Here is a 57,671-nt window from a genome sequence, read left to right as displayed (position 1 = left end):
CAGCGCGTTGCGGATGATCTCGACCGTGACCGGGTCGACCGTCATGCCCGCACTCCCTGGATCAGCAGTGAACCGAACTCGTCGACGGTCACGCGGTGACCGGGCGGCACCACGGTGGTCGCGGTGTCCTCGACCACCAGCGCGGGCCCGTCGAACTCGTGCCCGGCGGCCAGGTCCTCGCGGTGGAGCACGGCGGTGTCCCACGCGCGGCCGTCGAAGGTGACCGAACGTTCGTGCTGCACGGCGACCGGGCCGTGCGACTCGGGGATGCGTTCGGGCTCGGCGTGGCCGAGGTCGCCCCAGGCCGTCGTGCGCAGCGTGACGAACTCGATGGGGGCGCCCGGGTTCGAGTGCCCGTACCGGCTCTCGTGCACCTGCCCGAACCGCTTGGACACCAGGTCCAGGAACCCGGGCTCGGCGGGTTCACCGGCGTGGCTGAGCGGCACGGCGAGCGTGTACTCCTGCGCCGCGTAGCGGATGTCCACCGCGTGCTCGGCCCTGCGCGCGTGCGGCGGAACACCTTCGCTGTCCAGGGAACCCAGGCCGACCTCGGCCAGTTCGGACAGCCGCCCGGCCATGTGGGCGCCGTCCAGGTCGGCGCCGTGCCGGAAGTAGGGCTCGCTCAGGTCGCGGCGGATCTGGGTCTGCAACATGCCCCAGGCCGAGAAGGCCCCAGGGAAGCGCGGCACGACCACCTCGCCGATGCCCAGCTCGTCGGCGAGGAACACCGCGTGCATCGGACCGGCACCGCCGAAGGCCACCAGCGTGAAGTCCCTTGGCTCGATGCCACGCGCCACGGTGATCGTGCGGATCGCCTGCGCCATGCGGGCGTTGGCCACCGCGCAGATGCCCTCCGCCATCGCGCTGGTGCCCAGCCCGAGTCGCGCGCCCAGTGCGCACACCGCCCGCTCGGCCAGGTCCGTGCGCAGCGGAAGGCGCCCGCCCGCGAACCGGTCCCCGTCGATGCGGCCCAGCACCAGGTTGGCGTCGGTCACGGTGGGCGACTCGCCGCCCTGGGCGTAGCAGGCCGGGCCCGGGGTGGCGCCCGCCGACCGCGGCCCCACCCGCAGGCCACCCGCCTCGACCCAGGCTACCGACCCGCCGCCCGCGCCGATCGTGTGCAGGTTGACCGCGCTCATCAGCATCGGCAGGCCGTCCAGCCGCACCTCCGGCACCACGTCCGGCTTGCCGTCCACCACCAGGGACACGTCGAAGGAGGTGCCGCCCATGTCCACGCAGATCACCTCGGGGCGGCCCAGTTGTCCGGCCAGTGCGACCCCGCCCATCGTGCCGCCGACCGGCCCGGACAGCAGCGTCTGAAGTGGACGGTCGCGGGCGCTGTCCGCCGTGAGGATCCCGCCGGAGGACTGCATCACGTGCAGCGGCGCGGTCACGCCGCGCTCGTCCAGCGCGGCGCCGAGCCTGCCGAGGTAGCCCCGGATCGTCGGCCCGATGTACGACTCGGCCACCGCGGAGGAGGTCCGCTCGTACTCGCGCCACTCGTTGGCGGTCTCGTGCGACAGCGAGATCGCCACCTCCGGTCCGAGCTCCTCGCGCAGCACCTCCCGGGTGCGCAGTTCGTGCGCGGGGTTGGCGCAGCTGAACAGGTAGCCCACGGCGAGCGCGGTGAAGCTCCCGCGCCGGAACAGCGCGGCCGCACGCCGGACCGCGTCCTCGTCCAGTCGGGTGATTTCCTCGCCCTCAGCCGAGATTCGGCCGTTCACGTGAACGATGTCCCGCAATGGGAGCAACGGTTCGGGCTTGCGGTAGTGCAGCTGGTACATCCTGGTCCGCGGTCCGCGCGCGATGTGGTACGTCTGCGCGGCACCCGTGCTCGCCAGCAGCAGCACCCGAGCGCCGCGCCGCTGAAGCAGGCTGTTGAGCCCCTGGGTGGTGCCGTGCACCAGGAACGAGACGTCCTCGGCACGGGGTGCGATGGGGCTCAGCGCTGCCAGCGCGCCGCGGGTGAGGTCGTCCGGCGTGGTCGGGCTCTTGCCGACCCGGTAGCGGCCGTCGCGCTCGTCGTAGGCGACCACGTCGGTGAAGGTGCCGCCGATGTCCATGGATATCCGCAACCCGCTCATGCCGGTCACGGTAGAGACGGGATCTCGCGCGGTGCTGTGCGCCGGTCACAGTGAGCAGGCGGGCCACAGGGCGTGATCGCCTCGCGCGCAGCCGGTCCTACGGCCGAACGGGTGAGCCGCGCTCGGGTGCCGTGCCAGCGGTAATTCACCCGAACATCCCAAGAGTGGCCCGCTGCACAATCCGGGGTGCCCTGGTTGTGCCCGGCGCCCAGGGGCCCAGGCTCTCCCTTTCCTACAGTCAGTGACCAACACCGTGTGATGTGCACAGCGAACGCGGGAGGAGCGGCAGGCCATGACCATCGTCGGCGACGTGAGCTGGCAGGACAGCGACTTCCAGTCCTGCCGGATCCTCTGCCTCGACCTCCCCGAGGACGTGCCGACGACAGCCGTGGCCCACGAGCTGGACGGGGTGGCCGGCCCGGTCGCACCCGCCCGCCCGCTCGCCGTCGGGCGCGCCCCGTGGACGGCGTGGCCCGGTGATCCCTCCCGACGCAGGCCCGAGGTCCTCCTCGGAGTCGACGCCAGCGGGATCACCCCTGCCATCGCGCTGTCGTTGGCCTCGGGCCTGCCGCGCCACCTGGCGTGGCGGCAGGACGTGATCGCCGGGGACGGGCCGCTGATGTCGCTGGCCACCCACTAGACCAACTGTCCGCACTGGGGGTCGTTCCCTCTCCCGCGCGCTCGCGTGCGGGAGAGGGAACGCCACAACACCGTTCCAGGCTCCGTCCAGGTATCCACCCGTGCCCTGCCGCCTCTTGAGGAGGACGGCTTGTGCCACGGGAGGTGTGCATGGAGGGCCCCGGACCATGGCTGGGTGACCCGGCGCCACTGGCTGCTGTGGGCAGGTGGCGGCCCCTGGTGGGCAGGGCCGCCGAGCTCGGCAAGCTGGAACAGGCGGCGGCGCGGGCATTCCGCTTGGTCGAACTCGTCGGTGAACCGGGTATCGGCAAGACCCGGTTGCTGGCGGAGTTCGTCGCGCGGGTGCGCCGCACCGGTCGGCTGGTGCTGTGGGGCAGGGCGGCGGCGGTCGAGCGGGACGTGCCGTTCGGGCCGGTGGTCGACGCCTTGGACGACTACATCGACGAGCGCGCCGCTGGCGGGCTGAGCCAGGCCGAGCTGCGCCTGCTGACCGGGGTGTTCCCCGCGCTGGCCGACGGCTCACGCGGCGAGCGGGCGGCCAGCGGTGCGGTGCGGTTCCGGCAGTACCGGGCGGTGCGCGCCCTGCTGCGGTCCCTGGCCAGGCCGCCGGGGCTGACCATCGTGCTCGACGACCTGCACTGGGCCGACGAGCCCACCATCGAGCTGATCGACTACCTGGTGCGGCACCCGCTGCCCGACCCGGTGCTGATCGTGCTGGCCTACCGGCCCGCCCAGGTGTCCTCCCGGCTGACCACCGCGCTGGCCGACGCCCCGCAGGGCCAGGTCTGCCGGGTCGACCTCGCGCCGTTCACCGAGGCCGAGGCCGACCAGCTGCTCGCCGCCGAGCCGAGCCGGACCACCCGCCGTCGGCTGCACCGGCGCAGCGGCGGCAACCCGTTCTACCTGGACGCACTGGCCCAGATGGTCGGCGCGGGCGAGGACCCGCTGCCGGAACTGCCCAAGTCGGTGCACGCGGCGCTGGCCGCCGAGCTGTTCGGGCTCGCCGCACCGGCGTCGCTGGTCGCGCAGTCCGCTGCGGTCGCGGGCACCGAGTTCGAGCCCGCGCTGGTCGCCTGCGTGGCCGAGATCGGCGAGGACCAGGTCCTCGCGGCCCTCGACGAGCTGGTCGCCAGGGACCTCGTGCGCTCGGTGGGCTGGTCGGGCCGGTTCCGGTTCCGCCACGAACTGGTCCGGCACGTGGCGTACGGCTCGGCCGCGGCGGGGTGGCGGCACGGCGCGCACACCCGGCTGGCCGAGTACCTCGCCTCGGTCGGCGCCTCGCAGGTCCAGCGCGCCGACCACGTGCTGCGCTCGGCGAAGTTCGGCGACACCGAGGCCGTGCAGACCCTGGTCGGCGCCGCGCGCACGGCCATGAGCCACGCGCCCGCGTCCTCGGTCACCTGGTACGAGGCCGCTTTGTCCCTACTGTCCGACGGGGACGAGGAACTGCCGCCACGCGTGCAGTTGCAGCAGGAACTCGCGCTGAGCCAGGGCATCAGCGGGCGGCTCGACCAGAGCCGCGAGACCCTGCGGGAGGTGCTGCGCGTCCTGCCGCCCGACCAGGTGTCCGACCGCGCGCGGGCCGCGTCGTTCTGCGCGTTCCTGGACTACCTGCAGGGTGAGCACGAACTGGCACGGCACCTGCTCAACGCCGAGCTGGGCAGGCAGCAGGACCCGCACTCCGCCGAGGCCACACCGCTGCGCATGCAGCTGGCGATGGACCTGCTGCTCACCGGTGGCGGCGAGGACGTCCGCGGGTTGCTGGCCGATCTGCCCGAGGGCGGTGACGAGGGCTGGACCATCCCGCACTCCACCCTGCTCGCCTTCCAGGAGGCGATCGACGGCAACCGGTTCGCCGCCGCGCAGCACGTCAAGCACGCGGCCGACCTGCTCGACGTGATCGGTGACGAGGAGTTCCTGTCCTGGTTGCCCGCGATCTACTCGCTGTGCTGGACCGAGATCGCCACCGGGCGCATCGCCAGCGGCCTGCGGCACTTCACCCGCGCCGTGGACCTGGCCAGGGCCACCGGCCGGGTCTACCTGCTGGCGGCGCTGCTGTGCGGGCAGGCCTGCGCGTACGGGCTGCGTGGCCGCATCGCCGAGGGCCAGGACGCGCTGGACGAGGCGCTCGACGTGGCCAGGAGCTTCGGCTACCGCAGCCACGGCCTGCTGGCCGGGATCGCCTGCGCGCTGAGCAGTTGGCGCGGCGAACACGGTGCCGCGCTGCGCTGGGGCAACCAGGCCGTCGCCGAGACCGACCCGAGCCGCCCGTGGGCCAGGGCGCTGGCCCACCACCACCTGCTGCTGGCCCACGTGCACGCCAGCAACCCCGCTGCCTGCGCCGCACTGGTCGCGGCCTGCGGTGGACCTGACCTGCCCGAGGCCGACCCGTTCACCAGGCTCAACTGTTACTACCTGCTCGCCGCCTGCGCGGCGGGCCAGGGCGACGCCGAGCTCGCGCGCGACTGGGCGCGGCGGGCCGAGGAGATCGCCGACCCCAGGCTCGAACTGGACGTGCTGTTCGTGGAACTGGCCGGGGCGCACGCCGCCAGCGTCGAGGACCCGGGCCGGGCCGCCGCGCTGGCCCTGCGCGCCGCCGAGTCCGCCGAGGCCTGCGGGCTCGCGCTCCACCAGGGGGCGGCGTTGCTGCTGGCAGGCACGTGCCTGGCCAAGGCCGCGCGGCGGGACCAGGCGATCTGCCAGCTCCGTGCCGCGGCCGACCTGTTCAGCGGCTGCGGTGCGTCCGACCTGCACAGCGCCGCCGTCCGCGAGCAGCGCAGGCTCGGCATCCGCGTGCCGACCACCGGCTCCCGGTCCAAGCAGCGGCCGCACGCCTTGTCCCCGCGTGAGCAAGACGTGGCCGAACTTGTGTGCTCGGGGCTGACCAACCAGCAGATCGCGGAAAAACTCGTGCTGAGCGTGCGGACTGTCGAGACCCATCTGACTCACATCTTCGCCAAGCTGGGGGTGACCAACCGGGCTGGGGTGGCGGGAGTACTGGCCAACCAGTCCACTGATTGAACTGCCGACGGCCCGCGGCGGTAACTACCGAGGTCAGATGGAGGTGGGGACCGTGCGCGACGGACTTGCCGACGAACCGGGCGCCGTGCTGTGGCTGGGACCGACCGGCCGTGACCGGGTGTTGCTCCTGCACGACTTGGCGGCCAGTGGGTCGACGAGCTGGCTGGGGCAACTCAGCCTGGCCGACGAGGTGAACCTGGGCGTGGTGGACCGGCCGGGCTACGCGATGACCGATCCGGTGTCGGCCGCGGGCTGGACCGCCGACACCACGATGCTGGTCGGCCTGCTCGACCGGGACGGGCCGTGTCACCTCGTGGCGCACGGCAACGCCACCGCCGGGGCGCTGATGGCCGCCCAGTTGGCGCCGTCCCTGGTGCGGTCCCTCGTGCTGGTCGAGCCGCCGCTGTTCCAGCTCGCCCAGGGCAGTTCACTGGTCGAGGACCTGTCAGGTGCCCTGGTCGAGTTGCACCGCCACGCGGAGGACCTCACCGGTGCCGAGTACCTGAAGCAGTACCTGCTCACCGTGGGCTACCTCGAACCGCCGCGGCTGAGCGTTCCGCAGCGCTGCGCTGAGGCCGCCAGGGCCGAGCGCCCCGCGTGCCAGGCACCGATCGACCTGGACACGCTGGCGCGCACCTCGGTGTCGGTCACCGTGGTCGTCGGCGGCCGACAGGGCGGCTGGCACGACCCGGGCGAGCGCACGGTGTTCGGTGGGGCGGTGTGGCGTACGGCGGAGGTGCTGGCCGAGGCCATGGACGGGTGGCTGGTGCCGATCGATTCCGCCGGTCATGAGGTGCAGCGCAGGACGGGCGCGTTCAACCAGGTGCTGTGCCAGCACCTGGAGGCATGGTGGGGGAGCCACCAGCACGGACATGTGGCTGCGGGGACCTGAGCCGGGCGTTGTCGCGGCGTACGTTCTCCGCACTCGCGGATCTGATCCGCTGGCGTGGTGGAGCAGCGCTGCTGCGTATCTGGACTGCTGAGACCTAGCTGCACGGCTGCGGCGTTGCTCGTGGGCTGCGGCGCTGCTGCATTGCTGCGGCGCTGCTCGTGTGCTGCCGCGTTGCTCCAACGCCGCTGCGTTGCTGCATTGCTGCGGCGTTGCTGCACCGCGTCGGCGTTGCTGCACCGTCGCAGTGGTTGTGATGGTGTGAACCGACCGCAGGTGTTCGTCTGTGGTGACCGCACTCGTCGACGACCGCCGTCACCTGCTGACTACCGGTCTCGCGCGCTACACCGAATCCGGCGTGGTCGGCCGCCCCTCCCTCGCGTCGGCCAAGAAGGGACGGGTTGTGCTCGCGAGTCTCGTAAGCTCCTTCGGCGGCTGCCTTTCCGCCCTCAAGTGAGTGTAAAAACGGGCAATCGATCCGGCATGCAAAGCTGCGACCTGCGGAAAACATTCTTCGGCGGTACCTGGCAACAGCGTTGCTTGACAGTGATCCAGATCATGTCTGGGAACCCCTTCGTGGCCTCGGACATCTCTGTTTATGAGTACGCAAACTCACCGGCAAATACGCGGGCACCATTTCGAGGGGGCTGATTATGAACATCAACGCGATGGCGATCCGGCGGGCCGCGATGGCGATTGCCGCGGTGGCGGCGGTGGGTGCGCTGGGGGCGTGCTCGATCGGCCAGTCGGGCAACGCCACGCCGGCGCCGCAGGGTTCCGGCGGCGCCGGAGGCGGGGTCAGCGCGGCGTCGAACGACGGGACCAGCCAGGGCACGGACGCGAACGGCGGGACTCGCCAGGGCACGGACGCCAAGGGTGCCCCGGGCGCCAACGGCAGGGGCATCGCCAACGCCGGCGGTCACCCGAGCTGCACGAACCTGAAGGTGACGCAGTCGACGCCGGATCTGATCAACGGCAGCAGCACGCAGTGGAAACTCCCGATCATGCTGACCAACCAGAGCGGCGTGCCCTGCACCGTGCAGGGCTTCCCCGGCGTCCGTCTCCAGGGCGCGGACGGCACCACCTGGGATCTAGTTCGCACCAGCACGACCGGCACCCCGGTGCTGCTCGGCCCCGGCGAGCACGCCACCGCCGACCTCACCTACTCCACCGTCGGTGACGGTGGCGGTCCCGCCTGGCACGTCTCCAGCATGGCCGTGACGCCGCCCAACAGCACCAATACCCAGACCCTGCCCTGGGCCGACAGCGTCGACCTGGTCAAGCAGGACGCCGCCACCCACCCTGGGACTTACATCGGCCCGGCCCGCGCCAGCACCGCCGGATGACGACCGGGCCGCAGCGAAACGAATAGCGAAAATGTCGTGGGAATCAGAAATTCCCACGACATTTTCGCTATCCGGGGTTCAGTCCTATGTGCCGACCTCGTCGAGATGCGGCAGGTAGTGGTCGAGCCGTTCTCGTTTCGTGCGTAGACAGCGGAGGTTCTCGGTCAGGCCGCGGTGGCGTTGAGCGCTCATGAGCGTGCCCCTTCTCTGGGGTTCGGCGGCTGGGCAGCAAACATCACACGGACGAAACCGCCGCAGCACTTCTGCACCGCTGCAGCGTTGCTGCTCTGCCGTCGCACTGCTGCACCGCAGCGGCGCTGCTGGTCCGCCGCCGCCGAGCTCGTCCGCCGCCGCCATGCTGCACCGCTGTCGCACAGCTCGACGGGTGCTGCGAAACTCGGTGCAACCAGCTCACGAGATCAGCGCATGTACATCTCGTAGGCGCGAGCAGTGGAGCACGGAGGCAACTCAGCAGGTGACCGGTCGCGGCTCTCCGTGGGATGGGGAGTTCACCCAGTACTTCGCCGCGCGTGCGCACTCGCTGCGTGCCACGGCTTATCTGCTGTGCGGTGACTGGCACCGCGCGGAGGACATCACGCAGACCGCCCTGACCAAGATGTATCTGATCTGGCCCAGGTTGGCGCGGCACGACTCGCTGGACGCCTACGTGCGCAAGGTCGTCGTCCGGACGTTCCTCGCCGAGAACCGGCGGATGCGCTGGCGGCGCGAGCAGCTCACCGGGGAGCTGCCGGACTTCGCGGTCACCGACGGCGAGCCGGAGCACAGCATGGTGGTCCGCTCGGCGCTGGCCGCGGTGCCGCCGAGGCAGCGCGCGGTGTTGGTGCTGCGCTACTGGAACGACCTCGGCGTGGAGGAGACCGCGGCGGCGCTGGGCTGCTCGGCGGGCACGGTCAAGAGCCAGGCCGCCCGTGGACTGGACGCGTTGCGCAAGCGACTCGGACCCCACTTCGCCGACCTGGGCGTGTTCGGACCGGAAGGGAGGTGACGCAGGTGCAGGACGACGAGGCGCGAGCACTGCTCGCGAGCACCGATCCCGGTCAGGGACCGCCCTTGCTGATCACAGCGGAGGGCATCGCCCAGCGCGGAGCCCGCATCCGCCGCCGACGCAGGCAGACCGCGGCGGCGGGCACCGCCCTCGGTGTCTGCGCCCTGCTCATCGGCCTGCTGCTCGCGCTCGGCACCCACCCCGCGCAGCAACTGCCGCCGGCGAACCCGGGACCGAGCAGCCCGCAGCCGGTCAGCACCACAGCAACCTCGCGCCCCTCCACGACCCGCGCACCCTCGAGCACGGCGACATCAGCGCAGTCCACGGCACCCACGTCCACGCCCTCGACAACACAGAGTGGCGCGGCTGGCACTTCGACGACAACAGTCACCCGATAGGACGACGGCGGCGGACTAGACGATCGGCCGTAGCACCGTCCGATCGTCGGTCCGGTGCAGCCGGTAGCCTCACCGCCCGTCCGGGTTTTCACCCGACTGAAGGACCTTTCCCAGAGGCTGGAGTTCGGTGAGACGGGTCGCGATCGTGTCCGCGAGTGTCGGTGCCGGCCATGACGGAGCGGCCGGTGAACTGGCCCGCCGCCTGCGTGGCCAGGGCTACCAGGTGGACGTGCACGACTTTCTCGACCTGCTGCCTGGACGCGTCGGCCGCAGGATGAGCGCGGCCTACCTGCGCCAACTGCAGGTCGCCCCGCGCAGTTGGGAGATCCTGCTCAAGCTGCTGGAGTGGTGCCGTCCCCTGGCGGTGTTCGTCTCCCTGCTGTCCGGTCTGGCCTGCCGCAAGATGCTGCGTGCGCTCGGCCCCGACCTGGACCTGGTCGTGTCCACCTACCCGCTGGCGAGCCAGTCGCTGGCCCGGCTCAAGCGCACGGGCCGGTTGGCGGCTCCGGTGGTCACCTACCTCTGCGACATGTCGGTGCACCGCATGTGGGTCGCCAAGGACGTGGACCTGCACCTGGCACTGCACGAGGTCTCCGAACGCCAGGCCCGCAGGCTGGGCGCGCGCCGGATCACGGTCACCGGCCCCGCGGTCGCCCCGAACTTCCGGCCCTCACTGGGTGAGGTCGAGCGCAAGGTCGCCCGCAAGCAGCTCGGCTTGCCCGCGGAGGGGCGGCTCGCCCTGGTGTTCGGCGGTTCCTGGGGTGTCGGCGACATCGAGCAGACCGCGCGCGACATCGCCGACACCGGTGTCGCCACACCAGTGGTGCTGTGCGGCACCAACAAGGCGCTGCGCGACAAGCTGGCCGCCACGGGTGTGGGCTGCGCACTGGGCTGGGTCGAGGACATGGCCGTGGCGATGCGGGCCTGCGACGTGGTGGTGCAGAACGCGGGCGGGCTCAGCTCGATGGAGGCGCTGGCCACGGGCCTGCCGGTGATCACCTACCGCTGCCTGGTCGGTCACGGCAGGACCAACGCGGCGGCGCTGGAGCAGGCCGGGCTGGTGCCGTGGGTGCGGCGCACCGAGGACCTGGGCCGGACGCTGCGGGCGGTGCTCGACGACGGGGTGGCGGCCAGGCACGCGGCCACCGAGGCCTTCACCGCGGGCACGGACCCGAGCCTGGTGCTCGCGGGCTTGGTGCCCGAGCAGACCCCGGTGCCGACCGGCCGCGGGCACCGCAGGCGCCGCCGGGTCGGGGTGGCGGCGGCCTGCCTGGTCGGCGTGGCGTGGCTGGGCACCGTCGGGGTCAGCATGGCGGTGGCCAGCGGGTTCCAGTCGATCGGCCCGGCGAGCAGGCACAGCGGCGAGGTGTTCTTCCTGGTGGCGGTGGACCAGGACAGGCCGATGCCGGCCACCGAGATCGACCAGCTGGCGAGGCTGCACGCGGGGGCCGTGGTGAGCGCGCACGTGGTCGACCGGCAGCCGGAGACGGTGCGGGCGCTGGCCAGGGCCGGGGTGGTGATCGTCAACGCGGCGGGCGGCGCGCCCTACACCACGGGCCTGTTCACCGGCCGCACGGCGATCGGCCAGACGGCGGGCGCGATCACCGCGACCACCGGGCGCGCGCCCCGGCTGCTGCTCAGCAGCGGTGACGTGGACGCCATCGACGTGGGCATCGTCGCCGCGCACCGGGAACGGATCGTGGTACCGACCAACACGATCCCGTGCACGAACTCCCCGCGGCGGCCGGTGCGCGGGGTGGTGCTCATCGAGCAGACCGCGGGCTGCGACCTGGCGAGCGCACTGGACGAGCTGTCGCGGCTGGCCGACTACCGGGCGGTGCGCCCGGCCTGGATCGAGGAGCTGACCACGTGATCGGCAGGATCGCGGCACTGACCGGAGCGGCGCTGGCCGCGCACGCACTGCCCGCGGTCACGGCGGTCCGCCCGCTGCGCGAGCGGTTCCTGCCCGCGCTGTCCGGGGTCGGCGAGCCCTCCCACGTGGCGCTGACCATCGACGACGGCCCGCACCCCGTGGCCACGCCGAGGTTCCTGCACGTGTTGGACACCTACGGCGTGCACGCGACCTTCTTCCTGCTGGGCAGCCAGTTGGCGCTGGCGCCCGAGCTCGGCAAGGAGCTCGTGGCGGCTGGGCACGAGATCGCCGTGCACGGCTGGGACCACCGCTGCCTGCTGCTGCGGGGACCGCGGGCGACCCACGAGGACATCATCCGCTCCTACGAGTACGTCGGCGAGGTGACCGGGCAGGCGCCGCGCTGGTACCGCCCGCCCTACGGGGTGCTCAACACGGCGGCGGTCGTCACCACGCGCACCCTGGGGCTGACCCCGGTGCTGTGGACGAGCTGGGGCCGCGACTGGGAGCTCTCGGCCAATCCCGAATCGGTGTTCCGAACCGTGACCAGCGGTCTTTCCGGCGGCGGCACGATACTGCTGCACGATTCCGACTGCACCTCGGCGCCCGGCTCATGGGCAGCAACTCTCGGTGCATTGCCCCGGATCATCGAAGAGTGTGAACGACGCGGATTGAAGATCGGAACACTGGGGTCGCACTGATCCGTCCGGCGTAAACCGCTCGTATATTCATCGTGTGCACGAGCGGTGGCGTTACACGCCTTTGGAGTGGCTTTACTCACGTCAAAAACGGTCACTTCGGTCGGCACTTTCGGGCATTGTGTGTCGTGCCCGCGGGCGACGCGGGCAATCCTCATCTTCCAGATCCCAGGGGGGATCCCACTTGCGCAAGAACCTGGGCCTCGCGGCCACCGCCGCGCTGGCCGGCACCGTCCTGTCCGCGCTCGTCGTCCCGGCGGCCAACGCCACCGAGGTGCCGGTGACCACCAGCGCCGCTCCGGTGACCACCAGCTCGCCGGTCGTGACCTCCAGCACCCAGCCGGTGCCGAGCACGACGACCACCGCGCCGCCGGTCAGCACCACGACCACTGTGGTGCCGCCGACCACGACCACCAAGCCGCTGCCGCCCAAGGGGCAGGACGAGGCGTTCGTGGTGGCCAGCCCCGACTACCCGGGCCTGTACGGCGTGGCCGTGCTGTGCTGGGACGCCGAGCCGAACAGCCTGGGCTCGTCCGTGCTGGACCTGGACTACAACTACCTCAAGAAGTCCACCGCGCAAGGCGCCACCGTTTGGTCCCTGGCCGCGCTGCTCAAGCCGGATGTGGCCAACGGCAGCTACGCCTTCACCGCCAAGTGCGGTGACCGCCCGGTGTCCTACACCTTCGAGGTGACCAACGGGGTGGCCAAGGTCCCGACCACCGCTCCGGTCAAGATCAACACTGGTAAGCCCGGCCAGCAGGTCGCCGTCAAGCCCAAGGGCGGCGTGCAGACCGGCGGCGGCTTCACCGCTCAGGGCTGACCCGTGCGGCGAACGGCTCATCGGCTGCTCGCGGCGGCCGTGGTGCTCGGCGCCGCGGCCGGGCTGGCCGCCTGCGGTTCGCCGCAGGAACCCCCGGCCACCGGCGGGGCCACCACGACCACCGCGCAGGCGGCGCCCGCACCGAAGGTGCGGCCCACCGAGGTGCGGGTGCCGAAGATCGGCGCGCAGTCCTCGCTGATCACCACCGGCCTGAACACCGACGGCACCCTGGAGGTGCCCCCGGTGGACAAGCCGATGCAGGCGTCCTGGTTCCGGCTCAGCCCGACCCCGGGCGACACGGGGCCCGCGGTGATCCTCGGCCACGTGGACGGCAACAAGGAGCCTGGCGTCTTCTTCAAGCTGCGCGAGTTGAAGGCGGGCGACGAGGTATTCGTCAGGCGGGCCGACGCCAAAGAGGTCAAGTTCCTGGTCGACCACGTCGAACAGGTGCCGAAGGACCAGTTCCCGCAGGACAGGGTGTACTCCAACACCGAGAAGCCGGAACTGCGGCTGATCACCTGTGGTGGCGCGTTCGACCACGCGGAGCACAACTACAAGGACAACATCGTGGTGTTCGCGAAGTTGGCCGCGTAGCGACATTGGAGATGAGGAGGGTGGCCAGCCGGGCTCCGGCTGGCCACCCTCCTCATTCGCATTCCGGTGAATCGCCTTGAATGAGTACCGCGAAGTCCGATCCCATGGCGGTGCGAACCAGGAAGGGATTCGAAGGTGCTCACCGTCAACGCTAGGCGGATCGCCGAGTTGCTGTCGTTCGAGGTACTGGTCCCTGCCCTGCGCGTGGCCTTCGCGCACGGGGAGCGGGCCGCGGTCACCCCGCAGCGACACCGGCACCGCATCGACCACGAGCTGGACGCCTCGCTGCTGCTGGGCACCGCGTGGACCCGGAACTACCTGGGCGTCAAGGTGGTCACGGTGTTCCCGCGCAACCTCACCGGGCCGCTGTCGGCGACCTACCTGCTGTCCTGCGGGCGAACCGGCAGACCGCTGGCGGTGTTCGACGGGGCGGCACTGAGCAGGCGGGCGGACTTCGCCGTCGGTGCGCTGGCGGCGTCCTACCTGGCCCGCCCCGACTCGCGCACCCTGCTGGTGATCGGCCCCGACGAGGTGGCGTGTGCGGCCACCAAGGCGTACCGGACCGTGCTGGGCATCGAGCGGGTGCTGGTGCACGGCGGGGCCGGTGGACGCGTGTGCGGGCACCCCGACGGGATCGTGGCGGAGCGCTGCGCCGATCTGCGGGAGGCGGTGCGGGAGTCCGACGTGGTGGTGTGCGTGACGGTGGACGCGGCCGAGTCGCTGCGCGGTGCCTGGCTGCGCTCGGGTACGCACGTGCACCTCGCCGGTGTTCCGGGGCAGCGCACGAGGGAGGCTGACGCGGAGGTGGTCGGGCGTTCGGCTGTGTACGTGGACAGCCCGACGGCGCTGGCCGAGTCCGGTGAGCTGACCCGGCTGCGTGCCGACCAGCTCAGGGGCAGCCTGTTCGACCTGTGCTCGGGCCTCGCGCGGGGCCGCCGCGCCGAGGGCGAGCTGACCCTGTTCAAGTCCGCCGGTACGGCCATCGCCGACCTGGCCGCGGCGGCACTCGCGCACGACGTGGCCGCCGCCGGGTGAGCGAGCTCACACGAACTTGTTGTGCTCAGATGCGTTTCCTGCGGCGATGTACCCTTCGACGCGGCAACCTGGCTGGTCCGGACGGCGTCTACAGCTATCGAGGCCGGTTCTCTCCCGGCCCTGGGACTGCCGTGGGAGGTGGGGACAGTCATGGCGGGTGCGCGCGGTGCCGCGCTGGTCGGCGGCAAGGGCATGGTGGCGCTCGTCTCGGTGCTGGTGCTGGCCGCCACCGGGTACGGCTGGTCCACGCTGAACATGGCCGAGGCCGGGGTGGCCAAGGTCGACGTGATCGACAAGCCCGCCGGGCCCAAGGGGCCCGGGCAGGACATGAACGTGCTGCTGGTCGGCATGGACAGCCGCACCGACGCGCACGGCAACAAGCTCGATGACGCCCAGCTCGCCCCGCTGCACGCGGGCGCGGACGAGGGCGAGATCAACACGGACACGATGATCGTGGTGCACGTGCCCGGCAACGGCACGGCCGCCTCCGCCTTCTCCATCCCGCGCGACTCCTTCGTGACGATCGCGGGGGCCCAGGGCAAGGACAAGATCAACTCGGCTTTCCAGTACGGCATGAACGCGGAGACGGACAAGCTGCGCGCGCGGGGGATCACCGACCAGGCCCAGTTGCAGCGCGAGGGCATGGTCGCCGGCCGCAAGAACCTGGTGCAGACCGTGGAGAACCTCACCGGGGTCTCGATCGACCACTACGCCGAGGTCAACCTGTTCGGCTTCGCCAAGATCAGCGACGCGGTCGGCGGCGTACCGGTCTGCCTGCTGCAGGACACCTCCGACGAGCTGTCCGGGGCCAACTTCAAGAAGGGCCCGCAGACCGTGCAGGGCGTCAGCGCGCTGGAGTTCGTGCGCCAGCGGCACGGCCCCGGCCTGATCAACGAGTTGGACCGCGAACGCCGCCAGCAGGCCTTCCTCGCCTCGCTGGCGCACCAGATGCTGTCCACCGGGCTGCTGACCAACCCCGGCAGGCTGACCAGCGTGATCAGTGCCGTGCAGGACGCCGTGGTGCTGGACACGAACTGGAACCTGCTGGAGTTCGCCACCCAGATGCAGGGCCTGACCGGCGGCAGCATCAAGTTCAACATCATGCCGGTGACCAACGTGGACGGGAAGGTCGGCGGGGCGGACGTGGTGCTGGTCAACCCGGCCGACGTGCAGGCCTGGGCCAAGGCCCTGTTCGCGGGCACCGACCAGGCCAGCAAGGGCGCCAGCCCCTCGTCCGAGCCCAGCACGACCACGACCAGCCCCCCGGCGGGCCGTCCCGGCGTGCTGGTGGACGTGGCCAACGGCAGCGGCGTGTCCGGGCTGGCCGCCCGCGTGCTGGAGTTCGTCGGCGGCAAGGGTTTCACCAAGGGTGCGCCCAGCACGGGTACCGTCCGGTCCACCTCGCTGGTGCAGTACGCGGCCGACAGCAAGGACGTGGCCCAGCAGGTGGCCGCGCTGCTCGGTGACCTGCCGCTGGCCGCCAGCCCCACGCTGCGCTCCGGCCGGGTCGAGGTGGACCTGGGCAAGGCGTACCACGGTCCCGGTTCCGCCGGTCAGACCGTGACCGGCGGCGGCGCGGTGCGGCTCGCCCCGACCGCGACGACCCCGACCACCACGGTCACCCCGGACCGCCCCGAGATCGACGCCAGCGGGGTGCCCTGCATCGCCTGAGGCGGAATTCGCTTGGCCGCACGGGTGACCGGTTCCATCATGGGACCCCATGCACCTGCTGCGCCGCTTCCGGGTCGACCTCACCCCGCTGCGGACCTCCCGCGACTTCCGGCTGCTGTGGTCCTCCGGCGCGATCTCGATGTTCGGCACCTTCCTGACCTACGTGGCGGTTCCGCTACAGGTCAAGGAGATCAGCGGCTCCTACCTGGCGGTCGGCGCGCTCGGTGCGGTCGAACTGGTGCCACTGGTCGTCTGCGGGCTGTACGGCGGGGCGCTCGCCGACGCGGTGGACCGCCGCAAGATGGTGCTGGGCGCGGAGATCGCGCTCGGCGTGCTGTCCCTGCTGTTGCTGCTCAACTCCTTGCTGCCCGCCCCGCAGCTGTGGCCGCTCTACGTGATCGTCGGCCTGACCGCGGCCGTGGACGGCCTGCAACGCCCCTCACTGGACGCCCTGCTGCCCAGGACCGTGCCGCGCGATCAGCTCACCGCGGCCATCTCCCTCGGCTCGCTGCGCTACAACTTCGGTGCCATCGCGGGACCCGCGCTGGGTGGGCTGATCGCCGCCACGGTCGGCGTGCGTGTGTCGTACGCGATCGACGTGCTCACCTTCCTCGCGGCGATCTTCTTGCTGTACAAGCTCAAGGCCGTTCCACCACCGTCCAATGCGGACAAACCCTCGCTGCGCGGCATCGTCGAGGGCGTGCGGTACGCGGGCAGCCGACCCGATCTGCTCGGTACGTACCTGGTGGACATGGCGGCGATGTTCTTCGCCATGCCCAACGCCGTTTTCCCTTTCCTGGCCGACGAACTCGGCGCGCCGTGGGCACTGGGGCTGATGTACGCGGTGAGCTCGGTCGGTGCCCTCGCGGTGACGTTGACCAGTGGGTGGACCGCGCAGGTGCACCGGCACGGGCTGATGGTGGCCCTGTCCGCTGGCGTCTGGGGACTGGCGATGGCCGCGGCTGGTGTGACCGGGAACGTGTGGCTGGTACTGGTCGCGCTGGCCGTCGCGGGTGGCGCCGACTGCGTGAGCGGCCTGTTCCGCGCCACCATGTGGAACCAGACCATTCCCGACCGGTTGCGCGGCCGCATGGCGGGCATCGAACTGCTCAGCTACTCGGTGGGGCCGCAGCTGGGCCAGGTGCGCGCCGGTGGCATGGCCACCCTGATCGGCGTGCGCCCCTCGATCTGGTCCGGTGGACTGGCCTGCGTCGGCGCGGTCGGGCTGCTCTGCGCCGCGCTGCCCGCCTTCGTCCGGTACGACTCACGGCGCGGGAACCCCGCTGTTGGTAGGGATTATCCGGACCAAAGCGGCGAGCCGGTACTCGACGAACTCGGCGCCGCCGATCGGAGCTAGACGCCCGCGACACCCTGCCGTGAGGATCGGCCGGTCGATTCACGGCAGTTGTTCTTGGGTTGGGGAGGAATGCGTGAGACCCAGTACTACCAGTATGGGGTTGGTCGCCGCGACCGCGTCAGCGGTGCTCGTCGCGATGATCGCCCCGGCGCAGGTGGCGGTGGCCGCCTCGGACGAGGCCAGCCCGCAGAGCGTGATCGTGCTGATGCGAGACCAGCACCCCGACCTCAAGCCGAAGGCGCAGGCCGAGCAGCGTGCCGCCACCGTGGCCGGTGACCAGTCCTCGGTCGTGCGGGACCTGACCGACCACGGGGCCACGGACCTGGTGCAGCTCAACACGGTCAGTGCGGTGGCGGCCAAGGTAAAGCCCGCCGAGGTGGACCGGCTCAAGGCCGATCCGAAGGTGGCCGCGGTCGTGCCGGACCTGACGATTTACGCCAACCGCCGCCCGGCGCAGGGCGGGTCCAAGGCCAAGCTGGACCGGTCGATCTGCCCGGCCGATCCGGCCAAGCCCCTGCTGGAGCCGGAAGCCCTCGACCTCACCAGGACCACCCAGGCGCAGTCCCTGGCCACCGGCAAGGGCGTCAAGGTCGCCTTCATCGCCGACGGCATCGACGTGAACAACCCGGATTTCATCCGCCCCGACGGCAGCCACGTGATCACCGACTACCAGGACTTCTCCGGTGACGGCGTGCATGACTCCAGCGGCGGGGACGAGGCGTTCGGTGACGCCAGTTCCATTGCCGCGCAAGGGAACCGCGTCTACGACCTGGCCACCGAGCTGCCCTACTCCGGGCTGCCGCGCGGCTGCACCATGCGCATCAGGGGCTTCGCCCCGGACGCGGAACTGGTCGGCATCAAGGTGTTCGGCCAGAACGGCACCTCCACCTCCGCCTTCGTGCGCGGCATCGACTACGCCGTCAACCACGACAAGGTGGACATCCTCAGCGAGTCCTTCGGCGGCAACCCGTACCCGGACCCGGACACCGACCCGGTGACCCTGGCCGACCGCGCCGCGATCGACGCGGGCGTCACGGTCGTGGCCTCCAGCGGGGACTCCGGGGTGTCCGGCACGATCGGCTCCCCGGCCAGCGACCCGAGGGTGATCGCGGTCGGCGGCACCACCGCGAACCGCGTGCAGGCACAGGCCTTCGGTTACCGGGACTGGACCAGCAACAACATCACGGGCCTGTCCTCGGGCGGCCCCACCCTGAACGGCAAGCTCGTCGACCTGGTCGCCCCGGGCTTCGGCGGCATGGCCGACTGCACCGTGGACCCGCGCTGGGACGGCTGCACCAGCATCACCGAGCCCTTCGGCGGCACCAGTCAGTCGGCGCCGTTCGTGGCTGGCTCGGCCGCGCTGGTGATGCAGGCCTACGAGCGCACCCACCACGGCGCGCGACCCTCGCCCGACCTGGTCAAGCGGCTGCTCACCGGCACCGCGCAGGACCTGAACACCCCGGCCGACCAGCAGGGCGCCGGCCTGGTGGACAGCGAGGCCGCGGTGCGCGCCGCGCTGTCGATCGACACCGGTGACCGGCAGGGCTCCGGGCTGGTGCCTTCGCTGGGCCAGCTCGACCTGATCGGCAAGGCGGGCAGCAGCCAGCACGCCTCGATCACGCTGACCAACACGGGCAGCAAGCCGCAGACGGTCAGCCAGAGCTCGCGAACCCTTGGCGCGCAGACCTTCGCGGTCGACCGGACCGCCGCGATCACGGCGCCCGCCGACCCGGGCAACCTGCCTGCCGAGGGCGGTGCCGCAGCCGCACCGATCAGCTTCGAGGTGCCCGCGGGTACCCCGCTGCTGGACGCCACGATGACCTGGCCCGGTACCAAGACCTCGGGCCAGCTCTCCGTGGTGCTGCTGGACCCGCGGGGCCGCCTGGTGCAGCAGTCCTACGACTACGGCTTCGCCAACTACCAGTACATCTCCGTGCACGACCCGGTTCCGGGCAAGTGGACCGCGAAGATCCTCTGGAGCAACGGCCGCGGCCACCTCACCGAGAAGCCGATCCCGCCGGGTTCCTTCCGCGGCAACGCACTGGTCCGCTTCACCGGGCACGACTACGCCTCCGCCGGGATCACCGGCACCGCACGGCGCACCATCCCGGCGGGCGGCTCGGCCAGCTTCGACCTGTCCGTGCCGCTGCCCGCCTCCGCCGGTGACGTGCCCGCCTCGGTCCAGTTCGACTCCGACAGCGGGACGCACCTGTCCGTGCCGGTGGAGCGCAGGGCGCTGATCCCCACCGAAGCCAAGCAGGACAACGACTTCGGCATCACGATCACCGGTGGTGTCGGTCGCGGTCTCGGTCAGGAGAAGGGCTACTACCTGGACGTGCCGCCGGGCCGCCGCAGCATGACGGTGGACCTGAGCACCCCGGACCCGGCGACCCCGCTGGAGTTCTACCTGGTGAGCCCGGACAAGCAGATCCTGTCCTCGGACGTCAACGCCAGCGAGAACACCTGGAACGACAACAAGTCCCGGGTGGGCGCCACCTCGGCCAGCCTCACCGTGAACCAGCCAGCCGCGGGCCGCTGGCAGCTCATGGCGGTGCTGACCAATCCCGTCAGCGGCAAGGAGTTCAGCGAGCGGGTCAGCGGCAAGGTGCGCTTCGACCGCACCACGGCCCGTGCCAACAACCTGCCCAACGGCGCGAAGATCAAGGCGGGCAGCACGGTCACCGCCTCGGTCGAGGTGACCAACACCGGTGCGGCCGGGCAGTACTTCTTCCTCGACCCCAGGCTCGGCGGCCAGCAGCAGGTGACCCTCAAGCCGTACAACGGGCAGGAGAAGCTGACCCTGCCGGTGCACACCAGCGGGACCACGGTGCCCAGCTACCTCGTGCCCCCACACACCACGCGGCTGGACGCGAACACCAGCGCCTCGCTGCCGGTGGACATCGATCTGTTGTACGACAAGGGAAACCCGGAGTTCTTCGCCAAGTCGCGCAACAACTCCGCACACGTGACCGGCTCGTCCAGGCAGCAGCTGGCGCCCGGTTCGTGGACCGTGGACGTGCAGCAGCCCGGCCCGTTCCCGAACGGTTCCGCCGCGGGTACGGCCACGGTGTCGCTGGCGGCCACCACGCAGCAGTTCGACCCGTGGCTGACCTCCGCGACCGGTGACTACTGGCAGGGCAACGCCAAGCCGGTCTACGTGGTGCCCGGGGTCACCAGCACGATCAAGGTGTCGATCACGCCGAACGCCCCGGTGGGCACGGTCGTGCACGGAACCGTGTACGTGGATTCGGTGAACCCGTTGGCGGGCGGTGGTTCCGAGCTGATCGGGCTGCCGTACAGCTACACCGTCAGCTGATCTGGTCCCGCCGTCCCGCTCAGTGCGGGCGGGGCGGCGGGATGATCGTCCTGCGGTCGCGGTAGAGCTCACGCAACTGGGCGATGCCCGCCGCGTGGTGCACCACCTCGCGATTGACGTGCAGCACGAGTGTGGCCAGCGGTTGGTCGCTGAACGGCCCCTCGTAGTAGCCCGACCGCCGCGCCAGCCCTGCCTCGTCCAGCGCGGCGACCCCCGAGGTCCAGTCCCGGTACGCCTGCTCCACGAAGTCGACCGCGTCCTTCGCCCTGCCAGGCCAGCGGATGCCCTCGATGGTCAGCGCCCCGTCGCCGAAGTGCTGGTTGGCGCGGATGCCCATCACGTTGGCGCCCAGGTGGCACAGCCGCCACGCGATCGTGGTGAACGGCGGTGGGGTGGGCGTCGGCCAGCTCCAGTCGCAGCGGAACGCACCGTTGCCCGCCGGTCGCACCGTCCAGCAGTTGCCGACCGGCTCCCAGAGGTACTCCTCGTCGGTGAGCCCCTCCAGGCTCGGCCGGAACACGTGATCCCAGTACCAGGTGAGCTGTGCCGAGACCTCGGCATGCCAGTTCACCTGCATGGACGTGCCTCCTCCGCCTTGTAGGGCGAGCCTACGGCGCCACCGGGCCGGTACCGAACCATGATCACCCGAAGGTGGTTGTTGCGACACATGTTGCTTTTGTGTCCCGCCGCGCGCTACGGTGACGTTAAAGCAACATCTGCCGCATTAGGAGGAGTTGTGCGCAAGCTGTTCTTCGAGCAGGACGAGACGTTCTGGTACGAGACCCTGCGGTCGATCGGGCACATCACCTACGGCGGGGCCGACTTCGGCGAGGTCGTGGTGACCGCCGACCGGATCGTGGCCGGGGACTACGACAGCTGGCACCGCGAGTGGCTGGCCACCGCGGACAAGGTCGCCGGGGAGGCCGCCGCGAGTCTGGCGGGCGGGCACCGCGTCAGCGCCCGGCGCGGCTTCATGCGGGCCGCCAACTACTACCGCTCCGCCGAGTTCTTCCTGCACGGCACCCCGGAGGACCCGCGCATCGAGGCCGCCTACGACCGGTCCGTGCAGTGCTGGCGTGCCGCGCTGGAGCTGTTCGACACCCCCGCCCGCCCGGTGCGCATCCCGTTCGAGGGCACCACCCTGTCCGGCTACCTGTACCTGGTCGACGACAGCGGACTGCCCCGGCCGACCGTGATCGTGAACAACGGCTTCGACGGCACCGCCGAGGAGACGTACTTCCTCGGCGCGGGCGCGGCCCTGGAGCGCGGCTACAACGTGCTGACCTTCGACGGCCCCGGTCAGGGCGAGGCGATCCACAAGCAGGGCCTGCACTTCCGCACCAACTGGGAGTCCGTGCTCGGCCCGGTGATCGACTTCGCGCAGTCGCTGTCCGAGGTGGACGGTGAGCGGATCGCGCTGTACGGCATCAGCATGAGCGGGCTGCTCGCGCCGAGGGCCGCCGCGTACGAGCCGCGGATCAAGGCCGTGATCGCCTTCGACGGGGTCTACGACATGGCCGAGATGTTCACCGCGCGGATCGGCATGGACCGCGAACAGGTTCTCGCCATGCTGCGCGCCGAGTCCGCGCCGGAAGTCGACACCGCCCTGGAGGAGCTGATCAAGAACAGTTCCACCATGCGCTGGGCCATCAGCCACGGCCAGTGGGTCACCGGCACCGCCTCACCACGCCAGTTCCTCGCCGCCTTCTGCGAGTACACCCTCGCCGACGGGGTCGCCGAACTCGTCAGCTGCCCGACCCTGGTGTGCTCCGCCGCGAGCGACGGCTTCTTCAGCGGCCAGCCCGAGCAGCTCTACCAGCACCTGACCTGCGAGAAGCGGTTGGTGGAGTTCACCGTGGAGGAGGGCGCCGACGAGCACTGCCAGTCCGGGGCCGCCGCACTCGCCGGACAGCGCATCTACGACTGGCTGGACGAGGTGCTATAGCCCCCACCAATGAACGTCCCCCGCCACTCCCTGGGGGGCGACCCCGATCCCAGCCTACCGCCCGCCCCGCCCCGTTGATCTTGCTGGAGATCCACATGTGGACAACTCGCCCGCTGTGGACAAGGCGGCCCCGAAGGAGTCGTTGACCAGGTGCAATGACACCTTCGGGGGATGGGCCTCAGTCGGCGAGTTCGTCCAGTTCGCGATCCGGGCCGAAGTACCCACCGGAGGCGAAGTCGCAGCCGGCGGCACGCCACCAGTCGGCCTGCTCGGCGGTCTCGATCTCGCCGACGACCACCCGCGAACCGGCCATGTGCACGGTGGACACCAGGTCGCGCAGCGAGCGGTCCACCAGCGAGTCGGTGATCGACCGGCTGGCCTGCCGCTGCACCAGCCACGGCGAGATCCGCACCGCGCCGACCCGGACGTCCTCCAGGCAGGCCAGGTCGCGGATGCCGGTGCCGAAGTCCTCGACCATCACCTCGATGCCGGTGTCCACCAGCGTGGTGAGGTTCTCCACCGCCTCGCAGCCCTCGACGGTCAGCACCCCGACCGGGATGCCCAGCCGCAGCCGCGAGGGCCGGATGCCGGTCTCGTCCAGCACGCCGAGCACCTCGCTGATCAGGTCCGGATCACCGGCCTGGCTCGGGGTCAGCGACACGGTCACCTGCAGCTGGTCGTCGAACTGGTCGGTCCGCTCGCACGCGGTGCGCAGCAGCCAGTTGCCCAGCGGCAGGATCAGGCCGGTGGTCTCGGCCAGCTCCACACAGCGGCGGTGCCCGATGAGGCCCAGCTCGGGGTGGTCCCAGCGCAGCACGGCCTCGACCCCGTGCGGGCTGCCCTCGCCCAACTCGACCTGCGGCCGGTAGACGACCTCGACCTCACCGGACTCCCAGGCACCGGGCATCGCCGCGGCCAGGCTGAACGACTCGCGGTCGTTGGCGTCGCGGTCCAGGTCGAACAGCTCCCACTGACGGCGGCCGTTGCGCTTGGCGCGGTGCAGCGTCAGGTTCGCGGTGCGCAGCACCTCGGCGAGGTCCACGCCCGGCGTCGGCATGCGCACCACACCGATGCACGCGGAGGCCGCGACGCCGCGGTTGTCCACGTACAGCGGCTCGGCCAGCTCCTCGTTGATCGCCTTCACGGTGGACACCACGTCCGGCGTGCTGGGCGAGTTCTGCACCAGCACGGCGAACTCGTCCCCGTCGAAGCGGGCGATCATCGCGTTCTCCCCGGCGAAGACCCGCTTGAGCCGCTCGGCGACGGCGCACAGCAGCTGGTCGCCGACGTGCCTGCCCAGGCCGTCGGTGATCACCGAGAACGCGTCGAGGTCCAGCTGGTACAGGGTGGCCCCGGTGGCCGGGTCGACCTTGTGCAGCACCGACTCCAGCCGAGTCGTGAAGAACTGGCGGTTCGGCAGTCCCGTCAGCACGTCGTGCAGCGACTGGTGCTTGAGCTGGCTCTGCAGCAGCTTCAGCTCGGAGTCGTCCTCCACGATGAGCGCGTAGTGCGCGGGCTTGCCGTCGCCGCCGCGCAGCAGGGACAGCGTGGTCATCGGCTGCACGTGGTCGTCCTCGCCGAGCAGCAGCGACCGGCGCTGCCGGGAGCGCTCGATCTCACCGGCGAGCAGGTCGTCCATGACCCGCCTCAGCCGCTCCGGATCCTCGGCGAGGTCGAACACGCTCAGCTCGGCGAGCTGGTTCTGCGAGCGGTCCAGGATCTCGCGCAGCGCCCGGTTGGTGCGCGTGAACCGGCCGTCCAGGTCCATGATCGCGACACCGCTGGTGGTGCAGGAGACGATCTCGTTGAACCGCGCCTCACTGGCCACGAGGCTGCTCTGGGTGTCCCGTGCCGCCTTGAACAGGGCGCGGTTCAGGTTCTCCTGCTGCTGGAAGATCGACTGGCGCAGTGCCTCGACGTAGCCGGAGGACAGCGCACCCAGCGTGATCACCACGCGCTCGGCGAGCCGCTCCACGGTGCGCAGCTCGGTCAGCGTGGGCAGGCCCTTGGTCAGCACCTCCAGCGTGCGCCGCAGGCTCGTCTCGCCGACGCAGTTCATGTCCACCAGCTCGGCGCCGACGGCCAGCGCCAGCTCCTCCGGCTCCTCGGCGCGCACGGCGTCGACGACCCGGCCGAGCATGCTCAGCAGTTGCTGCTCGATCTCGTTGTGCGACAACGGGATGAACGTGGTCGTCCCGATCAGGTAGGACCACTTGCGGACCAGCTTGACGTGCTCGCGCGAGGGCTCCGCCGCACCACTCGGTGCGTGCGCCGACAGCGGATCATGTGGGAGTGGCGAGCTCATGCCTGCCGGTCCTGAGCTCTGGCTCGCCCGGCGTGTGCTCGCGCTGTCCATGTCTCAGCTGACAGCAGTCGGGAACGCGGTTCCACGGGTTCACCTCGCCGTTGCTGTTCACGCGGTGGCGGAAGCGTACCGGCTGTTGTGGCCAGGCCACCACTCCTCGCCCCCGTTCACTCGATAGAGCGAACGGGGGCGACGCTCCGCCCACTGTGATCATCCTTCCGGCGCTGAGTTCACCCTTTTGATGCAAGGGTTTCCCAGTAACGCGGATGGGTCAGCCGTCGATTTCCGCGGCCAGCCTGTCCAGGGTGGCGGAGTGGATGCGGCGCAGGCCCAGCGGTGCGAAGGTGCCCTCGAAGAACCCGCCGATGCCGCTGGCTCCCTGCCAGGTCGTCTCCACCACGACCCGGCTCGCGCCCTCGCCCTGCGGGTGCACCGTCCACTTGGTGACCAGGGTCGAGTTGGCGTCGGATTCCACCAGGGTGCCCGGCGCGGGCTCGCTGACCTCCAGCAGGCAGTCGCGCACCCGCTTCTTGGTGGCCTGCAACTTCCAGTGCACCTTCGTGCCCGCACCGGTGCCGCCCTCGCGCACCTCGTACTCGCTGTAGTTCTCGGGCAGGATCCTGCCCCGGGTACCGGTGTAGTCGGCCAGCGCCGCGTACACCCGCTCCGAGGGCTTGTCGATGACACGCTCGGCGGTCGCCTTCACCTCAGCCATGCCCCGATTCTCCCAGTCAGAGCAGCCGCGGGGTCAGGTCGGGGCCCTCGAACTCGTCGAACGGGTACAGCGGGCGGGTCACGCGGTGGTGGCCGAGCCGCCCCAGGTCCTGGTCAACCCCGCCGGGGGTGAGCGCGAGCAGCCAGCCCTTGGCCAGTTCGTGCAGCTCGGGCTCCAGGTAGCCGATCTTGACCACGAGCAGGTCCTGGTCGTGCGGGTCGATGCCGATCGCGGTGAAGTCGGCCAGCCGGTGGTACGGCTTGCGGCGGCTGGTGAGAATCACCGTCACCCCACCGGTGGTGACCGCCGCCACGTCCCCGCCGACCGGGTCACCCGGTTGCAGGCCCGTGACCGCGCCGGTGATCTCCAGCGGGCCGCCGTGCCCGGCGTCCACCTTGCCGCCCACGCTCAGCCGGACCGTGCTGCCCATGCCAGCGGCGAAGCACCGCGCCACCGCCGTGGGGTCGGTGATGCTCGCGTGCACCGCGGTCACCGCTGCGCTGGCGAGCTCCTCGTTGGCGAGCAGCCGCCCGAGCATGAACGGCAGGTCACCCGCCCCGCCCGCGGTGGGATTGTCCCCGGAATCGCTCAGTACGAACGGTCGTACACCTTCTTGTACCGCCCGTGCGATGCACTCGTCCGCGGAGCCGGTTGGGCCGACGAACACGAAGTCCGCCCGGGCCTCCCAGTACCGCTGGGCCAGATCACCGGCCTCGCGCAGCACCAGGTCCTCGTCGTCACCGGTCACGACCACGGCCGCCTGGCAGCGCGGCTCGTCCGCCCAGGCGTAGCCCACCCAGATCGCGGCGTCCACGATCCCCGGCTGGTCGGCGACCTCGGCCAGGCTGCCGTACAGGCTGCGCGCGGGTTCCAGGCGGGTGCTGGTCTTCTCCCCGGGCAGCAGCACCGGGACCTGCACCCACGCGCGGTGCGGACGGCCGCCGGAACGCAGGCGGTCCACCAGGTTGCGGGCCGCCCGCTCGCGGGTCAGCCACGCGTCCTCGTGCGGGGCGAGCCGGTGCGCGGTGATCAGGTCCAGCAGCTCGGCGAAGCGCCGCGACACGTTGCCGTGCAGGTCCATCGCCGCCGAGATGAGCGGCTTGGGCCCCAGCGCGCCGCGCACCGCGTAGGTGAGGTCCAGCTCGGCGTCGACCAGGCCGACCACGCTCATCGCGCCGTGGATGTCGTACAGCAGGCCGTCCAGCGGACCGGCCTGCGCGACCCGGTTCACCAGTTCGTCCTTGAGCTCCTGGTAGGCCGCCCTGGTCACGGCTCCGCCGGGCAGTGCCACGGCGTGCACCAGCGGCACCCACTCCACGCCCCAGTCCTCGCCGGTGAATCCGTAGCGGTCCAGCAGGTCCTGACCCCGGGTGACGGTGAAGTCCGCCAACTCGGCGCGGTGCGGTGAGAAGGTGCTCGACTCGATGTGGATGCCACCGATGCCGATGCGCAGCATGTCGCTCCTAACTAGCGGTAGACGTGGGCGTCGAGCGCGGCCAGCCCGGCGCCGAGCACCCCGGCGTCGGCTCCGGTCACCGCGCTGGTGATCAGCAGGTTGCGGGAGGCCACGGGCAGGCACCGCTCGTACAGCACCGAGCGGACCGCGGCCACCAGCGGCTCGGCCCTGGCCAGCGCACCGGCCAGCACCACCGCCTGGGGGTTGGTGAAGTTCACGACCACCGCGAGCACACCGCCGATGTGCCTGCCGGCCGTGCGCACCAGCGTGGTGGCGTGCGGGTCACCGTCGGCGACCAGGCGGACCACCTGGTCGAGGTCCTCGGCGCCCAGTTGGCCGAGCAGGGCCGCACCGCTGGCCACGGTCTCCAGGCATCCGGTGTTCCCGCAACTGCACGGTCGTTCACCTGCCTCCGGCACCCGGGTGTGCGTGATGTCCCCGGCGCACCCGGCGGCGCCCCGGTGCAGACCGCCGTTGACCACCACCCCGCAGCCGATGCCCCGGCCCAGCTTCACCAGTACGAGGTGGTCCAGGTCCCGGTGCGCGCGGGCGTGCTCGCCGAGTGCCATCAGGTTGGCGTCGTTGTCCGCGAACACCGGCACGTCCAGTTCGGCGGCGAGCAACTCGCGCACCCGTGCCCCGTGCCAGCCGGGCATCCGGGCCGGCGCCACCACGCGGCCCAGCGGCACGTCCACCGGCCCGGGAACGCCGATGCCCACCGCGCGCACCGGGCGGTCTCCCGCCACCTCGCGGATCGCCTCGGCAAGCCGACCGATCGTTCGTGCCGGTCCGAGGGCCAGGTCCAACGGGTCCTCCCGCACTTCCAGCAGCGCGCCGCCGAGGTCGAGCACGCCCAGGCGTGCGTGGTGGCTGCCCAGGTCGACGCCGACCACCACCGCGCCGTTCGAGCACAGCCGCAGCAGTCGAGGTCGGCGGCCGCCGCTGGACTCGCCCTCCCCGGACTCGGCGACCAGCCCGGCGTCGAGCAGCTCCTGCACCCGCAGCGACACCGTGGACGCGGCCACACCCAGCTCCCTGGCCAGGTCGGCGCGGGACCGCGCGGTGCCCTCAGCCACCAGCCGGAGCACCTGGCCAGCCGAGGTCAGCTCCTCGCTCGCCATGACTACCTCCGATCGATGACATTAGTTCGTTCGATCATAGAAGCAAGATTGCGTACTTGGCATGACCCGAACCGGACAGGAATCTTGACTTCGTTCGAACCCTGACTAGCGTCCGAGGACACGGCGTCACCTGGAGCGGGGGAGATGCGATGCGGCGTTGGAGATCTGCTGCGGCGTTGCTCCTCTGCTCGCTGCTCGCGGCCTGCTCCGGCATTGCTCCGGTGACGCGGCTGGGCAGCACCGGCGGCACACCCGTGCGGGGTGGCACGGTGGTGATGGCCCTGCCGCCCGCCGCGACGCCGAACTGGATCCTGCCGATCGGCATCCCGGGCTACCTGGCCTCCTACAACTCCGCGATCAGCCGCCTGCTGTTCCAGCCGCTGTACCGCTACCACGAGGTGAACGGCTCGCTGGTGCTGGACGAGGCCGCCGACCTGGCCGATCCACCGCGGTACGCCGAGGACGGCCGCACGGTCACGATCCCGCTGCGCCCCGGCCGGAAGTGGACGAACGGTCGTGCGGTTTCCGCGCGCGACGTTCAGTTCTGGTTCGACCTGATCAAGGCGAACAAGACCCGGTGGGGCGGCTACTCGCCCGGCGCGCTGCCGGACAACGTGACGGCGCTGGAGGTGGTGGACGAGCACACGGTCCGGCTGCGGCTCGACCGTTCGTACAACCCGGACTGGTTCACCGGCAACCAGCTCACCGCGATCGTGCCGATGCCGCAGGCCGAGTGGGACCCGCAGGGCCAGGCGCGTACCGAGGACGGGGCCAAGGCCGTGTTCGCCAGGCTCGTCGACCAGGCGCGCAAGCTCGCCGAGTACGCCACGAATCCACTGTGGAAGGTCGTGGACGGGCCGTGGCTGGTCGAGGAGTTCAGCACGGGCGGCCGGGTGAGCATCGTGCCCAACCCGAACTACACCGGCGCTGACAAGCCGCACCTGGACAGAGTGGTGTTCGCCCCGTTCACCACCGCCAACTCGGAGTTCACCGTGCTGCGCTCCGGCGGGGTGGACTACGGCTACGTGCCGCCGTCCACGACCGCACGATCGGACAGTTTCACCGACCTCGGCTACCGGGTCGAGCCCTGGCGGGGCTGGGCGATCACCTACGTGGTCTACAACTTCAACAGCCCCACCGCGGGACCGCTGCTGCGCCAGCTCTACCTGCGGCAGGCGATCCAGCACCTGATCAACCAGGACGCGATCAGCAAGGTGGTCTGGCACGAGGCGGCTACGCCCACGCACGGGCCGGTGCCCGGCGGCAGGACCCCCGACCCCTACCCGTACGACGTGGACCGCGCCCGCGCCCTGCTCGCCGAGCACGGCTGGCGGGTCGAGGACGGCACCGCCGTGTGCCGCACGCCGCGACTGTGCGGGCCGGGCATCGCGGAGGGCACGCCGTTGCGGCTGACCCTGTTGTCGCAGAGCGGATCCGTGGAGACGAGCAACATGATGCAGGAGATCAAGTCCTCGCTGGGCCTGGCCGGGATCGACCTGCTCGTGCGCGAGCAGCCGCTGAACACCGTGCTCAGCAGCACCGCACCGTGCCAGTCGGGCGATCCCGGCTGCGACTGGCAGCTGTCCTTCTTCGGCACCGCGGCGAGCTGGTACTTCGACGCCGATCCCAGCGGGGAACAGATCTTCGCCACCGGGGCCTCGTCCAACCTGGGCAGCTACTCCGACACCACCACCGACGAGCTGGTCGGCCAGACCGAGCACTCCGCCGACCCCGCGGCGATCCAGCGCTACAACGACCACGTGGCAAGGGATCTGCCGGTGGCCTGGGTGCCCAACCCGGCCTACCAGGTGTCGGTGATCCGCAACGACCTGCGCGGGGTGCGGCAGAACCCGCTGGTGACCCTGGACCCGCAGAACTGGTACTACGTGCGATGACCCGGTTCCTGATCAGGCGGACCCTGCAGGCGCTGGTCGTCCTGCTGCTGGTGACCGTCATCGTGTTCGCCCTGCTGCACGCCCTGCCCGGCGGACCGGCGCGGGCGATCCTCGGCCCGCGCGCGAGCCTGCCGCAGATCGAGCAGTTCAACCACGACCAGGGCTTCGACCAGCCGTTGCCGGTGCAGTACCTGAGCTACCTGTGGCACCTGCTCGGCGGGGACCTCGGCCAGTCCTACCGGCTCAACCAGCCGGTGCTGGACCTGCTCGCGCAGCGCATCCCCAAGACCCTGGTGCTGACCTGTTCGGCCACCCTGCTCGCGGTGGCCGTGGCAGTGCCGCTGGGCGTGCTCCAGGCCGTGCGCCGCGGGCGGTTCACCGACCACCTGCTCACCGGGCTGAGCTTCCTCGCCTACGCCACGCCGGCGTTCTTCCTGGGCCTGGTGCTGATCATCCTGTTCGCGCAGACCTGGCCGCTGCTGCCCGCCGAGGCCCCGCAGTCGGCCGGGCTGGGCGGGGTGTTCGCGGGGTTCGGCGGGCTGCTGCTGCCGATCTGCACGCTGGCCGCGGGCATGATCGCCGCGTTCAGCCGGTACCTGCGCTCCTCGGTGCTGGACAACCTGACCGAGGACTACGTCCGCACGGCGCGGTCCAAGGGCCAGTCCGAGCGCCGGGTCCTGGTGCGGCACGTGCTGCGCAACGCGCTGATCCCGGTGGTCACGCTGCTGGGCATGTACCTGCCCGCGCTGTTCGGCGGCACGGTGGTGGTCGAGTCCCTGTTCAACTACCCGGGCACCGGCCTGCTGTTCTGGAGCGCCGCGCAGAGTTCGGACTTCCCGGTGCTGCTCGGCGTCACGCTGGTGGTCGCGGCGGCCACCGTGCTCGGCTCGTTGTTGGCCGACCTCGTCTACGCCCTGCTCGACCCGAGGATCAGGACGGTCCGATGATCGCTCGCGAACAAATAGCACGATCGTTCGTGCGCAACCGGCTGGCGGTGGCCGGGCTGGTGGTACTGCTCCTGCTCGCGGCCTTCAGCTGGCTGGGACCGCTGCTGTGGCCGACCGACCAGGTGCACACCGACCTCGCCGCGGCCACCCTGCCGCCGGGCAGCCCGGGCCACCCGCTGGGCACCACCGACCTGGGCTACGACCTGCTCGGCAGGCTGATGGTCGGCGGCCGGTCCTCGCTGGAGGTGGGCGTGGCGGCCGGTCTGCTGGCCACGCTGGTCGGCACCGCCTACGGCGCGGTGTCCGGCTACTTCGGCGGCTGGGTGGACGCGGTCATGATGCGGGTCACCGACGCCGTGCTGGCCATCCCCGCCCTGTTCCTGCTGATCGTGGTCGCGGCCATGGTGACCCCCAGCAAGCCGCTGCTGGTGCTGGTGATCGGCGCGGTGGCCTGGCTGTCCCCGGCCCGGCTCGTCCGCGGCGAGGCGCTGAGCCTGCGCTCCCGCGAGTACGTGCAGGCGATGCGCGTGATGGGCGGCGGCAGCGTGCGCGCCGTGCTGCGGCACATCGTGCCCAACACGATCGGCACGGTGGCCGTGAACGCCACGTTCCAGATCGCGGACGCCATCCTCTACGTGGCGTACCTGAGCTTCCTCGGGCTCAGCGTGCCGCCACCGGCCACCGACTGGGGCACCATGCTCAGCGGCGGCCTCACCTACGCCCAGGACGGCTACTGGTGGCTGATCGTGCCGCCGGGGGTGGCGATCGTGCTGGTGGTCGGCGCCTTCAACTTCATCGGCGACGGCCTGCGCGACGCGTTCGAGGTCCGGTTGCAGCGGAGGCCAGCATGACAGAACCGTTGCTGCGCATCAGGGATCTGCGCGTGGACGTGCAGGGCGCGCACGCGCTCGCCGGGGTCGACCTGGACGTCGCACCCGGTGCCGCGGTCGGCGTGGTCGGCGAGTCGGGCTGCGGCAAGACGATGACCGCGCTCGCCGTGCTCGGGCTGCTGCCACCGGGCGGGCGGGTCCTCGGCGGCAGCATGTCCTTCGCCGGGGTGGATCTGCGCACCGCCAACCTGGAGTCCTTGCGGGGCAACGAGATCGGCATGGTGTTCCAGGACCCGTTGACCTCGTTGAACCCGACGATGACCATCGGCGCGCAGGTGGCCGAGCCGCTGCTGCTGCACCGCGAGGTCAGCAGGCGGGAGGCGTGGCGCACGGCGGAGGAGGCGCTGGGGCTGGTCGGCCTGCCGCAGCCCGCCGAACGCATGCGCTCCTACCCGCACCAGCTCTCCGGCGGCATGCGCCAGCGCGTCGCGATCGCCACCGCCCTGGTGTGCCGCCCCAAGCTGCTCATCGCCGACGAGCCGACCACGGCGCTGGATGTCACCACGCAGCACCAGATCCTGGAACTCATCGACGACCTGCGCCGCCAACTCGGCATGGCGCTCGTGCTGGTCACGCACGACCTGGGCGTGGTCGCCGAGCGGGTGGACGAGGTCGCGGTGATGTACGCGGGCCGGGTCGTGGAGCGAGCACGAACGGCCGAGTTGTTCAACCACCCGCGGCACCGCTACACCGAGGCGCTGCTGGCCGCCTTGCCGGAACGCTCGGCGCGGGACCTGCGCGCCATACCAGGCATGCCGCCCACTCTCACCGAGGAACTCGCGGGGTGCCCGTTCGCGCCCCGCTGTGCGCACACCACCGACCAGTGCCGGGATGAGCGGCCCGCGCTGACCGGGGACGAGCGGCACGCGTGGGCCTGCTTCCACCCCGCACCACCGGTGCCGACAACCGTTGTGACCCAACCAGTTCCGGAGCCGGTCGGCGAGCAGGTGCTGCTCGAACTCGACTCCGTGAGCAAGGACTTCCCGCTGGCGACCCGGCCGCTGTTGGGCAGGCTCACCGGCAGCGTCAGCGCGGTGGCCGGTGTCTCGCTGAGCATCCGGCGCGGCGAGATCTTCGGCCTGGTCGGCGAGTCGGGCTGCGGCAAGACCACCGTGGGGCGCCTGGTGGTCGGGCTCGAACAGCCGAGCTCGGGCCAGATCCGCTTTGACGGCAAGGACATCGCCACCCTGTCACGGGCCGAGCGCAAGCCGCACCGGAGAAGGGTGCAGCTGGTGTTCCAGGACTCGGCCGCCGCCATGGACCCCAGGATGCGGGTCGGCGCGATCCTGCGCGAGCCGCTGGCCATCCAGGGCATCGGCGACCGGCGGGAACAGCGGCGGCGCGTGGCCGAACTGCTCGCCGAGGTCGGCCTGCCCGAGCGGGCGGTGCACCGCTACCCGCACGAGTTCTCCGGCGGCCAGCGGCAGCGCCTCGGCCTGGCCCGCGCACTCGCCCTGCGACCGGACCTGCTCGTCGCCGACGAGCCCGTCTCCGCACTGGACGTCTCCGTGCAGGCACAGATCCTGAACCTGCTCCGGCGGCTGCGGGCCGAGCACGCGCTGACCTATCTGTTCGTCTCGCACGACCTCGCGGTGGTCCGGCACCTGGCCGACACCGTGGGCGTGATGTACCTCGGCAAGCTGGTCGAGGTGGGGCCGGTGCGGGAGGTGTACCGCGAGCCGCGGCACCCCTACACGCGACTGCTGCTGGACAGCCTGCCCTCGGCGGGCGCGCACCGCAGCTCGACCGCGCCCGGTGGGGAACCGCCCTCGGCGGCCCGGCCGCCCTCCGGCTGCCGGTTCCGCACCCGGTGCCCGCGTGCCGAGGCGGTCTGCGCCGAGGTCGAACCGCCGCTGACCACCGACGGCGGGCGTCAGGTGGCCTGCCACTTCCCCGGATGAGTGAGACCGGCAACACAGTTGGCGGGTTGTAATCAAAACGCCGAAGTATCGGAAAAATATCACGCTGGGTGACAATTACGTGGCTGAACAGGCAAGGAGACGGCACGGAACGTGACTGTGTGGTCACAGCCGCTGGACTCTGGGGCTGCAACGCGATAGGAACTGCCCACCCGGATCACCGATTCAGCCGAATCGGCGCACGACCTCTGGCGGGAGGTGATGATCATGCAGGTGCGGGTGCTCGGCCAGTTCGAGGTGGCCTGTGGTGGGCAGCTGCTCACCCCCTCGCAGCCCAAGCTGCGGCAGCTGTTCGCGCTGCTCGCGGTGAACGCGAACTCCGTGGTGCGCGCGGAACAGCTCACCGAGGAGCTGTGGGGCCCGCAGCCGCCGGTCAAGGCGACTGCCACGCTCCAGACCTACATGTCACACCTGCGCAGACTCCTCGCGAACGGGTCCACTTCGGACGATCGCGGCGTGGTGCTGCAGCACACCAGGCACGTGGGCTACTCCCTGGCGCTGCCCGAGCGTGCCGTGGACGCCAGCAGGTTCAGCGAGCTCGTCGGCCAGGGCCGTGCCGAACTGGACAGCGGCCAGTTCGAGACGGGCACCGAGACCCTGCGCACCGCGTTGGGCGTGTGGCGCGGTTCCGCCCTCAGCGACGTGGACCCCGGTCCCGTGCTGGAGCAGTACATCCGCCGGCTGGAGGAGACCAGGGTCTCCGTCACCGACCAGCGCATGGACGTCGAGCTGATGCTCGGCCGCCACCACGAGGTGATCTCCGAGCTGAGCGCACTGGTCCGCAGCCACCCGGCGCACGAGGGCCTGCACGTGAAGCTGATGATGGCCCTGCACCGGGCGGGCCGCCGCTCCGAGGCGCTGCACGTGTTCCAGCGCATCCGCACCACCCTGGTGGACGACCTCGGCCTCGAACCGGGACCCCAGTTGCAGCGCGTGCACCGCGCCCTGCTGGTCGGCAATCCCGAACTGGACTCGACCACCCCCGGCTCGCCCTCGGTGCGCACCGGCGGCTGGGTCGAACCGCCGGCCCAACTGCCCGCCGACGTGCCCGCCTTCGTTGGGCGCGTGCCGGAACTGGCCGCCGTCGAGCACCTGCTCCAGCACCCGGCGAGCACGGCCCCGCCGGTGATCACCGTGGTCGGGCCGCCGGGTTCGGGCAAGTCCGCGTTCTGCACGCACGCCGCACACGTGGCGCGCGCCCGCTTCCCGCACGGGCAGTTCCACGCCGACCTCGCCGAGACCACACCGGGTGAGGCGCTGGCCGGGTTCCTGCGGGCGATCCGTGGTCCGGCCGCCCCGCTGCCCGCCACGGTGGAGGAGCGGGTCCAGCTGTTCCGCAGCTGGACCGCGCAGCGCCGCGTGCTCGTGGTGCTGGACAACGCTGTCAGCGCGGTCGAACTGGCCCAGCTGATGCCCAGCGGTAGCGGCTGCGCCACGATCATCGGCTCCCGCACGCGACTGCCGCTGCGCAGTGTCAGCCTGCCGCTGGAGCTGCCCCCGCTGAGCGAGGAGGAGGCCGTCGAGCTGCTCGGCTCGGTGATCGGCTGGCACCGCCTGCGCCGCGAACTGCCGCAGGCACGTCGGCTGATCCGGCTGTTCGACGCGCTGCCGCTGGCCCTGGTCGCCGCCGCGAGCAGGCTGGCGATCCGCCCGCACTGGTCGCTGTCCATGCTGGTCGACCGCCTGCGCTACGAGGAGGACTGGCTCGACGAGCTGGTCAACGCGCACGTGGACGTGCTCGGCAGTGTCGAGCTGACCTGCCGGTCGCTGGCACCCGCCCACCGCGCGGCGTTCCTCGCCCTGGCCCCGGCCGCCAGCGAACCGGTCAGCGTGCGGGACGCCGCGGGCATCCTCGGCGCCGACCACCGGATGGCCGAGGCGGTGCTGGAGTCCCTCGTGGAGTTCCAGCTGTCCGATGTGGACACCGTGTCCCCGGAGTCCTTCACCGGCTGCTTCCACTACCGGTTCAACCCGTTGATCAGGGTCGCCGCCGAGCGGTTGGCCAAGTCGACCAGGCACCTGGCCGCCGCCCCAGCCCCGCCCGCCGTGGCGAACGAGCTCTGGACCCGGCGCGCGCCCTCGGCGTAGGCCGGATCATCCACAACGGACTCGATCGCCGCACGCAGCTGCTGCGCCGTGGTCCGCCCGAAGCGCAGCCGCACCCCGGCACCGGCGTCCACCACCTGCTGGGCCACGATCGGCTGGTCGTCGCGGATCGGCGCCACCACCAGCGGCACCCCGTTGGTCAGCGTCTCGCACACCGTGTTGTGCCCGCCGTGGCTGACCACTGCCGAGCAGTGCGCGAGCAGGGCCAGTTGCGGCACGCGGGGCAGCACGAGCACGTCCCCGGCCGGTGCGACCGTGCCGCCGGGATCGACCACCACGCCCTGCACCCGGTCGGACAGTTCGGCCAGCGCCTCGACCGCCGCGGACAGGAACCGCTCGCCAACGTCCACATTGGCCGTACCGAGGCTGACCAGCACGAGCTTGCGTGCCGGATCCAGCTTGTCCCAGGGAAACCCGGTGCCCTCCGGCCGCGCGGTGATCGAGGGGCCGACGAAGCTGGTGGGCCGACCGATCTCGCCGACCAGCGCCTCGGTGGTGAACGCCAGCAGCAGGTGCGGGGAGAAGCGCAGGTCACCGGTGGCGGCCGGATCCCCGTGCCGGGCACGCAGCCCGCCCAGCAACTCGTCCAGCCAACTCTCCAGCTTCGGCATGCCCGCCAGCGGGGAGACCAGTTCCGCCGAGGTGGTCGCCGAGGTCACCCACGGCAGGCCGAGGCGTTCGGCGACCAGGGCGCCCGCGATCGCCTGCTGGTCGACGACCAGCACCTGCGGTGCGAACTCCCGCACGGCGGCGTGCACGAGTGGCACCAGGTGCTCGGCCAGCGGGACGATGAACTCCTCCCACAGGAACTTCAGGGAGGCGAACCCGCGCAGCTCCGGCGGCCTGTGGACGACGATGTCCTCAGGCAGCCGTTCGGCGCGGGGCAACAGCAGCGCGTCCGCACCGAGCAGCCCGGCGACGGACTCGGTCGCGCCCACCCAGGCCACCTCGTGGCCCTCGTCGCGCAACTGCGCGGCGACCCCGACCAGGGGGTTGATGTGCCCGACCAGTGGCGGGACGACGAACAGGAACCTCGTCATGCCACGTTGTCCGCCAGTACCGCCGGTGCGGTGCCCAGTGCCGCGGCCTCGGCCGCCTCGTAGAGCCAGGGGATCTCCGAGTGCATGCCGAGCACCCACGGGATCAGCAGCTCGCGAACCCTGCGGTGCGCGTCGACCAGCACCGAGTGGTCCTGGCCCTGCAGGATCACCGTGCGGCAGTTGTGCAGCACCGAGCCGAGCAGGTGCGGGTCCCCGGCCTGCAGGCCCTCGCTGCCCAGCACCGACATGACCGGGCAGCGGATGGACATCAGCTCCGGCACGCTCATCAGCGGACCGGTCGGCAGATCGTCCACAATGGACGTGGTGTGGAACTTGTCCGCCGCGTTGCGGGCCAGCTTCGCGTGGTGCGCCCCCGACTTCGCCTCGATGTCGGCGAAGGTGGACTCCTTGGTCATCTCGTGTGCGAGGTAGCGCAGCAGCTGCGACATGCGCGAGCCCCAGCCCTCGGTCGCGGGCTCGGCCTCGATCGAGATGATGCTGGCCACCCGGTGCGGGTGGGCCAGCGCGTAGCTGAACGCCACCGTGCCGCCGAAGCTGTTGCCCACCAGGTGGACCGGCCCCTCGACGTCCAGTTCGTCCAGCAGTGCGGCGAGATCGTCGACGAAGTCGCCAACCCGGTACCCGGTGGCGGGCCGGTCGGTCCGTCCGTGGCCACGCAGGTCGTACGCGATCATGTTGATACCCGCCGCGGCGACCGGGGCCGCCAGCGTCAGGTAGAAACTGGCCAGGCTGTCGGTGCCCAGTCCGTGGATGAACACGACGGTCGGCGCTGACCGCGCATCGGCGCAACGCGCTGGCATCCGCTGGAAGTGCGTGCGGATGCCGTTCGCGACGATCTTGCCCACTCGGCTCAGCTCCCCGCGTTGGCCCGCAGCGAGCCCACGACGTAGTCGACCAGGTCGCCGACCTTCAGCGCGATGACCTCGTCGATCTCCTTCTCGGCCATGAACTCCGCGAGGTTCACGCTCTCGCCCCAGCGCTCGGCGATCAGCCCGGTCAGCGCGACCAGGTCGATGCTCTCCAGCTCCAGGTCCTCGTGGAAGGAGGTCTCCGTGGTGATCTCGGTGTCGTCCAGGCCCTGCTCGTCGAGCACCTTGCGCAGCATGTCGCTGATCTCGCGCAGCACGACTTCCTGGGACGCCTCGGTCGTGGTCATGCGTTCTCCTCCTGATCACTGGTCGCCGGACCCTCGGTCCAGGCGACGACGTACTGCCGTGCGGGCAGGTCCGCCGGGTTGCTGATGACGGCCTGCCGCCCGTGCACCGGCCCGCTGCCGACCTCCTCGATCGCGATGCTCACCGGCGTGCCCGCCAGCCTCGCGATCGACACCCCGAGCTCGTTGCGGTGCGCCAGTGACACCGACACCTCGGGAAGCTGGAAACCGTGGTGGCCCACGACCCATACCCTGCCCGCACCATCATCGCGCACCATGATCTCGGCAGGGAAAACAGGTCCTGAACCGTTGTCCCACAACAGATCGCGCACGGCGTCCTTGACCGCGATGCGGCCGAGCAGCCACTCCCGCCTGCTGCGTGGCGGCAGCCCGTCGTACACCGCGCGTTCCGCCGAGCTGAGGTACTTGCTCAGGTACAGCTCGCGCGAGGCCAGGTCCGGCCAGCGCTCGGCCACCGCGAACCAGCCGCCGGGCTGCTTGCGGGCCAGCGTGTTGCGCTCCGGGAACCGGTACGCCGGGTCGGTGTCGGGGTGGCTGTCGAACCTGCGGTCCTGCCAGCCGGTGATCTCCGCCCACACCGTCCCGCCCACCGAGAGCTGGGCCTGGGCCTCGAAGATCGTGTCGGTGACCTCGGTGATGCGCACCACGCAGTACACCGGCGTGCCCGCGGTGGGCTCGTCCCCGTACAGGTCGATCCGTCCGATGTGGACCGGGAAGGCCACCCGCTTGGCGGTCTGCGTGTCGTAGATCCAGTAGCCGAACAGCTGGCCCACGTTGTCCAGCAGGGCCCCGGGCGCGGCCGGTGCGGTGATCACACCCCGGACGTGCCGATCGCCGACCGCGGTCAGCTCGGTGATGCCCTGGAAGCCCGGCCCGTGGAACATGATGCGCCGGTCGTAGAACTCGCGGGCGGTCAGCTCGGGCTCGCGCTCGGAGGCCGGGTCGGCGCCCCACAGCGCCTGCGGCGGGGCGTGGAAGCCGGGCGCCAGCTCCACCACTGCCTCGGAGTGGTCCCCGACGGTGACCCGGACCCGGTCGGAGTCCTGCGGCACCACCTCGATCGTGACCTCCGTGGCCGGTGCCCCGGTCAGCCAGCGCAGCAGCCGCACCCCGTGCACCCGCACCGCCCTGCGGCCCGGCGCCGCCTCCTCGGCGGCGTCCACCATCATCCGGATCAACGTGGTGGCCGGCACGATCGGGCGGCGGTCCGCCTCGTCCGGCCAGCCCTCACGCTGCGGCACGAAGCAGTGGTCCAGCAGGTAGGGCATGGTCGCGGTGGACACGTGCACCGACTTGCGCAGCCTGCGCAGCGCCGGGACCTGGTGCCGCGTGCCGATCACCGCTGCCGCGGAGGCCGCCGTCTCGCGCAGCAACGCCTCCAACTCCGCGGCGATCGGGAAGTCCGCGGTCAGTGGCTCCAAAGAGGACGGTCCGCCGCTGGGCACCTGCACCCGGGTCCCGACGGACACCAGCGGGGAACCCAGGTCCAGCTTGACCGGGTGCCGCGCGGCCTCCAGTCGGTCGAATGCGGGCGTGGCGCCCTCCACCCACAGGGCGGTGGCCACCAGCCGGAGCTGGTCGATCCCGCTGCGGTGCACCGAGTTCGCCGCCACGGTCAGGTGATCCCGCTCGCGCAGGGTGTCGTCGATCAGCGAACCGAGCTGCCCCGGGCCGACCTGCACGAACACCCTGGTGCCGGCGGCGTGCATCGACTCGACCACCTCGCGGAACCGCACCGGCTCCAGCAGGTGGCGCACGTACAGTTCGCGGATCCCCTGCGCGTCGGCGGGGTACGGGGACACCGTGGTCGCCGACCACACCGCGACCTCGGGCGCGTCGGGCGTCAGGCGGTCGGCCAGGTCCAGGAACGGCTTCAGGTACGGCTTGAGCATCGGCGTGTGGAAGCCGGAGCGGAACGGCAGCACCTGGCTCATCACCGCGCGCTTGCGGAACTCGGCGACCAGCTCGGCAACGGCCGCCGACGGGCCGCAGACGATCGTCTGGTTCGGCGAGTTGTCGTGGGACAGCAACAACTCCGGGCGGTCCGCGATCGCCTCCCGGACCCGCTCCACCCCGCAGCCCAGCGTGGCGAACTCCACGCCCGGGACCTCCAGCGCGCTCGGGTCGAACGCGGTGAGTTCCTGGTCGATGGCCGCACCGGTGAACATCCGGCTCGCGATCATCGCGGACCACTCGCCGATGCTGTGCCCGGCAACGGAACTCGGTGCCAGGTCGATCTCCCGCAGCGCGCGGTCCAGCAGCCGGGAGACGCCGAGCACGGCGGTCCCGTGCCGTCCGAGGTCAGCCCCGTCGACCTGCGGGCGCGGCAGGCCGAAGTGCTCGGCCACGTCCTCGACGCGCGGGTCGAACTCGGCTTCCAACCCGGGGAAGACGAACGCCAGCTCACCCCGTGCCAGCAACGGATCCGGGCTGAACCACACGTTGCTGCGACCCCGCCACGCCACGCCGCGATCAACCGCTTTGCGTGCGATGGCAAGGCGTTTGGGTGAAGGGTCCACAATGCCCAGTCGCCACCTGCCACCGGAGCTGACCGGCGCCGCGGCGGTCAACTGGGCGTCGTCGGCTTGCAGCAGGCGGGCCAGGTCCTCGCGCGTGTCCGCGGCGAACCGCAGCACGCGGCTGGGCTCCCGCACGGTGATCGACCGCGGCGCGGGTTTCGCCGACGGGGCCTGCTCCAGCACCACGTGGGCGTTGATGCCGCCGAAGCCGAAGGCGTTCACCCCGGCTCGCCGGACGGGTTCCGACCAGGGCCGCGCCTGGTCGACCGGCCGGAACCGGGTGGCCGCGAGCCCCGGGTGCGGGTCCTCGCAGTGCAGGGTCGGCAGCAGAACCCCGTGGTACACGGCCAGCGCGGCCTTGACGAGGCTGGCGATGCCCGCGGCGGGCATGGTGTGGCCGATCATGGACTTGACCGAGCCGATCACCGCTGAGCCCGCGCTGCCGAACACCTCGGCGAGCGTGCTCAGCTCCGCCTGGTCCCCGGCCGGGGTCGCGGTGCCGTGTGCCTCCAGCAGGCCGATCGAGTCCTCGGCCGCGGGGTCCAGCCCGGCTGCCTGCCAGGCCTTGCGCACCGCCGTGACCTGACCGCCCGGGTCCGGGTTGAACAGGCTGGCGCTGCGGCCGTCGCTGGCCACGCCGGTACCGCGGATCACCGCGTACACCCGGTCGCCGTCCCGCTCCGCGTCGACCAGCCGCTTGAGCACGACCACGCCGGTGCCCTCACCGATCAGGATGCCGTCCGCCTCGCGGTGGAACGGCTTGATCTGCTGGCTCGCCGACAGCGCCCGCAACTGGGAGAAGACGCTCCAGAACGTGATGTCGTGGCAGTGGTGCACCCCACCGGCCAGCATGGTGTCGCAGCGTCCGCTGGCCAGCTCGTTGACGGCGTGGTCCACGGCGATCAGCGAGGACGCGCACGCGGCGTCCACTGTGTACGCCGGACCCCGCAGGTCGAGCCGGTTGGCCACCCGCGAGGCGGCCAGGTTGGGCACCAGCCCGATCGCCGACTCCGGCTGCTCCGGCCCGAGCTGTTCGGTGAACGCGGCCCGCACGCGGTCCAGTTCCCCGTTGCCCAGACCGGGAACCAGCTCGCCCAGCGTGCGCACCAACTGCTCGGCGGTCCGCACCCGCTGGTCCAGCCGGACGAGTCCGGGCGTGAGATAGCCGCCGCGACCCAGGATCACGCCGACCCGGTCGCGTGCGGGCAACCGCCGGTCACCGCCCGCGTCGGCGATGGCCGCCGCGGCCACCCGCATGGCGATCAGCTGGTCCGGCTCGGCGCCCGCGACCGAGTTGGGCATGATGCCGAACCGCGCCGGGTCCACGCTGGCGTGCTCGTCGACGAATCCGCCACGACGGCAGTACACCCGGTCCGCCCGGTTGGCCCCGCCCTGCTCGAAGTAGCCCGCGTCCCAACGGTTCGCGGGCACCTCGGTGATCGAGTCGGTGCCGTTGACCAGGTTGCGCCAGTACGACTGGAGGTCCGGCGCCCCCGGCAGCAGCACCGACATCCCGACGATCGCGATGTCGGCCATGCGGCTCACCAACCCGAGGCCGTGTACACCACGGCGTGGGTGCCCTGGTCGCCGAACGCCAGCTCCCGCAGCAGGGCCATCGTGCCCTCCTCCGGGTCGATCAGCTCGATCCCCCGGCGCGCGTACTCCTGCTGGAGCTCCGCAGTCACCATGCCGCCGTGCCGCCCCGCGGGCGCCCACGGTCCCCAGTGGACGGTCAGTGCGCGGTTGCCGGTGCGGGCCGACCACGTGGCCCCGATCGTCTGCAACGCGTCGTTGGCCGCGGAGTAGTCGATCTGTCCCCGGTTGCCCAGGGTCGCCGCGATGCTGCCGAACAGCGTCACGAACTTGGGCGCCACCGGCAGTTCGCCGACCGCCGCCAGCAGCGCGAGCGCACCGCTGACCTTGGTGTCGAAGACCCGGCTGAACGACTCGGGGGTCTTGTCCGCGACCAGCTTGTCCTCGATCACCCCTGCGGCGTAGACGACACCGTCGATGCGGCCGTGGTCGGTGTGGATCTCCTTGACCACCCGGTGCACCGAGTCGCTGTCGCGCACGTCCACCGAGTGGTAGCCGACCGTGCCGCCCAGCGCGCGCAGCTCCTCGATGGTGGCCCGCACCTCGCGCACCGCCAGGATGCCGTTGGCCAGGCGCTCCACCTCGGCCGGTGAACGGTGACCCAGGCCGATCAGCGCCGCCCGCAGCGCGGCCTTGTCCGGAGCCGAGGCCGTGGCCGGGTCCTCCGGCTCGGCCGGAAGTGGCGTCCTGCCAACGAGTTCGATCCGGCAGCCGCTGGTCATCGCCAGCTTGGCCGCGAACTGCGCGGTGATGCCGCGCGCCCCGCCGACCAGTAGCACCACCGACTCGCGGTCCAGGCCGATGGCCTGCGCCTCGGCGGCACCGTCACCCGCAGGGCCCGCGCCGGTGCTGCCCAACGCCAACTCGGTCGGCGTCATCTCGATCGAGTGCCGCGTGTCGCCCACGTGCTGAACCACCGGATGCCGGTCCGCGGCGAGCAGTTCGCCCACCACGCTGACGGCCACGGCCTCCGGCGTGTGCGCGTGCTCGATCTCCACCAGCTTGGCGGTCGTGTCCGGGTACTCACGGGACAGGGTGCGGAAGAACCCGCGCAGCCCCACCACCCGCTCGCCGCCGTGCTCCGCGATCGGCGACGCGGCGATCACCCAGCGCGGGCCGTGCGCCAGCGTGGCCTTGAACGCGGGGAAGGCGTTGGGCAGCACCGGCTCGTCGCCCTCGGCCAGCGAGTCCAGGTAGATCAGCCCGGTAACCCCGATGTCCGAGGAGTCGGTGACCGTGGCCCCGTGCTGGATCAGCGCCGCCGCAACCGTTCCGTAGGACTCCGTTTCGCCGCCGACGATCACGAACGACTGCCCCTTGAGAGCGCTCGCGTCGACCAGCTCGGTGGTGGCCACCTTCGTGCGGAGCATCTCGAACCGCTTGGGCGGGCGCCCCGCGGGCACGGCGACCGGGGTGTGCTGCTCCGGCGTTGCCGCGCTGCCGGTGCCGAAGAGGTCGGCCAGCGCCTGCGCGGTCCGAGCCTTGGTCAGCTCCTCGATGTCGGTGTTAGCGCCGAGTTGGCTGACCAGGGTGCCCGCGATTTCGGTGCGCTTGATGGAGTCGATCGAGAGGTCGGCTTCCAGGTCGAGCGTGGGGTCGATCATGTCGACCGGGTAGCCGGTCTGCTTGCTGATCACACCGACCACTGTGGACAGTACGTCCACGGTGGACTGGGCTGCGGCCGGTGCCGCTTGCGTAGCCGTTCCGGTGCTGCCGAAGAGGTCGGCCAGGGCCTGTGCGGTGCGGGCCTTGGTGAGTTCTTCGATGTCGGTGGTGGCGCCGAGTTGGCTGACCAGTGTGCCCGCGATTTCGGTGCGCTTGATGGAGTCGATCGAGAGGTCGGCTTCCAGGTCGAGGGTGGGGTCGATCATGTCGACCGGGTAGCCGGTCTGCTTGCTGATCACGTCCAGCACGGTGGTCAACGTGTCCGCGGTGGGGACTGCCGCCGCCACTGGTTGCGGGGCAACAGGCTGCGGCGCAACGGGTTGTGGGGCCGGCGCCGCGATCTGCGCGGGCTGTGCCGCCTGCATCGCCTGCACCACCCGGACCGGCGCCGGGGTGCCTGCCGCGCCGAAGTAGCTGAGCAGCACGTCCCGCTGCGCTGCGATCATCTCGCGGCTGGTGCGCAGGTACTCGCTGATCAGTGCGTCCTGGCCGGACATGCCCGCGTCGGCCGGGTTCGTGCTCATGCGCAACAACTCCACGCGTCGTGCCGGCGCGAGACCGCCGGGCAGGTAGCCCCCGTCAACAGTGCGCACCGTCTGGCCGTCGATCGTCCAGCCCGCACGCTTGGGTGCGCTCGCGGTGCTCAGGTCCTTGGCGTCGCGGCCGTGGAACAGCCAGCCCGTGCGCAGCGGCACCTCGCAGACCGCCAGCTGCGCGACCGCGCCCAGCAGCCCGCGCAGCCCGCCGTCGGTGGTGACCACCGAGTGCGGCCGGTCGCCCAGGATCGCGCCGACCAGCTTGGTCAGCACCCTGCCGGGGCCGACCTCCACGAATACCCGGGCGCCCGCCTCGTACATCGCCTCGACCTGCTCGACGAAGCGCACCGGTGCGCCGATCTGCGCGGCCAGCTCGCCCCGCACGTCGCCCGGGTAGGGCCCGGCGAGCCGGTTCGACCACACCGGCAGCTCCGGCTCACGGACGTCCTGAGTGGACAGGAAGCGGCCGAACTCCTCGCCAGCCCCAGCCACCAGCTCACTGTGGAACGCGCAGGCCACCGGAATGCGCTTCGCCCCGTGGCCAGCCTCTCGCAGCGCCGCGATCGCCTGCTCCACCTCGGCGGTGGGCCCGGAGATCACCGCCTGCTGCGGCGCGTTGTGATTGGCCACCACCACCTTGCCGGTCAGCAGCGCCGCGATCTCCGCCGCCTGTGCCGACACCGCGGCCATCGCGCCGGGATCCTCACCCGCCGCACCGAGGATGCTCGCCGCGCGCGCCCTGCTCAGCTCCAGCAGGGTCGCGGGCCCGAACGAACCCGCCGCGCTCAGTGCGACCAGCTCGCCGTAGCTGTGGCCCGCCAGCATGTCCGGTCGCACGCCCAGCCTGCCCAGCAGCTGGTTGACCGCCAGCCCGGCGACACCCAGCGCGGGCTGTGCCGCACGCGTGTCGCGTAGCCGGGAGTCGTTGTCCTGTTGGGTCTTCTGGTCGTACGCGGTGGGCGGGTAGATCAGGTCGGCCCACTCGGCGCCCAGCTGCAACAGGTGCTGCAATTCCGGGAAGGCCACGAACAGTTCGGCCAACATGCCGGTGCGCTGACTGCCCTGGCCGGGGAACAGGAACGCCACCTGGCCCGAGGCCGGTGCCTGGGTGAACAGGCCCGCTTTCGGGTCGTGCTCACCGGCGACCGCGCGGCGCAGCAGGTCGACCAGGTCGTCGATCGACTCCGCCACGACCGCGATGCGCACCGGGTCAGCGCGCTGCTCGGTGCGCCGCGAGGTGGTCTTCGCCAGGTCCCTCAGCTGCCACGGGCGGCCCGCCGACTCGTTGGTGGCGACCAGGTCGAGCAACTGCTCGATGGACCGGCACGCGGACTGGTGGTCGGCCCCGCGGAAGGTGAACAGCTCGGCCGGCCACTGGTCCGCGCTGTGCCGGGGAACCGGAGATCGGTCGTGCGCCGAAAGCACCACGTGGAAGTTCGTACCGCCGAAGCCGAAGGCGCTGACCCCGGCCACCCGCTCGGACGCGGGTGCCGACCAGGGCCGCGCCTCGGCGTTGATCGCGAACGGGCTCTCCTCGGCGTTCCAGGCCGGGTTCGGCTGCGACACGTGCAGCGTCGGCGGCTTCACCCCGTTGTGCAGGGCCAGCGAAGTCTTGATCAGCCCGGCCAGGCCCGCCGCGCACTTGGTGTGCCCGATCTGGGACTTCACCGAGCCCACCGCGCAGCTGCCCGGGGTGGCGCCATGCTCCTGGAAGACCTTGCTCAGCGTGCCCAGCTCCGTGCGGTCGCCGACCACGGTGCCCGTGCCGTGCGCCTCGACCAGTCCGACGCTGGCCGGGGAGATGCCCGCGTTGCGGTAGGCCCTTTCCAGCGCGCTGCGCTGCCCCTCCGGCCTGGGCGCCGTCAGTCCCAGCGACTTGCCGTCGCTCGCGCTGCCCACGCCCTTGATCACCGCGTAGACCTGGTCCCCGTCGCGCTCGGCGTCCGCCAGCCGCTTGAGCACCACGCAGGCCACGCCCTCGCCGAGCGCGATGCCGTCCGCGGAGCTGTCGAAGGTGCGGCACCGGCCGGTGGCCGACAGCGCGCCCACCGAGGCGAACATCAGGTAGTCGTTGACCCCGTTGTGCAGGTCGGCCGCACCGCACAGCACCAGGTCGCTGGTGCCCGCGACCAGTTCCTTGCAGGCCACGTCCACCGCCGCCAGCGAGGAGGCGCACGCCGCGTCCACCGTGTAGTTGGTGCCGCCCAGGTCCAGCCGGTTGGCGACCCGGCCCGCGATGACGTTGGCCAGCACGCCCGGGAACGAGTCCTCGGTCAGCGTCGGCAGCTGCTGCTCCAGCTCCGCCGGGATCGTGCCGAGGTAGGAGGGCAGCACGGTGCGCAGCACGGTGGCGTTGGACAGGTCGCTGCCCGACTCCGCGCCGAACACCACGCTGGTCTTCGACCGATCGAACGGTCGTGCACCGTACCCGGCGTGCACCAGCGCGCGCTGTGCCGCCTCCAGCGCAAGCAGCTGGACCGGTTCGATGCTCGCCAGCGAGGCGGGCGGGATGCCGTAGCGCAGCGGGTCGAACGGGATCTCCGGCAGGAAGCCGCCCCACTTGGAGGGCGTGCGGTCCGTGCCGCCTTCCGCGGAGTAGTAGACCTCGGGGTCCCAGCGCTCCGGCGACACCTCGGTCACCGAGTCCACGCCACCGAGCACGTTCGCCCAGAAGCTCGGCAGGTCCGGGGCCTGCGGGAACATGCAGGACATACCGATGACCGCCACGTCCAGCGGTTCGACCTGAGGCTGCTCGACCGCGGCGCTCAGACCCAAACTGTGCGAACGTTCGTGCAGGTACTCGACCGCACCGCTGGTCACCGACTCGTGCAGCGCGGCGACCGTCGTCACCGCCGAGCGCAGCACCGCCACCTGACCGGCCATGAACATGCCCTCGTCCAGCTGGCGGGCCTCGTCCACGGCGAGCAGTTCGGCGCCCTCGCGCTGGATGCCCTTGCTGGCGATGCGCAGCCGGCCGACGTTGAGCTGCTCCAGGCGTTCCCAGATCTCGCGGTCCGCCAGGCCCTGCGCGCGCAGCTCGTCCCGGATGCTCAGGAAGCTGTCCGAGAACGGGCTGGTCACGCACCTCGTGGCGTGGCCGGGCGCCGTCTCCAGCAGCGCGGTCCGCTCGGCGGCGATCACCTGGCGCTGGAAGGTCGGCTGCACCGCGCCGTGCCGGACCGCCTCCTCGGTGAACAGGTAGGCCGTGCCCATCAGCACGCCGACGGTGACCGAACGTTCGTGCAGTGGCGTCGCCATCGCCGAGACCATCGCCGCCGAGCGCTCGTCGTGCACCCCACCCGCGAACAGCACCTCCATGTCGGTGGGGCCGTGCGCGTCGAGGTGGTCGAGCAGCACCGAGAGCTGCGCCTCCCAGAGCGGGAAGCTCGCCCGCGGGCCGACGTGCCCGCCGCACTCCGCGCCCTCGAAGATGAACCGCCTTGCCCCCGCTTCCAGGAACTGCCGGAGCAGACCGGGGGAGGGCACGTGCAGGAACGTGCGGATGCCGACCTGCTCCAGCGCCTGCGCCTGACTCGGCCGACCGCCCGCGATGATCACGTAGTCGGGACGCAGCTCGTGGATGACCTCGAGCTGGGCGGTGCGCACGTCCTCCGCCGCGAAGCCCAGGATGCCCGCGCCCCACGGGCGGTCGCCCAGCGCCGTGCGAGTCTCCTCCAACATGCGCCGGGTCTGGTCCTTGGTCGCCAGGGCGAGCGCGATGAACGGCAGCCCGCCGTGCTCCGCCACCGAGGCGGCGAACGCGGCCTGGTCACTGACCCTGGTCATCGGGCCCTGCGCCACCAGTGCGGGTGCGCTCGGCTGACCCACAAGAGCAGTGACGACGCCGTCCTTGATGGCGCGCACCGCGCGGTCCACGCTCCCGTAGCGCTCGGCGAAGCGGGCCGCGAGGAAGCCGTCCTGCCCGACCGGGATCCGGGTCTGCTCCGCACCGCGGCGCGTCAACACGCGGCGGCCGTCGACCACCGTCGTCTCCGAGCCGTCCATCGGCCGGATCGCGCTGGCGATCTCCTCGTCCAGGTCGGACTCCGGCAGCAGCGCGAGCTGTGTGTCGAGCACCACACCGGTGGCGCCACCGGCCACCGCGGCCGCCGCCGTGCGCACGCCGATCCCGCCGCACACCCAGATGGGCAGGTCGACCGCGTCCACCAGCTGCTGCAACAGCACGAAGGAGCTGAGTTCGCCGACGTGACCGCCCGCCTCGCTGCCACGAGCCACCAGGCCGTGCGCCCCGTCGGCTGCGGCCTTCAGTGCTTCGGCCTTCGAGGTCACCTCGACCAGCACTCGGTGGTGCTCAACCAGGTCGGCTACCGACCAGGGAGCACCGTGACCGAGCAGGACCGTGCTGACCGACTCGCGGGGCAGGTCCTGTGGCGCCAGCGCGCAGCCAGCGGTGACGCGCACGCCGAACTCGCCGACCCAGCTCTGGAGCAGCTCCAGTGCCTCGCGGCTGCGGCGGTCGCCGATGCCCAGGTCCAGCACGCCGAGCGCGCCGGCGTGGCAGACCGCGGACACCAGTCGCGGGTCGGGCAGGTCGAACGGGCTGACGCCGAGCACCAACTTCTGGACAAACGCGTGCTCGGCCGTGTGCGCAGCCATCTAAGCCTCCGCTCGGGGGATACGAGACCTGAGGGTGCGTACGGCGGTGTAGCCACACCCGAATGGGTGAATCCGACCGGGAAGGCTAGAGGGATCGCCTTGAATTCATCAATTGACGAAAAGGCGAGTTCAGGGCCGCTTGAGTCGGGGTTCAGTCCCGCTCAAGGGTCGGGCAGGGCACCCGATCCGTGTCATCGGCCCACCCGCAGCCCAACTGTTCACCTGATCGAGTGCCGTTGTGCATGGCTGCGTTGACATCATCGGTGTGAAGCGCTTTTCACGTTACCGGCGTTACGGAACTGTGTCCGGCGCGTGAATCGGCATCCACCGAGGTCAGAGCTGGTCGTACTTGGTGGCGCTGCCCTTGGCCAGCGCCGCCGGGTAGCGCTCCTCGTTGCGGTCGATCTTGTCCAGGGCCGCCCGCAGGGGATCTATCCCGCACACGTCGGCGAAACGCACCAGGTAGAGCAGCACGTCGGCTACCTCGTCGCTGACCCGCTGCCGCAACTCGCCGCCGCCGACCTGCTCGCGGATCTGCTCCTCGGTGAGCCACTGCAACTCCGCGACCAGTTCCCCCGCCTCGCCCGCCAGCGCCATGGCCAGGTTCTTCGGCGTGTGGAACTGCTCCCAGTCGCGGGCGGCCGCGAATGCCCGCAACCGAGCCGCCAAGTCCTCGAACTCGTTCATGCCTCGCACGCTAGACGCCCGTCTCTTCGCTGCGGCCCACGCCTTCGGCCAGCGCCAGAGTCGTCCGCTGCGGCACTGGAGTTGCGCCTCGCCATCGGTGCAGTGCGTCAGCGGTGGAGATACGCCGTCGCGCTGGAGATGCGCTGCGGCGTTCGACATGCGCCGCGGCGTTCGAGCTGTGCATCAGCGGTGGAGCGATGCTGTGGCGGTCGAGGTGCGCGGCAGCGGTGGAGCAGTGCTGCCGCGTTCGAGCTCTGCCGCGGCGGTGGAGCAATGCCGCAGCGCTTGAGGTGCGCATCGTCACTCGAGCAACGCCGCACCGTTCGAGCAGCGCTGCGGCGTATCTCGTCCGCGCACGCCTACCTCAGCGGGCGGTCCACTCGTGCTGGGCCGCAGCCGAGCACGAGTGGACCGCCGCAAGTCCACCGCCGCTGACCAGCACCTACTCCACGGTCACGCTCTTGGCGAGGTTGCGCGGGTGGTCGACGTCGTGTCCGAGCAACACCGCGGTGTGGTACGCGAGCATCTGCAGCGGGATGCCGAGCAGGATCGGGTCCAGCTCGGGCTCGCCCTGCGGCACGATGATCGTGTCGTCGACCAGGTGCGAGGGCAGTTCCTGGTGGGCGATCGCCAGCACCTTGCCGCCCCGCGCCTTGATCTCACCGAGTGTCGTCAGATTCTTGTCGAACAACTCGTCGTTCGGCACGATCGCGACGGTCGGGGTCTCGGGGCTGATCAGCGCCAGCGGACCGTGCTTGAGCTCGGACGCGGGGTACGCCTCGGCGTGCAGGTACGAGACCTCCTTGAGCTTGAGCGCACCCTCACGGGCCACCGGGCAGCCCCGGACCCGTCCGATGAACATCACGTTCTGGAAGTTGCTGTAGTGCTTGGCCAGGTCGGCGATGCGGTCCTCGAGCTGGAGGATGTCGCTGATCCGCTCGGGCAGCGCGAGCAGTCCGCGCACTAGGCGCTGGCCGTCGGCGGGGGACAGGTCGCGCACACGTGCCAGGTGCAGTGCGAGCAGCGCGAAGTCGACCGCGGTGACGGTGAAGGCCTTTGTCGAGGTCACGGAGATCTCGGGGCCTGCGTGCAGGTAGATTCCTCCGTCGCACTGGCGGGCGATGGAGCTGCCCACCGCGTTGACCACGCCGAGCACCCGGCCGCCCTTGCGCTGGATCTCCTGGACCGTGGCCAGCGTGTCGTAGGTCTCGCCGGACTGGCTGACCGCCACGTACAGGGTCTCGGGGTCGATCAGCGGGTTGCGGTAGCGGAACTCCGAGGCCGGCTCCGAGTCCGCGGGCACCCGTGCCAGCTCCTCGATCATCTGCGCGCCGATCTGCCCGGCGTAGTGCGCCGACCCGCAGCCGAGGATCTTGACCCGCTTGAACTCGCGGGACTCCCTCGGCGTGAGGTTGAGCCCGCCCAGGTGCGCGGTGCCGAACCGCTCGTCCAGCCTGCCGCGCAGCGTCCGCTCCACGGCGGCGGGCTGGTCGTGGATCTCCTTGCGCATGAAGTGGCCGTAGCCCTCGGCGTGGTAGTCGGGGTCCTCGACGTCCACTGTGGTGGGCTGGCGGGTGGTCACCCGCGAGTCGAGCGTCCCGGTGCTGAAGCCGTCGGCGGTCAGCACAGCGACCTCGCCGTCCTCCAGGTGCACGACCTGCGAGGTGTGCCGCACCAGTGCCATCACGTCGGAGGCGACGTAGAGCTCCTTGTCGCCGATGCCCAGGATCACCGGGCTGCCGTTGCGCGCCGCGATGATCCGGTCCGGCTGGCGGGCGTCGACCACGGCGATGCCGTAGGTCCCGACGATCTCGGGCAGCACTCGGCGCACCGCCTCCTCGATGTCGGCGCAGTCCACCGCGGCGATCAGGTGGGCCAGTACCTCGGTGTCGGTCTCGGAGACGAACTCCACGCCGTTGGCCACCAGCTTGGCCCGCAGTTCCTCGGCGTTCTCGATGACACCGTTGTGCACGACGGCCACCCGGCCGGTGCTGTCCAGGTGCGGGTGCGCGTTCTCCTCACTGGGCACGCCGTGGGTCGCCCACCGGGTGTGGCCGATGCCGATCGGGCCGGTCAGGCGGGCGGGCAGGTCCTTGCCCAGCTGGCTGACCCGGCCCTTCACCTTTCTGGTGCGCAGCTTGCCGCGTCCGATCACGGCTATGCCCGCCGAGTCGTAGCCGCGGTACTCCAGCCTGGCCAGGCCCTCGATCAGGATCGGGACGCAGTCCCGCGAGCCGATGTAGCCGACGATCCCACACATGGCAGGTCCTCTCACCCGTAGACGATGCGCCGCAGCTGCCGGACCGAGAGCTCGGGTGCGGCCACCCGGCGCAGCGGCAGCTCGCCGGCGATGCGGTCGAAGATCTGGTCGTTGGTCAGCCCAGCCGACTTGAGCTCGCCGTGGCGGCGTCGCACGTACGCCTCGACCGGCTCGTGGAAGTACGCGAGCACCTCGGCGACGACCCGTGCCGCCTCACCCGGCCCCAACACCGTGGTGCGCATCAGGTGGGCGACGAGGTCCCCGTAGGGCGGGCTGGAGCTGGACACGACGGGCGATCCTGCCCGTCCCGGTGATGTGATCGCAACAATCCTGCCCGGAATCGGGCAGAAGTTAGGAGTTTCGGCCGAGCGGTGGTCGTGTTACGCCGAGGTCGGCCTGGTCGGCGGCGGCCCGGCCCGCGCCCCACCCGGCGGCGCTGCGCACCGTGAACGACTTGGGCCGCGCCTGCGGGTACATCGAGTCGAACAGCTGGTCGACGACCTGGGTGCGGTCGGCGAGCACAGGAAGCAGGTTGTCGTCGACGAGATCCGCCGTGACCGAGCTCAACCGCTCACCGATCCGACTGGCGTAGGAGAGCAGGAACGCCTGCCGGTACGCACGGCTGCGCGACTCGTCATCCCGCGTCGCACGGCTACCGGCGTGCACCATCGCCCTGGTGGCCTGCAGCAACAGCGAGGTCGCGAGCAGTTCGGTGATCTCCAGGTCCAACTCGTCACCGATCAGGGCCACGAACCCGAGCTTCTCGTAGATCACGCCCCGGCACCTGTTGGCATCGGCCACGACGCACACCAGGTTCGCCTTGGCCCCTATATAAGGAGTGTCGAGCCAGAGCCGACTGGCCGTTGCGGTCTGCGGCACGTGCTCGGTGGCGTCGAGCATCGCCCGTTCCAGGGCGTAGCGGTTCATCAGTTCCTGGGCCTTGGCCGACAGCGCCTCTGCCTCGTCGGGGAACTGCGTCGACTCGGCCTTGGCGAGCAGGCCACGCACGCGGGCCAGCACCTTCTGGTCCACGGCGGGACGCGCGTGATCGACCTTCTGGGCCGCCGTGCCGGGCGGCGGCACGATCTGGGGCAGCCGAGGCAGGCGCATCAGGGCCGCCAGCAGTCCAATTGCCGTGGTGAGCGCTTCGACCCTGGTCAGGATGTGGCGTTCCGCCCACTGACCGAACAGCGGAGCATCACCGCGCCACCAGACCACTGCCCCGACAGTGCTCAACTGCTCACGCCAACGTTCGTGCAGTGACGCAGTCGGATGGCGCGCCACATCAGCGGCGATGGCGTCGACCACCAGCGCGCTCGCGAACTCATCGCCATCCCGCCCGACCGCGCGTACCAGGTCGTATGGCAGCCAGCCGCCGTCCCAGAGCAGGTCGACGAAGCGGTGCAACGCTTGGTCCACCGCGACGTCGACCGCGCGCTCCGGTTCTTGGGCCAGCTCCCGGGCGGCTGCGGGACCTGCTCGCTTCATGCCCCTGGATTGCCTGTCGACCGCCGTCCAGATCAGCCTGGTCAGAGCCTCTGAGTCAGCGGTCAACGCAGTGCACTACCTGCTTGCCAGTCCGCCCAGCTCAGTTCCCAGTCGCCGTAGGTGTCGTAGATCGGCAGCTTGGGACCGCCCGAGTTGGTCACCTCGACCACGTCACCGAGGTTGAAGTTGTTGAAGAACCACTCGGCGTTCTCCGGGCTCAGGTTGATGCAGCCGTGCGACACGTTCGAGTTGCCCTGCTGGCCGACGGTGCCCGGGTTCTCGTGCACGAACTCGCCGTCGTTGGAGATCCGCTCCGCGAAGTACTCGGTGGCCTTGTAGGCACCGGCGGCGGGCGGGCACAGGCCGTAGGTGCAGGAGTCCATCAGCACCTCCTTCGCCTTGTCGGAGATCACGTGCGGGCCGACGTGGGTCGGGGTGCTGTCCTTGCCGAGGCTGATCGGCATCGTGTTCACCACGGCCCCGTCGTGCAGGATCTGCATCTGCTTGGAGTTGCCGTCCGCCTTGGCCACCCAGGAGTCGTGGATCTTGTACGTGGCCGAGCGGTCGGTCTTGCCGTACACCCCGCCGCCGAGGTTCACCCCGTACAGGTTGGCGTCCAGCTTGATCGTGGTGCCGGCCTTCCAGTAGGTCTGCGCGCGGTAGTGGGCGGTCTGCTTGTCGATCCAGAACCAGCTGCCCTGCTGCGGCGGGGTCGTGGTGACCTTGAGCGCCTTCTCTGCGGCAGCCTTGTCGGCGACCGGCTGGTCGAAGGACACCCCGATGATCTGACCGACGCCGAAGGTCGCGCTCGGGTTCGGCGCGGGGATCATCGCCGGGTACGCCTGCGCGGCGGGCGTCACCGTCTTGATGGTGGCCTTCTGCTCGGTCTGTTTGTCGCTCGGGTTCACCGCCTGCGCGTCCAGGTCGTAGACGGCGCCGTAGCCGAGCGGCTCGGTGGAGGTCCAGCTCAGACCGTCGGCGGCGATCTCGCCCTTGACCGTGTTGCCCTTGGCGGTGTTCGTCAGCGTGACCCCGGTCAGCTTCCCGCCCGCGACCTTCACGACGACCGGAGTGGCCGGGTTGACCTCACCGGACTCGTTCGGGGTGACGGTCACCTTGGCGTCCGGCGCGCTGGGCGCCGGCGCGGTCGCACCGTTGGAGGCGGTGCCGCCCTCGCCGGACGAGCAGGCGCTCAGGGTGAGGGCGGCGACGGCCAGCCCGGCGGCACTGACGGACCTCCAGCGCCGACGGCGCCGATCGCTTGCTCGGAACTGCATGAAATCCTCTTCGTTCCCGGCCGTGACCCGGATCAGCCTCAGACCCGTTGGTGGCCGACCTCGCCCTGTTCACACTAGGCGGCGGCCGCACTGCTCAGAGGACGTGGTGCGCCCTCTGGCGTTGCTCTACCGAGCCGGATACATGCGATGTGGGGAATTCCTAACCGCCCGTATCACGCATAGCGGGCGTTCCGGCGCCGCATTCCTGCACCGAACGGGTAGGAGCCTGCCAATCGGGTGATCGCTGGGAGTTCGCTCAGAGGTTCCCGTTGCGCCGCGAGGTGATCACACCGGTGTTGAACCCGGCCAGGTGCAGCCCGCCCGCGAACCGTGCATGCTCGATCTTCACGCAGCGGTTCATCACCACGGTCAAACCCGCCTGCTCCGCGGCGGCCGCCACGGGCTCGTGCCACAGGCCGAGTTGGAGCCACAGGGTGCGCGCACCAGCAGCGATGACCTCCTCGGCCACGGCGGGCAGGTCATCGTGCTTGCGGAACACCGAGATCAGGTCGGGCTTGTCCGGCAGGGCGTCCAGTGAAGGGTGCACCGGCTGACCGAGCAGGTGCTTGAGCCGCGGGTTCACGAAGTGCACCTGGTACCGCGTGGAGGACAACAGGTATGTCGCCACGAAGTAGCTGGGTCGCGCGGGGTTGTCGGAGGCACCGATCAGCGCGACCGACTTCGTGCCGCGCAGGATCCGCATCCGGTCCCGTGCCGAAGGGCCAATCCAGCTCATTCCGCCTTCACCGCCTCGGCGAGTGCCTGGTCGAGGTCCCAGATCAGGTCCTCGACGTCCTCCAGCCCGACCGACAGCCGAACCAGGTCCGGGGTGACGCCAGCGGCTGTGAGTTGCTCGTCGGACAACTGCTGGTGCGTGGTCGACGCCGGGTGGATCACCAGCGTTCGCACGTCGCCGATGTTCGCGAGGTGACTGCACAGCTCCACCGACTCGACGAACCGCTGCCCCGCCGCACGACCACCGCGCACGCCGAAGGAGAACACCGCACCAGGACCGTTGGGCAGGTACCGGGCAGCCCGGTCGTGGTGGCGGTGCGACTCCAGACCGGCGTAGTTCACCCAGGACACGCGCGGGTCCGCCGCCAACCACCGGGCGATCTCCACGGTGTTGCGCAGGTGCGCGTCCATCCGCTGCGGCAGCGTCTCGACCCCCTGCAACAGCAGGAACGCCGAGTGCGGCGACAGCACCGCTCCGATGTCGCGCAACTGCTCGGCGCGCAGCCTCGTGCAGAACGCGTACTCGCCGAAGTTCTCCCAGTACCGGAGCCCGCCGTAGCTCGGCACGGTCTCGGTCATGCGTGGGAACTTGCCGTTGCCCCAGTCGAAGCGGCCCGAGTCGACCACCACGCCGCCCAGCGTCGTGCCGTGCCCGCCGAGGAACTTGGTCGCCGAGTGCAGCACGATGTCCGCCCCGTGCTCCAGCGGACGGCACAGGTAGGGCGTCGCGATGGTCGAGTCCACGACGAGCGGGATGTCGGCCGAACGCGCGAGGTCGGCCAGCGCGGCCAGATCGGCTATGTCCCCGGACGGGTTGCCAACCACCTCTGTGTAGATGAGCCGGGTGTTGGGTGTGAGCGCTGCCGCGTAGGCGTCGATGCTGTCTTCGGCCACGAAGGTCGTGTCAACGCCGAAGCGCCGCAGCGTGCCGTCGAGTTGTGTGATCGTGCCGCCGTAGAGGTTCGCGGCGGACACGATGTGGTCGCCTGCCTCGGTCAGCGCCGCGAAGGTCAGGAACTCGGCTGCCTGACCGCTGGCCGTGGCCACCGCGCCGATGCCGTCCTCGAGGCTGGCGATGCGCTCCTCGAACGCCGCGACGGTCGGGTTGCCGATCCGGCTGTAGACGTTGCCGTACTTCTGCAGCGCGAACAGGTTGGCCGCGTCGGCGCTGTCGGCGAACACGAAGCTGCTCGTCTGGTAGATCGGTACGGCCCGGGCACCCGTGGTGGGGTCGGGGCTCCCGCCCGCGTGCAGCGCCCGCGTGCGGAAGCCCCAGTTCCGATCACTCATGAGGACAGTGTCGTCTGCAACGGAGTCGGGTTGCGGAACAGGTCGAGCACCGGGCAGTGCCGGTCCACGGCCTCCCTGAGCTCCTGGTAGCGGGCGGGCTCCTCCGGGCCGCCGAGGTCCACGTGCACGCGGACCTCGGTGAACCCGGCTCGGGTCTGCTCGTCGAAGCCGAAGAAGCCGTGCAGGTCGAGGTCGCCGTCCACCCGTACGGACACCGAGTCGAGCTGGATACCGAGCTTGGCGGCCCAGAACTGGTAGGTGATCACCTGGCAGGAGCCGAGCGCGGCGAGCGCGTACTCGACCGGGTTCGCCGCCAGGTCCTCGCCGCCGAGAGCGGCCGGCTCGTCCACGGTGAACTTGTGGTCACGGGCGGTGACCGCGACTTCGGTCCTGCTCCCTGGCACGAGCGAGTTGATCGTGGTGAACGACACGGAGGCCTTCGACCGGTCTGCGGTCACGGCCTGATGCGTACCCTCGATGACTGCGGACAGTGACATTTTTGTTCTCCTGTGCGGGGCTGTGGTCGGGTGTGCTGACGGGGTGATCAGTGGCCACGACAGCCACAGGTGGTCGCCCGGAACAGGTCCACGTGCAGCCGCCGAACGAGTTTCGGCAGCACAGGCAGCATGTGGCCATCGTGCGGACGCCCCGAGTGGACCGTCAACCCCGGTCGGGGCCGCTCCCACGGGCTGGACGCCGTCGACTGCGGGGCGTCACCGATCCACC

The 57,671-nt window shown here is 70.9% G+C and carries 39 protein-coding genes and 2 pseudogenes (1 of these 41 only partly in view); 20 read left to right on the top strand and 21 right to left on the bottom strand.

Translation table 11 applies throughout. The annotated features are described in order from the left end of the window. On the bottom strand, positions 1-45 hold the start of the coding sequence (locus tag KALB_RS41725) for a hydantoinase B/oxoprolinase family protein (protein WP_025361628.1). It extends 1,671 nt beyond the left edge of the window; 45 of the gene's 1,716 nt are visible here — the first part of the coding sequence; it begins with the start codon at positions 43-45; the stop codon falls past the left edge of the window. After that, positions 42-2,084 carry a hydantoinase/oxoprolinase family protein gene (locus tag KALB_RS41720; protein ID WP_025361627.1) on the bottom strand — a complete coding sequence of 681 codons (2,043 nt, stop codon included), beginning with the start codon at positions 2,082-2,084 and terminating at the stop codon, positions 42-44. The genes KALB_RS41725 and KALB_RS41720 overlap by 4 nt, the downstream gene beginning before the upstream one ends. A 292-nt stretch (positions 2,085-2,376) precedes the next feature. Between KALB_RS41720 and KALB_RS48965 the strand changes: the two genes are divergently transcribed. From KALB_RS48965 to KALB_RS41695, 6 genes and pseudogenes are all read left to right on the top strand, one after another. Then, the gene (locus tag KALB_RS48965; protein ID WP_025361626.1) at positions 2,377-2,724 is read left to right on the top strand and encodes a hypothetical protein; all 348 of its coding nucleotides are present in this window, start codon (positions 2,377-2,379) and stop codon (positions 2,722-2,724) included. Positions 2,725-2,873: 149 nt separating this feature from the next. Continuing rightward, positions 2,874-5,744 (top strand): ATP-binding protein, encoded by a 2,871-nt coding sequence (locus tag KALB_RS41710; RefSeq protein WP_025361625.1) that lies wholly within the window; start codon positions 2,874-2,876, stop codon positions 5,742-5,744. 52 nt (positions 5,745-5,796) lie between these two features. Next, on the top strand, positions 5,797-6,636 hold the full coding sequence (locus KALB_RS41705; RefSeq protein ID WP_148309863.1) for an alpha/beta fold hydrolase: 840 nt from the start codon (positions 5,797-5,799) through the stop codon (positions 6,634-6,636). Between the two features lie 295 nt (positions 6,637-6,931). Beyond that, positions 6,932-7,090 (top strand): annotated as a pseudogene (locus tag KALB_RS46145) (creatininase family protein); the annotation flags it as partial. 196 nt (positions 7,091-7,286) lie between these two features. Next, complete coding sequence (locus KALB_RS44710; protein ID WP_025361623.1) at positions 7,287-7,979, top strand: DUF4232 domain-containing protein; 693 nt, start codon at positions 7,287-7,289, stop codon at positions 7,977-7,979. A 475-nt stretch (positions 7,980-8,454) separates the two neighbouring features. Further along, the gene (locus tag KALB_RS41695) at positions 8,455-8,985 is read left to right on the top strand and encodes a SigE family RNA polymerase sigma factor (protein WP_025361622.1); all 531 of its coding nucleotides are present in this window, start codon (positions 8,455-8,457) and stop codon (positions 8,983-8,985) included. A 52-nt stretch (positions 8,986-9,037) separates the two neighbouring features. On the opposite strand, the gene KALB_RS41690 is transcribed toward KALB_RS41695, so the two are convergent. Next, complete coding sequence (locus KALB_RS41690; RefSeq protein WP_025361621.1) at positions 9,038-9,325, bottom strand: hypothetical protein; 288 nt, start codon at positions 9,323-9,325, stop codon at positions 9,038-9,040. Positions 9,326-9,510: 185 nt separating this feature from the next. Between KALB_RS41690 and KALB_RS47335 the strand changes: the two genes are divergently transcribed. The 8 genes from KALB_RS47335 (at position 9,511) to KALB_RS41650 (ending at position 20,744) form a co-directional block, all read left to right on the top strand. Next, positions 9,511-11,256: an MGDG synthase family glycosyltransferase gene (locus tag KALB_RS47335; RefSeq protein WP_025361620.1), complete on the top strand. Its 1,746-nt coding sequence runs from the start codon at positions 9,511-9,513 to the stop codon at positions 11,254-11,256. After that, a complete protein-coding gene (locus tag KALB_RS41680) occupies positions 11,253-11,954 on the top strand; it encodes a polysaccharide deacetylase family protein (protein ID WP_148309862.1) in 702 nt (233 codons plus the stop codon). Before KALB_RS47335 ends, KALB_RS41680 begins: the two co-directional genes overlap by 4 nt. Before the next feature lie 181 nt (positions 11,955-12,135). Next, a complete protein-coding gene (locus tag KALB_RS41675; RefSeq protein WP_030110062.1) occupies positions 12,136-12,771 on the top strand; it encodes a hypothetical protein in 636 nt (211 codons plus the stop codon). A gap of 3 nt (positions 12,772-12,774) precedes the next feature. Beyond that, positions 12,775-13,365: a class F sortase gene (locus KALB_RS41670; protein WP_025361618.1), complete on the top strand. Its 591-nt coding sequence runs from the start codon at positions 12,775-12,777 to the stop codon at positions 13,363-13,365. Between the two features lie 135 nt (positions 13,366-13,500). Next, positions 13,501-14,400 carry a hypothetical protein gene (locus KALB_RS41665; protein ID WP_025361617.1) on the top strand — a complete coding sequence of 300 codons (900 nt, stop codon included), beginning with the start codon at positions 13,501-13,503 and terminating at the stop codon, positions 14,398-14,400. Positions 14,401-14,550: 150 nt separating this feature from the next. Then, positions 14,551-16,071, top strand: a complete 1,521-nt coding sequence (locus tag KALB_RS41660; RefSeq protein WP_025361616.1) for an LCP family protein — start codon at positions 14,551-14,553, stop codon at positions 16,069-16,071. A gap of 49 nt (positions 16,072-16,120) precedes the next feature. Further along, on the top strand, positions 16,121-17,428 hold the full coding sequence (locus KALB_RS41655) for an MFS transporter (RefSeq protein ID WP_025361615.1): 1,308 nt from the start codon (positions 16,121-16,123) through the stop codon (positions 17,426-17,428). A gap of 73 nt (positions 17,429-17,501) precedes the next feature. Next, entirely contained in the window at positions 17,502-20,744 is a 3,243-nt protein-coding gene (locus KALB_RS41650; RefSeq protein WP_201771872.1) for a S8 family serine peptidase, read from the top strand. A gap of 19 nt (positions 20,745-20,763) precedes the next feature. On the opposite strand, the gene KALB_RS41645 is transcribed toward KALB_RS41650, so the two are convergent. After that, positions 20,764-21,321: a DinB family protein gene (locus tag KALB_RS41645; RefSeq protein WP_025361613.1), complete on the bottom strand. Its 558-nt coding sequence runs from the start codon at positions 21,319-21,321 to the stop codon at positions 20,764-20,766. 159 nt (positions 21,322-21,480) lie between these two features. Here KALB_RS41645 and KALB_RS41640 point away from each other — a divergent pair, with 159 nt between their 5' ends. Then, positions 21,481-22,689 carry an alpha/beta hydrolase family protein gene (locus KALB_RS41640; RefSeq protein WP_025361612.1) on the top strand — a complete coding sequence of 403 codons (1,209 nt, stop codon included), beginning with the start codon at positions 21,481-21,483 and terminating at the stop codon, positions 22,687-22,689. Positions 22,690-22,867: 178 nt separating this feature from the next. On the opposite strand, the gene KALB_RS41635 is transcribed toward KALB_RS41640, so the two are convergent. The 4 genes from KALB_RS41635 to KALB_RS41620 form a co-directional block, all read right to left on the bottom strand. After that, positions 22,868-24,994: a putative bifunctional diguanylate cyclase/phosphodiesterase gene (locus tag KALB_RS41635; RefSeq protein ID WP_025361611.1), complete on the bottom strand. Its 2,127-nt coding sequence runs from the start codon at positions 24,992-24,994 to the stop codon at positions 22,868-22,870. A 271-nt stretch (positions 24,995-25,265) separates the two neighbouring features. Further along, entirely contained in the window at positions 25,266-25,709 is a 444-nt protein-coding gene (locus KALB_RS41630; protein ID WP_025361610.1) for an SRPBCC family protein, read from the bottom strand. Positions 25,710-25,725: 16 nt separating this feature from the next. Then, positions 25,726-27,165, bottom strand: a complete 1,440-nt coding sequence (locus KALB_RS41625) for a M81 family metallopeptidase (RefSeq protein WP_025361609.1) — start codon at positions 27,163-27,165, stop codon at positions 25,726-25,728. An 11-nt stretch (positions 27,166-27,176) separates the two neighbouring features. Next, positions 27,177-28,286, bottom strand: coding sequence for an ROK family transcriptional regulator (locus KALB_RS41620; RefSeq protein ID WP_025361608.1), 1,110 nt, complete (start codon positions 28,284-28,286; stop codon positions 27,177-27,179). A gap of 149 nt (positions 28,287-28,435) precedes the next feature. Here KALB_RS41620 and KALB_RS41615 point away from each other — a divergent pair, with 149 nt between their 5' ends. The 5 genes and pseudogenes from KALB_RS41615 to KALB_RS41595 form a co-directional block, all read left to right on the top strand. Next, a complete protein-coding gene (locus KALB_RS41615) occupies positions 28,436-30,181 on the top strand; it encodes a peptide ABC transporter substrate-binding protein (protein WP_030108950.1) in 1,746 nt (581 codons plus the stop codon). Further along, positions 30,178-31,128: an ABC transporter permease gene (locus KALB_RS41610; protein ID WP_025361606.1), complete on the top strand. Its 951-nt coding sequence runs from the start codon at positions 30,178-30,180 to the stop codon at positions 31,126-31,128. Before KALB_RS41615 ends, KALB_RS41610 begins: the two co-directional genes overlap by 4 nt. After that, a complete protein-coding gene (locus tag KALB_RS41605; RefSeq protein ID WP_035969143.1) occupies positions 31,125-31,979 on the top strand; it encodes an ABC transporter permease in 855 nt (284 codons plus the stop codon). The genes KALB_RS41610 and KALB_RS41605 overlap by 4 nt, the downstream gene beginning before the upstream one ends. Beyond that, positions 31,976-33,919, top strand: a complete 1,944-nt coding sequence (locus KALB_RS41600) for an ABC transporter ATP-binding protein (RefSeq protein WP_042221385.1) — start codon at positions 31,976-31,978, stop codon at positions 33,917-33,919. The genes KALB_RS41605 and KALB_RS41600 overlap by 4 nt, the downstream gene beginning before the upstream one ends. Positions 33,920-34,138: 219 nt before the next feature. Further along, positions 34,139-35,308 (top strand): annotated as a pseudogene (locus KALB_RS41595) (AfsR/SARP family transcriptional regulator); the annotation flags it as partial. A gap of 587 nt (positions 35,309-35,895) precedes the next feature. Here the strand turns inward: KALB_RS41595 and KALB_RS49715 are convergent. From KALB_RS49715 to KALB_RS41535, 13 genes are all read right to left on the bottom strand, one after another. Continuing rightward, the gene (locus KALB_RS49715; RefSeq protein WP_025361603.1) at positions 35,896-37,083 is read right to left on the bottom strand and encodes a glycosyltransferase; all 1,188 of its coding nucleotides are present in this window, start codon (positions 37,081-37,083) and stop codon (positions 35,896-35,898) included. Then, on the bottom strand, positions 37,080-37,949 hold the full coding sequence (locus KALB_RS41590) for an alpha/beta fold hydrolase (RefSeq protein ID WP_025361602.1): 870 nt from the start codon (positions 37,947-37,949) through the stop codon (positions 37,080-37,082). Before KALB_RS41590 ends, KALB_RS49715 begins: the two co-directional genes overlap by 4 nt. A gap of 5 nt (positions 37,950-37,954) precedes the next feature. After that, positions 37,955-38,260 (bottom strand): acyl carrier protein, encoded by a 306-nt coding sequence (locus tag KALB_RS41585; RefSeq protein ID WP_025361601.1) that lies wholly within the window; start codon positions 38,258-38,260, stop codon positions 37,955-37,957. Continuing rightward, entirely contained in the window at positions 38,257-42,333 is a 4,077-nt protein-coding gene (locus KALB_RS41580) for a type I polyketide synthase (protein ID WP_051913243.1), read from the bottom strand. The genes KALB_RS41585 and KALB_RS41580 overlap by 4 nt, the downstream gene beginning before the upstream one ends. Positions 42,334-42,338: 5 nt before the next feature. Next, entirely contained in the window at positions 42,339-49,208 is a 6,870-nt protein-coding gene (locus KALB_RS41575; RefSeq protein WP_025361599.1) for a type I polyketide synthase, read from the bottom strand. Positions 49,209-49,541: 333 nt separating this feature from the next. After that, the gene (locus KALB_RS41570; RefSeq protein WP_025361598.1) at positions 49,542-49,895 is read right to left on the bottom strand and encodes a nucleotide pyrophosphohydrolase; all 354 of its coding nucleotides are present in this window, start codon (positions 49,893-49,895) and stop codon (positions 49,542-49,544) included. Positions 49,896-50,337: 442 nt separating this feature from the next. Next, entirely contained in the window at positions 50,338-52,155 is a 1,818-nt protein-coding gene (glmS, locus tag KALB_RS41565) for a glutamine--fructose-6-phosphate transaminase (isomerizing) (protein WP_025361597.1), read from the bottom strand. A gap of 11 nt (positions 52,156-52,166) precedes the next feature. Further along, a complete protein-coding gene (locus KALB_RS41560; protein ID WP_025361596.1) occupies positions 52,167-52,442 on the bottom strand; it encodes a hypothetical protein in 276 nt (91 codons plus the stop codon). Between the two features lie 64 nt (positions 52,443-52,506). Continuing rightward, on the bottom strand, positions 52,507-53,643 hold the full coding sequence (locus tag KALB_RS41555) for a DUF2786 domain-containing protein (protein ID WP_025361595.1): 1,137 nt from the start codon (positions 53,641-53,643) through the stop codon (positions 52,507-52,509). Between the two features lie 62 nt (positions 53,644-53,705). Further along, a complete protein-coding gene (locus KALB_RS41550) occupies positions 53,706-54,920 on the bottom strand; it encodes a L,D-transpeptidase (RefSeq protein ID WP_025361594.1) in 1,215 nt (404 codons plus the stop codon). Positions 54,921-55,176: 256 nt separating this feature from the next. Then, the gene (locus KALB_RS41545; RefSeq protein ID WP_025361593.1) at positions 55,177-55,656 is read right to left on the bottom strand and encodes a CoA-binding protein; all 480 of its coding nucleotides are present in this window, start codon (positions 55,654-55,656) and stop codon (positions 55,177-55,179) included. Then, on the bottom strand, positions 55,653-56,945 hold the full coding sequence (locus KALB_RS41540; protein ID WP_025361592.1) for an O-acetylhomoserine aminocarboxypropyltransferase/cysteine synthase family protein: 1,293 nt from the start codon (positions 56,943-56,945) through the stop codon (positions 55,653-55,655). The genes KALB_RS41545 and KALB_RS41540 overlap by 4 nt, the downstream gene beginning before the upstream one ends. Continuing rightward, a complete protein-coding gene (locus KALB_RS41535) occupies positions 56,942-57,442 on the bottom strand; it encodes an OsmC family protein (RefSeq protein WP_025361591.1) in 501 nt (166 codons plus the stop codon). Before KALB_RS41535 ends, KALB_RS41540 begins: the two co-directional genes overlap by 4 nt. Positions 57,443-57,671: the final 229 nt, after the last annotated feature.

This window comes from Kutzneria viridogrisea DSM 43870 (assembly GCF_000525635.1).
GTDB classification, from domain to species: domain Bacteria; phylum Actinomycetota; class Actinomycetes; order Mycobacteriales; family Pseudonocardiaceae; genus Kutzneria; species Kutzneria viridogrisea.
This window is presented reverse-complemented; position numbering and strand designations above follow the sequence as displayed.

Bases quoted from the DNA above. Each gene is read 5' to 3' on its own strand.
- KALB_RS41720 (WP_025361627.1), bottom strand. From the start codon at position 2,084: ATGAGCGGGTTGCGGATATCCATGGACATCGGCGGCACCTTCACCGAC.
- KALB_RS48965 (WP_025361626.1), top strand. From the start codon at position 2,377: ATGACCATCGTCGGCGACGTGAGCTGGCAGGACAGCGACTTCCAGTCC.
- KALB_RS41710 (WP_025361625.1), top strand. From the start codon at position 2,874: ATGGAGGGCCCCGGACCATGGCTGGGTGACCCGGCGCCACTGGCTGCT.
- KALB_RS44710 (WP_025361623.1), top strand. From the start codon at position 7,287: ATGAACATCAACGCGATGGCGATCCGGCGGGCCGCGATGGCGATTGCC.
- KALB_RS41660 (WP_025361616.1), top strand. From the start codon at position 14,551: ATGGCGGGTGCGCGCGGTGCCGCGCTGGTCGGCGGCAAGGGCATGGTG.
- KALB_RS41655 (WP_025361615.1), top strand. From the start codon at position 16,121: ATGCACCTGCTGCGCCGCTTCCGGGTCGACCTCACCCCGCTGCGGACC.
- KALB_RS41645 (WP_025361613.1), bottom strand. From the start codon at position 21,321: ATGCAGGTGAACTGGCATGCCGAGGTCTCGGCACAGCTCACCTGGTAC.
- KALB_RS41635 (WP_025361611.1), bottom strand. From the start codon at position 24,994: ATGAGCTCGCCACTCCCACATGATCCGCTGTCGGCGCACGCACCGAGT.
- KALB_RS41630 (WP_025361610.1), bottom strand. From the start codon at position 25,709: ATGGCTGAGGTGAAGGCGACCGCCGAGCGTGTCATCGACAAGCCCTCG.
- KALB_RS41625 (WP_025361609.1), bottom strand. From the start codon at position 27,165: ATGCTGCGCATCGGCATCGGTGGCATCCACATCGAGTCGAGCACCTTC.
- KALB_RS41620 (WP_025361608.1), bottom strand. From the start codon at position 28,286: ATGGCGAGCGAGGAGCTGACCTCGGCTGGCCAGGTGCTCCGGCTGGTG.
- KALB_RS41615 (WP_030108950.1), top strand. From the start codon at position 28,436: ATGCGGCGTTGGAGATCTGCTGCGGCGTTGCTCCTCTGCTCGCTGCTC.
- KALB_RS41610 (WP_025361606.1), top strand. From the start codon at position 30,178: ATGACCCGGTTCCTGATCAGGCGGACCCTGCAGGCGCTGGTCGTCCTG.
- KALB_RS41605 (WP_035969143.1), top strand. From the start codon at position 31,125: ATGATCGCTCGCGAACAAATAGCACGATCGTTCGTGCGCAACCGGCTG.
- KALB_RS41600 (WP_042221385.1), top strand. From the start codon at position 31,976: ATGACAGAACCGTTGCTGCGCATCAGGGATCTGCGCGTGGACGTGCAG.
- KALB_RS49715 (WP_025361603.1), bottom strand. From the start codon at position 37,083: ATGACGAGGTTCCTGTTCGTCGTCCCGCCACTGGTCGGGCACATCAAC.
- KALB_RS41585 (WP_025361601.1), bottom strand. From the start codon at position 38,260: ATGACCACGACCGAGGCGTCCCAGGAAGTCGTGCTGCGCGAGATCAGC.
- KALB_RS41580 (WP_051913243.1), bottom strand. From the start codon at position 42,333: ATGGCCGACATCGCGATCGTCGGGATGTCGGTGCTGCTGCCGGGGGCG.
- KALB_RS41575 (WP_025361599.1), bottom strand. From the start codon at position 49,208: ATGGCTGCGCACACGGCCGAGCACGCGTTTGTCCAGAAGTTGGTGCTC.
- KALB_RS41570 (WP_025361598.1), bottom strand. From the start codon at position 49,895: ATGAACGAGTTCGAGGACTTGGCGGCTCGGTTGCGGGCATTCGCGGCC.
- glmS (WP_025361597.1), bottom strand. From the start codon at position 52,155: ATGTGTGGGATCGTCGGCTACATCGGCTCGCGGGACTGCGTCCCGATC.
- KALB_RS41555 (WP_025361595.1), bottom strand. From the start codon at position 53,643: ATGAAGCGAGCAGGTCCCGCAGCCGCCCGGGAGCTGGCCCAAGAACCG.
- KALB_RS41550 (WP_025361594.1), bottom strand. From the start codon at position 54,920: ATGCAGTTCCGAGCAAGCGATCGGCGCCGTCGGCGCTGGAGGTCCGTC.
- KALB_RS41545 (WP_025361593.1), bottom strand. From the start codon at position 55,656: ATGAGCTGGATTGGCCCTTCGGCACGGGACCGGATGCGGATCCTGCGC.
- KALB_RS41540 (WP_025361592.1), bottom strand. From the start codon at position 56,945: ATGAGTGATCGGAACTGGGGCTTCCGCACGCGGGCGCTGCACGCGGGC.
- KALB_RS41535 (WP_025361591.1), bottom strand. From the start codon at position 57,442: ATGTCACTGTCCGCAGTCATCGAGGGTACGCATCAGGCCGTGACCGCA.